The organism is Legionella londiniensis (assembly GCF_001467825.1).
GTDB classification, from domain to species: domain Bacteria; phylum Pseudomonadota; class Gammaproteobacteria; order Legionellales; family Legionellaceae; genus Legionella_A; species Legionella_A londiniensis.
The window spans coordinates 243,315-300,985 of sequence record NZ_LNYK01000014.1; the positions used below are offsets into that span (position 1 = coordinate 243,315).

A 57,671-nucleotide genomic window follows, 5' to 3' on the forward strand; every position below is an offset into this window, starting at 1 on the left:
CTTCAAGCTATGGTAAAACAAGAAGCTGAAAAAGGTTTTGCGCATCAAAAGGAGGAACATGCGTCATGCTGGTCTTTTTTTTGGCGGGAAGCGGATATTGTTATTGAAGGGGATTCGCAAGTCCAGCAAGGAATACGCTTTAATCTTTTTCATGTTTTTCAGTCTGTCGGTCGAAACGGTTTCTCGAATATTGGAGCAAAAGGCCTGACAGGACCTGGCTATGATGGCCATTATTTCTGGGATACTGAAATTTATGTAGTGCCTTTCTTAAGTCTTACAGAACCGAAACTGGCAAGAAAATTAATAGAATTCAGAATCAATACGTTAAATTTTGCGCGAATACGGGCACGGGAAATGTCTCATCCAGGAGGCGCCCTATATCCCTGGCGTACGATAGGAGGAGAGGAATGTTCCGCTTATTTTCCAGCAGGTACTGCGCAATATCACATTAACGCAGCCATTGCATATGCTTTAAAATATTATTTGCAAGCGACAGGGGATAACCAGGTATTACTTGAAGGCGCTGCAGAAATGCTCTTTGAAACAGCACGCCTATGGCTAAATCTCGGCCATTTTAATCCTCGAAAAAATGGCCTGTTTTGTATTGATGGCGTCACGGGTCCTGATGAATACACAGCTATTGTAAACAATAATTTCTATACCAACGCAATGGCACAAATGCATTTGGAATTTGCTGTTGACACAGCAAACAGTCTTGAAGCCAGCCATCCTGTCTATATGAGAAATCTGTCCTGTGCCATTGGACTAACACCTGAAGAAATCTTAAGCTGGAAAAAAGCGGCAGAGGCAATGTATCTCCCTTATGATGATACCTTAAATATCCACATGCAGGATGACAGTTTTCTTCAAAAAGCAGCCTGGAATTTTGCAGACACGCTAAAGGAAAAATATCCTCTATTGCTGCATTATCATCCCTTGGTGATTTATCGGCACCAGGTTTTGAAACAGGCGGATGTAATACTTGCGATGTATCTTCTTGACGAGAAGTTTGATATTCATCAGAAAAAAAGAAATTTGGCTTATTATGAGCCCCTTACGACTCACGATTCAAGTTTATCAAGCTGTATCCACAGCATCGCGTTTTCTGAAACGGGCGATCTCGCCAAAGCCTACCAATTTTTTATGGATACGGTTTGCCTGGATTTGGATAACCACCATGGCAACAGTGAGCATGGAGTGCATATTGCCAATATGGCAGGCTCCTGGGCAAGCATTGTTTGTGGGTTTGCAGGACTCAGGATAAGGGACAATGGGCTGCATTTTAGGCCTTATCTGCCGGAAAGGTGGCAAGGTTATCGCTTCAGCATACGCTATCGCGATGCCGTATTGGCGGTTCACATAGCAGGTGACGAAGCGCGCTATCAATTGCAATCAGGAATAACGCTCCGCTTTTTTCATGAGGATGATGAGCTCACCCTTACCGCAGGGAAATCATCAAGTGTCGCAAAGCAGCTTAAGAAGTTTGTTGATATAAACCAAAAGGAGCCGGCATGACTGTCAAAGCTGTGATTTTTGATTTGGATGGGGTCATTACCGATACCGCGACTTATCACTTTAAAGCCTGGCAGCGGTTGGCTTCAGAAATCGGTGTATCGCTGACTCCGGAAGAAAACGAGGATTTAAAAGGATTAGATAGAACGAGCTCCCTCAATATCATTTTGATGAAAGCGGGTCTTAATAAATCCGAAGCGGAAAAATCAATGCTTGCCGAACGAAAAAACCGTTATTATCAGGAAATTATTGCCGGGATGACGCATAAAGACATATTTCCGGGTGCTGAACCGCTTCTTCAGGCATTGCGCCAGAGAAAAATTTTGATTGGCCTCGCGTCCGCCAGTAAAAATGCCTTATTGGTTCTGCGGCGCCTCGGCATAGCACATTATTTTGATTACATTGCAGATGCCTCCCAGATCAAAAACAATAAACCGAGCCCCGAGATATTCCTGACAGTAGCAGACAATTTAAGTGTCTTGCCTCATTTATGTATTGGGGTTGAGGACGCGCAAGCTGGCCTTCAAGCCATTAAAGCTGCAGGTATGAAAGCGATTGGGATAGGGGATGCCTCATACTTAAAAGAAGCCGATTTGATTTATGCAAGGCTTGCCGATTTAAATATTGAAGAAATGCTAAGGAATGCTCTTTAGGTTCCTGCTTGGTCAAAACCTGGATTAGGTTTTGCCTGACCTGGGCTACATCAGTAATATGACGAACCAAAGCGGCATTGACCGCCCATGTGAGATAATTTTTTATACATATTGTTATTTAATAGTGATATAATAGGTCCACCAATTGAGGATTGTAAAGAATACTGACAGTATGAGGGCATTAAAAAAATACCTCGCCTATTTGTATGGTTATTTGGCAAAGCAAACAGCGGAAGCCGGGCAACAGATTAATCTCTTTGCCATAGTGATGATGATTAATTTTCCGCTGTTTGGGGTGGTCTGGAAAATCGAGAGTATTTTTGCTAATGAAGAATATTTTCTTCGTGTTGTCGCGACTTGTCTTTGCCTTTTTTTATTTTCTTATCGTTTCTGGCCTGCACGCTACATCCCTTTTTTACCGATTCTTTGGTATTTAACCCTGCTGTTTTGTTTGCCGTTCTTTTTTTCTTATTTAACCCTGTTGCATCACGGCTCAACTATATGGCTGATGAACTGCGTTTCGGCTATTTTTTTTCTTTTTCTGATAACCCGTGCCATTGATGCGCTGGTTTTGCTGTTTTTGGGTTTTTCTTTGGCTTTTTTTACTTATATCTACAGCGATAAGTACCTCATTACTTATATTCCAGGCGACATTTCTCTTTTTAGTTTAATTACCACTTTTATGGCGGCAATCATCATTGGCGCCTTGTTTGCGCGCGATCGGGAAAATATGCATGCCAATAAAATCTCAGGCATGCGGCTTTTGGCCGGAAGCCTTGCTCATGACTTGCGTACATCTCTTGCCAGCATCCATCTTCAGGCCGAACTTCAGGAAACAATAATCAAAAAATTAAATAATCCAGACCTGCAGATGGATTTGAAAAAAAGCCTGAATAAAATTATCCGCGGCATTGAAATGGGCAATCAGCTGATTAGCATGCAGCTTAATAATATTCAGCATGAAAAGTTTGATACCAAAAAATTCACCATTCAACCAATTGATGTTCTGCTTAGAAAAACGCTTAATGAGTATCCTTTAAAAGCGGAACAGATATCGCTGATACAGGCCGATTTATCAAATAATTTTCTTATCTGGATAGAAGAAGTTGCCTTTAAAAATCTGATTTGGAATTTGTTAAAAAACAGTCTCGATTATATAGAAGAGGTTGGAAAAGGCGATATATCCATCTGGCTTGAGGAAGGGCCTGAAGGCGATGATTTTAATTATTTAAATGTACGGGATACGGCCAAAGGCATTTATCCAAGGCATGCTGAAAAAATTTTCCAGTCGTTTTACTCTGACCGCCAGGGCGGAACAGGCGTTGGGCTTGCCTATTGCAAATTACTGATGAAAGCAGCCGGTGGGGATATTTATTGCCAGGGAAGCCTCAATCAATATGCGCATTTTATTCTGAAATTCCCCAAAATTGATTAGATAGGCTCTATTGTTATTTCGTATGAGTATCGTAGCCCGGATTAGACAAAGTCGTAATCCGGGGTTTCCCCGTATTACGCTTCGCTAATCCGGGCTACGGAGCTACGGGACTTGCAATCTTGACATCCTTAAAAATCGCATCCGATAGATTTTGCCACATGTTGTATTGATGAGAATAAATAAATTGAAAAGCGTTTATGACTTTTTCAGGGCATTCACGCCAAATTTCCATCAGCAAATCAAATGTGGATTCAAAGTGCTCAACAAACACATGCACGCGAAAAAAAGCGTGTGCCTTGCTCGGCAGATCCAGTGTGCGGACAAAATCGAAAAGATTGCGGTAATCAATATTGTCAAGCCGTTCATAGGCTGCGAATGCTGCAAACCGGGATAAAGGATCGTGTTCTTTTAACCAGCGAATATGGGTGTGATTAAATTCTTTTGCAAAGGGGAGATAATGGGTTTTACTGAGGATTTCTTCATGAATGTCAACACCACACGCTTTGGCAAACCGCTCATAAAGCGCTTCATGTGAAAATTTGGTGCCCATGCCCAATTCTTCGGTGATATTGTCAATGACAATTTTTTTGATGCGCTCATCTTCAGCAAAATTGGCGAGATACCACATAAATTCAATAAAATACCCGCGAAGATGGTAAAATACCGCAGCGAATTTCTTTTTTTGCCCGGCATTCCAATTTTTAGTCTTGTTGGTATCAAACAAATCAATCTTTGCTATCCGCTCGTGATAGCTGTTGTCCACCTGACTCAAGAACGAGTGAAAGTCAGTTATATGCTGATTAGTACTCATCTCTTTTGCAATCATGGAAAAAATTAGCTTATTTTACCATATTTTTGTAAAGATTATGTATCTTGCCAGGTAAAATTTATGGGCTAACCCCCGCCGGTATTTTTGAGAGGACTTAAAGTTGATGATTGCCCCAGATTTTCCTCCTGGTTTTTCAAGGCACTTAATTTTTCTTTGATATCTTGTTGCTGTCGGGGAATTTCCGGTTTTAGTTCAGAAAGCAGGGTTTTAAATGTTTTATTATCAGTTAACTCAAATTTTTGGATAGCGTTTGCTAAGGCTTCAATGCCTTTGTTCAGGGGCTGGTTGCTGATAAGTTCCGACAGGCAAATATCTCTTTGATTTCTTAAAACATGCTCTGAGCTTTCGTTGAATGCGGCATTGATTTTACTGTAAGCTTGACTTAAATCAGCTAATTGATCTTTGGGATAAGAGTTGAGATTGTTTAAAGTTGGACTTATTCTAAATAAAATTTGGCTCGGGCTTAATCTTTCTTCCTGATTGATGTTTTCCATAAATTTAGACAGGATGTTTTGAATGTCTGGATTGTTGTCTGCCAGCAGATTTTTTAATTTTTGGCATTTCTCAGCATAGAGCCCCTTGTATTCAGGATCAACTTTATCCAGTTGCATGGCAAGCAGGATATCGGGGTCGTATAAATTTATATTGTTTTTTATATTAACAATCGCCTGCGCATAGTTTTTATCTTCAATCGCTGCGTTCATTAATTGAATTGTAGTTTCGGTGACAGGGTCGGATTGCTTTAATATCAGTTTTGCTGCTTCTTTTTGCGTTTCTGAAAGCTTTGATTCCATCATATGATATTTAGCTGTGAATTCTTCTAATTTTTTGAGCTGTTCATTGTCTGCCATACCCAGTTTTTGATGGTACTTGATAATTTCTTTTAATTCGTTGGAGGGCTTTGGTAAATTAAACTCTTGTACGCCTATATCTTTTTTATAGATATCCCGCTGCTCTGCTATTCTTTGGTTAATGCCCTGAGTTCTGGCTTCTGCGGTGTTATATAGTGCTTGAATAATATTTCCTTTTAATTCTTTCAAATTTTGCACTAATTCCGTCAGTTTCTGTTCAGTATCTTGCAATTGTTTAAGCGAATTCTCTTCAGAATGCGGGCCTATCTGATGGCTGCTGTTTTGAAGCGTTGATAAACGCTCATCAAATGTTTTCTTGTCTTCTTCTTTAAGATAGTTTTGATAGGTTTCTTGATTCGCGCTCAGAAGTTTAATGAGTTTATTAGTCTCTTTTTCCTTTTGCTGTATGGATTGCAGCAGTATATCCTTTTGGGGTTCTAAATTGACCTCTTTGTTTTTATCTATCTCTTCCATGGGAACTTGTAGGGAATCTCTATTCTCGTGCGCCTCGTTTTTCTTTGCTTCTGTCAGGGTGGTTTGTTCTGATTCTTGGCCTACATCATTTTCATTAAGATTTTCTTCAAGATGTTCTCCTTCTGCAAGTTGAATGGTTTGCGTACTTTCTGGTATGTGTGAATTGGGTTCTTGAACCGCTATATTCTCAATATGTTGTTCTTTGTCTTTTTTTCTTAATTGCTTAAGACTGTCTTTTAAATAACTTTGAGCAGTTTGTTTGGAAAAGGTTTTTTGTTCATCTATGCTGGATTTGAAGTTAAACAATCTGCCGAGGTTATTGAAGAGATTTTTAAAGAAAGTATAAACTGCATCCCATTTGCTTTGACCCAACTGTTTGTCAATGACTTTCTCGGCATTATTAAACCCTTCGTTAATAGTTTTTCCTGATACAAGTTGGGTTAAGCAATTTGTTTGGGTTGATTCGAGAAGCGTTTTAAGTTTATCGTCATTTCCAGCATTAACAATTTGGGCTTTAAAGGCTTTGTCAATTTCGGCATATAATGTGCTCAGTTTATCTAAGTCAGCGGCTGAGTAATTGCCGAGTTTTGCTAATATTTTCCTTTTTTGATCATCGTCTTCCACAGGAGAATCAATACGATGAACCATGCTGGAAAGAGAATCCAGCTTATCTGGCGGAAATTCCCCAAGTGTTTTAATCCAGCCGCGATGGGGATTATTGAGATTCATTAAAATTGCCAAAGGTGATACAGAATTTTTCATGTTGTTCACCAGCACGCTTAAGACAGCCTGGTATTTGTCTGACTGCTTGGAGGCCAGCAGTGTTTGTAATGGTTGCGTGTATTCCGGGTAACCATCTTGTTGCAAGACCTGGATAAAAATTGGGTTAAAAAGAGATTGATTGTCTTTAATGTTGAAGATGGCCTGAGCCAGGTTTTCATTGACTGCGATATTGGTTAATGAGTTCTTAATCAGCTCGTCAATATTGGTTCCTTCATATTTAAAATCACCTTTGAATTGATTCAGATCTAAAATGGCTTTTGCAGCTAAAATTTTAGGTTCACTGGCAATGATGTCAGTGAATTGCTTTTGACTCGTTTCATCAGTATAGATTGATGAACTGAACTGTTTTTTTAGGCTTAAAATTATATCCTGCTGATCGTTATTCAAGATCCTGCTGATAAGCTCTGCATTGCTGTGCAGTGTTCGATGTAAAAATAATGCAGCCTGCACTTTGTTTTGATCATCAGCATACTCTCTTAACGCTGCTTGATTGGTTTCATGAGTCCAGAGCAGGAAGTTAATTTGCTCAGATTTACCACCAGACGCATATTGTTTAATTTCGCTCAGCGCTTCTTGGTTTAAATCTTTAAGGGGTATTGCATTGATGATTTTTTTAAGAGTTTCTGAATTTGTTGCATTTGCCCTTTTTAGAATGACTCCTGCATTTTCCTGATTCAAATGATCCACCAAACTTGCAAACGTTGTTTTCGGGTCAAACAGGTTTTTCACCTGGTTATCAATATGAACTTCTTTTTGATATTCAGCAAACAGGTATTCGAACGTACGATCAACCGTATTTAATGCTTCTTGAAATTTATTTAACTCTTCCCGCGTTGCAAAATTTGCGATTTTTGGAATCTGGATTTTTTTCAGTTCTTTCATGAGGTCGGGATAATCTTTAAAGAGTTTGGCATAGTCTTCTTTTTGTTTAATTAATTTATCCCGCTGTTTATTTAAATTACTGAAAAGATTTTTATTAATTTTGGTGTCTATATTTTTATCAGTACTTTCCAATGTTTCGCTGATTTCCTTGAGCTTTTTTTGAATGTTGTTTATTTCTTGAAGCGTCGCAGCCTGCTTTGCCTGATGGATTAATTCATCTTGTCGCTTATTGGTTTTTTCAAGATGTTTTATTTGATAGTCATTTTCTAAAATTGACAAATTTTCAGCGACTTTATCATTGAGTGCCGCTATCTTTTTGGTTTGTTGCTCAGCCAATCTATCGATCTCAGCACTTGCTTCCTTCATTTTTTGCTGAAAGTCAGTTAATTTGTCCTGAAACAGGTTGAACAGCGCGTCATTTTCACGGTGAAAAAATGCTACGGCATGCGATGTGACTGAATGGATTTTGTCTGCCTCATCTATTTTTTTCTGCAGTTTTTCTAAATATTGGGTTACTTCTTTTTGATACTCCGGATGATCTTTTGCAAACTTTCTTAAGTCACCCATTTTGGTTTCCAAGGTTTGATGAGCTTCATTGAGTTTCTTCTCCTCCTTGAGTTGCTTTTGCAGGGTTTCATTGAAATTATCCGAGCGCTTTTGGTAATCATCATAAGCCATTTCAAGCAGATCAATTTGCTGGCCTATAATTTGTTGTTTCACGGATTCATTTGATAAATTCATTAATTTTTTTTCTAAAGCCTGGTACAGCAATTTAATATTTTTGGCAGCCTGGTTTCTTTCTTCAAGTAATTGATTTAAATTCTCATTTTTTTTCAGCAGTTCTTCTGTTTCTTTGGATGCTTTCGCCTCGCTGATTTTCTCAACCTTATTCTTCAATTCTGCAAAGCGTGTGGCTAGACCTTCTCTTGAGGTTGGGCTGTATGTATGGTTCTCCAGTCGCTTTTTGTTTTGAATAATATATCTATCAAATTCACGCTGGAAAGCTGCTAGTTTCTTTATCTGGGCTGAATATTCTGTCTTTTTCTCTAAAAAGGTTTCTTCAGTCAATTTTCCCGCGCCATCCGCTAATGTAGTCGCAGCTTTTATCCATCGGTTCGACTGATTAAGTTTTGCAAGAATTGTTTTGGCTTCTTCAACAATATTTTCCTGGCCTGGATTTGCTTTTGAATCCTTATACTGTTCTAAAATGTTCTTGGCGCTATTAGCAATAGCATCCATTTGTTCTTTGATGGTTTTAATTTTTTCCCGATATTCATTGATGTCTTTTAGATACATGTCAGTCAGTCCGCTTTAAGTTCATTCGGATAAAATATCAAGCCTTTAGATATATTTTAGAACATCTATATCATTTCAGTTGATTCTTGGCTTGAAATGTCATAATTTGCGCTTCTTTAACGATTTATTGGCCTAAAATTGGGCTAATAGATACAAAGCAAGGAGTTTGTGATGCAGCTAACAAAATGGGCAATCGCGGGGATGTATTTTTTATCATTGAATGCAATTGCTGCTTCCCACCATCCGCAGGACTTCTTAAAGAGTGTAACGGGTTCTCAGCATGAAGGCGCTGAGATTGCTCAACACTTTTGCAGTAATTGCCATTCGGAAAATCCGCCTATTCCCTTAGGCGCCCCGCGGATTGGCATTGAGGCAGACTGGCAGCACCGCATAAAACAGGGTTTCTCAGTTCTCTTTAAGCATACTGACGAAGGCCTCAATGCCATGCCGCCAAGGGGCGGCTGTTTTGAATGCAGCGACCAGCAATTGGTTCTTGCAATTCTTGCCTTATTGCCTGAAAAAGAACAAAAAAGGCTTAATAAAGAACTTAAAGTTTCTAATTAATACAAGAAGTTAGCTATTAATTGTAAAATCTGCTAAATAAATCATCAGTCCGCCCGATAACCTAGGAAAATAGGGAGGATTGACCTATGGACAAGAAGCTTATCGTATTGCCGTTGTGTATGTCGGCTGTTGCGTGCGGACCAATTGATCCGTCTACCGTGGTGGTTGATGATGCAGGTTATTCGCACTATACCGTGCATCACAGCATGGATAACAAAGGAAGTGATTATTTCCCGGCCAAGCGTGAGGCAACAGGCAGGAAAGTCTTTATTTTTGACCCCAAAGTTACAGCCTGGGCTGCTTATGATGCGCAGGGCAACCGGGTGAAAACCGGAAGAGCTTCTGGCGGTAAGGATTTCTGTGAAGATGTGGGCAGGCCTTGCCGAACGGTAACAGGCAAATTCCGGGTTTATTCGAAAAAAGGGGAAGATTGTACTTCAAGCATTTACCCCATTGAGACTGGCGGAGGTGCGCGCATGCCGTATTGCATGCACTTCAATGGCGGTTATTCCATTCACGGAGCATATGAAGTGCCAAACTACAATGCAAGCCATGGTTGTGTGCGGGTATTGCCGAGCGCTGCGAAATGGCTGAATGAAAATTTCATTGATATTGGAACCACCGTGATCGTCAAGCCTTATCACTAAATCCTGCCGCCTATCCTAGCGTAGCCCGTATTAGCGAAGCGTAATACGGGTTTTTCTTTTTCCTATCCCCGCATTAGAACTTCGTCTAATGCGGACTACTTTTAATAGAGGCTACTTTAGATAATTCCGCAACAGCTTATTTACCAGCGATGGATCTCCTTTCCCCCTGGTTTGTTTCATGACCTGACCTACAAAAAACGCAAGCAATTTATCCTTGCCGGCACGGTATAAGGCAACTTGTTCCGGGAATTGATTCAAAACTTCATGTATGGCCGCTTCAAGTTCGCTTTGTTTCATCGTTTGCTCATAACCATGGAGTGCAATAAGCTCATCGATAGTTTGCTTGGAGGTGAGTAATTGAGAAAAAATGGTCCTGGCCGTTTTATGATTAATTATTTGAGAGGACAACTTGTCTAATAAGCTCCCTAATTGGTTCGCTGACACCGGGGGGTACGCAAAACTGCCGTTCGTTTCATTTAAAGCTTCAGCATATGGGCCTTTTAACCAGTTAACCACTGTTTTTAAAGAAGCGGCGGTTTGTTTGACGACTGAATCGAAAAAATGAATTAATTCCGGTGAGGAAAGCAAAAATTCAATATCATCACTGGAAAACTCCTCTATTTCTCTGAGGCGCGCCCTGATTTGGGCTGGAAGCTCAGGCATGCTTTCTTGAATATGCGCTATATCTTCTTTTGACAGATGAACGGGCAGGAGGTCTGGCTCAGGGAAATAACGGTAATCTTCTTCACGTTCTTTACCGCGCAACGGATAAGTGGAATCTGTCACTGGTGAATAAAGCCTTGTTTCTTGCCGTACAAATTGGCCAGATTGCAATACATTTTGTTGGCGCAGCTGCTCGTGAAGAATTGCTTTTTCAATATAACGAAAAGAATTCAGGTTCTTAAGCTCGACCCGAGTGCCCAAAGCATCGCTCCCTTCTGGCCTAAGCGATATATTCACATCACAGCGAAAAGAGCCTTCTTGCATATTTCCATCGCAAATATCAAGAAAACGCAGTAATTCATGCAACGTTTTTAGATAAATGACCGCTTCTTCAGCGGAAAAAAGGCAAGGGGCTGTGACAATTTCCAGAAGCGGGGTACCTGCACGGTTTAGATCAATGCCGCTGTAGAGAGGATGGGCCTCATGGAGCGACTTGCCTGCATCTTCTTCCAAATGCGCACGAACGATAGGGATTTTTTTATCCGTATTGTCAGGCAGGCGAATGGATAGACAGCCATCGCGGATAATCGGTTTTTCAAACTGGCTGATTTGATAGCCTTTTGGGAGATCCGGGTAAAAATAATTTTTACGCTCAAAATAACATATTCCCTGAATTTCTGCCTGAATGGCAAGGCCAAAGCGAATGGCCATGATTACCGCCTCGCCGTTTAATACCGGAAGAACGCCTGGAAAGCCCGCATCAATAAAGCTTGTTTGCGAATTAGGCTCAGCACCGTATATCGTAGCGCTTCCGGAAAAGAGCTTTGATTTTGTTTTTAACTGGGCATGCACTTCAAGGCCAATGACTGGTTCCAAAATCATATTTTTTCCTCAGGTTCGATTTGATGCCACGATGTATGCTGTTGAAAAAAATGAGCCAGATTCAGCAATCGGCTCTCACTGAAATAAGGCCCTAAAAGCTGCATCCCAATGGGCAATCGTTTACTTAATCCGGCGGGAATGGATATGGCGGGCAGGCCTGCGAGGTTTGCTGCAACCGTAAATATATCTGCCAGGTAGCGCGTGGTCGGATCACTGGTTTTTTCACCCAGTTTAAAAGCAAGAGTGGGTGTAGTCGGGCCGATGATGACATCCACCTGCTTAAAGACTTCCAGAAATTCCTGCTGAATCAGTCTTCTTATTTTTTGTGCTTGTACATAATAAGCATCAAAATACCCGGAAGATAATACATGGGTTCCGGTGAGGATCCGCCGCTTCACTTCAAGGCCGAAGCCTTCCTCGCGGCTTCGGTTGATGAGATCAAACAGATTTTCAGCGTCAGGGGTTCTGTAACCAAAACGGATGCCGTCGAAGCGTGCAAGGTTGGAAGAAGCCTCAGCGCAGGCAATCACATAATAACAGGGAACCCATAGAGGCTGGAATTTTAGATCGAGTTCCATGATCTCTGCTCCTGCCTCAGTATAAATCTTTAAAGCTTCTAAAATGGCTTTTTGGATGCCAGCTTCCACTTCAGGCTGAAAAAAAGATTTGGGTAAGCCAATGCGCAGCGGCGAAATTCTTGAGCCGAGGGCTGACAAATAATCAGGAACCGGTTTATTGATGGATGTTGAATCGCGTGGATCAAATCCAGCCATGGCTTGCAGCACGATTGCCAAATCCTCGGCGCTTCTTGCCATAGGGCCTGCCTGATCAAGGCTCGAGGCAAAGGCAACCATGCCGAAGCGCGAGACAAGGCCATAAGTTGGTTTCATGCCGGAAATGCCGCAAAATGCCGCAGGCTGCCTGATTGAGCCGCCAGTATCGGATCCAGTCGCAAACGGAATGAGGTTTGCAGCCACAGCAGCAGCTGATCCGCCGGAAGAGCCGCCAGGTACATGGGCGTGATTCCATGGGTTTTTTACTGGGCCAAAATAGCTGTTTTCATTGGAAGAGCCCATCGCAAACTCATCCATATTGGTTTTGCCAAGCAACACGGCATTTTCCATACCAAGCTTGGCCGCGATGGTTGCGGAATAGGGCGCCTGGAAGTTCGCGAGCATTCGCGACCCGCAGGTTGTAGGCATTGTTTCTGTACAAAAAATATCTTTATGGGCAAAGGGAATGCCTGTGAGGAAGCTCATTTTGCCTTGTTGAATAAGGCGATCCGCTGCCCGTGCCTTGCTTAATGCGCCCTCTTCGTCAATGCTGATAAAGGCGTTCAGCGTTTTTGCCTGATTAATACGGTTTAAATAATCATTTGCTAATTCAATACTTGAGATTTTTTTTTGGTATAAGGCCTTATGTAACGACCGGATCGACTCAAATTGCATGATTGTTAAACCTCAATGACCTTGGGGACGAGATATAAACCATTTTCAAAAAGCGGCGCGCATTTGGCCAGTTCGTTGATATGGTTTATTTCAGTGACGACATCCGGACGAAGCCGCTGGTGCAGATCAAGCGGGTGATGGAGCGGGCTTACGTCTTTGGTTTCAACTCCGCGTAAATCATCCACAAAGTTCATGATAGCCTGCAAATCATGAAGCAACTGATTTTCTTCTTTTTGGTCCAGGGCAATAGAGGCCAGTTTTTTTAATTGTTCCAGGGTGAAATCTGATATGGTCACAAGAACTCCCAAAGAAAGAAAACAAGAGTATACTCCGCCTGAAGTAGAAATCTAGGCTCAATCACCATTTAAATTGAATACAATAAAAAAATCCGTAAACTGTTATTTTTCACAATTTCAAGGGAATAGTAGTCAAATGCCAGTGCGGTATGAATTAACAGCGGAGCAGTGGCATAAATTAGAGCCATTTCTTCCAGGGAAAGCAACGGATAGGGGTCGAACAGGGACAGATAACCGTTTATTTGTAAATGGCTGTTTATGGGTGATCCGCAGTGGAGCGATGTGGCATCACTTGCCGGAGAGATATGGGCCATGGAAGAGGACGTATAATCGTTTTCGTCGCTGGGCACATGCGGGCGTATGGGAAAAAGTATTTGAAATTCTGCTGTCAGATAGTAAAAACCGTTATCGCATGATAGACAGCAGTATCGTACGTGCACATCAGCATGCAACGACTGGAAGAGGTGTAAAAAAAACTCGACTGTGGGGCGAAGTCGAGGAGGATTAACCACAAAGCTGCATCTTGTCACAGACGGGACAGGCAAGCCGGTCAAGTTTCAACTGACAGCGGGACACACGGCTGACTGCACCCAGGCTGAGTCTTTGCTGGAGGGGCAAACAGCAGAGGCTGTACTCGCAGACAAAGGTTATGACACCGATAGTATTGTTCATTATGTTAAGCACTGTATGAAGGCAGTAGCCGTTATTCCTCCAAAACGGAACCGTATTGTGCAGCGCCTGTATGAAAAAGATACCTACAAAATGCGAAATCTCATTGAGAGAGCATTTAATCGATTCAAGCACTGGAGGAGAATCGCAACTCGATATGACCGTTGTGACTCCATTTTTATCTCGTCCATTGCTCTCGCTGCCATTGCTATTTGGGCATAATTAAATGGTGATTGAGCCTAATAAATAAAGCAGTAAAAATCCGCCAAATAGGGCAAAAGGCACGCCCAGCATCACCATCAGCGTCTCAGCAACGGTGCGGAAAGTAAGGTAGAATAGAATAAATATAATGGCAAGCGTAAGCGGTACGAAAATGTGCAATAAAACGAGGATTAAGGTAATTGCAAGCAGGGCGCTCATTCCTCTGTATCCGGCAATGCCCTTTATGATAAGGATTACCATATAATCCTACCCTGGTTCCTAAGATTTGCCATCCCTTGTTTAAACTGTCCCCAAGCTAAAATGCGGCTTATTTTTCCATCAGGGTTGAGATAAAGTACGCCGCTTTTATCCTTGATGCCCAAGGCAGGAAAAAACTGCAGCTGGTTGAGCTGTTTGGACAGCGCATAACTATCCATACCCAAGGCATATAAACGATTGTAACTGTTCAACCACTCCGGCCAGTTTTTATTGCCCATATGATGGGTAAACACCCAGGGCATATCACAAAAAATAATGCCGTTTAGATCGCGGTCCTTTAACGGATTTAAATGACCGGCATACACGCTGGATGTGGCATAGACTGGAATATCTCCCGCGTAATAATATTTTAACAGCGGCATGATTTGGCGCGCCTTGCCGGGATAGGCAAGTAAAAAGATCATATCAAAATCCTGCCTGCGCCGGGGAACTGCAGCAATGTTCTGCTGCAGTAATTTTTGTAATTGTTTTTTACGCAACTCACTGTCTGTGATATGCAGAAAATCGCGAATTCCCGTGTTTAAGTTATCATTACTTCGATAGCGCAGCGTATCGACTATTCTCCCGCCATTGCCCTGCCACTCTGCGGCAAATGCGGCCGCTACATCATCCCCCCATTCTCCTGCCGGGGCGATGATCAAAGCATGGCCAAGGCCAGCCTTGCGCGCTTTGACGGCAACCTGGCGCGCTTCAATGCTCGGCGATAAACCAAACTGGTAGCTGTTTCCCTTGTGCTTGAGGTATTCCAAATCATTTAACAATACTGTTGGTACGGGGTGGTTGAGTAACGCCACTTTCTGTACTTCATTTTTAAGGAGCGGTCCAACTACGAATTGCGCGCCATCATTGACAGCCTTCTGATACAGAAAAGACGCGTCATTAGAGTTGGTATCATAAAAGAGCACCTTCGCTTTATCCTTTTTTGCATCACCTTCGAGAGCAGCCATAAAACCATCGCGAATCGCGCCTCCAGGCCCCGCTAAAGGTCCGCTTAACGGCAGCAATAAAGCCATTTGCCGGGGAGCTGCGAACAGGCGGGATTGGGCGGTTTCAAGCGGGATGAGGGAGGCGGCAGGATGGTTTGAAAATTGCCGGCGCCAATTCATAATAGCAGAAATCATGGCATGTGGATTTTGATAATCATGTTTGGAAACAAGCGCCAAATTAATCCAGCCCAGCGCCGCAGAATTGTCTTCCGCTTCCAGGGCGAGAGTATTGAGTTCACTGGCAGGCATTGCTGCAAGATTGAGCCATAAAGCCCGATAATTTTTTTCCCTGGACTCTGCATCAGGCAGAAGCTCGCCAAGCTTAATGCGCTCATTGACTGCTTCAATGGCATTGCCATTGCTCTCATAAGCTTCCGCTAATAGCTTATGATATTGAATTTGCTGATACAATGAGAGATTTTGACTGCCTCCCACTTTGGTAAGCCATGAAATCGCGGATTTTGGTCCTTCCCGCATCAGTTCAATTTTGGCCAGCAAAAGATGTTTCTCATCCTGCAGTTTAGGCGACAAATCCTGCAGCCGTGTTAAAATCAGGCGTGCCTGCTTAAGCCGGCCGTCCTGGATCAAGCGGCCGGCCGCCTTAAGCTTAAGAGACTGGCGTGCTTCTCCAGTTTGATTTTCAGCCAGGGCAAGACTTGTGGCCGCCGGCATAAGATAAGGATTGCCAATTTCTGCCTTGGTATTTTGCTGAATTTCAACTACCTTGCTGCACTGAGTCAACAACAGCAGGCAACAACTGAGTATGAGTGATTTTAAAACCGGTGGATGCATGGATCATTTCCAAATGAAGAACCAAAAGAGAATAAACGATGATAACTGCTTCAGCAACAACCCATGATGCCCAAGGGTCACTATTTATTGTCGCAACGCCTATCGGCAACCGTGATGACATCAGTTTTCGTGCTCTGGAAACGTTAAAAAATGTCGATTTAATACTGGCAGAAGATACCCGCCATTCCCGTCCTTTGCTGACAAGCTTTGGGATAACCAAACCCTTAAGCTCTCTTCATGCGCATAATGAAGCGCAAAAAAGCGAGGCAATCATAGCTGCGCTGCGCTCTGGAAAATCCATAGCCATCATCAGCGATGCAGGTACGCCTTTAATCAGCGATCCTGGCTTCCCCCTGGTCAGGAAAGCCCGCGAGTTAGGTATTCCGGTTGTGCCCATTCCCGGGCCGTCTGCACTGATTACAGCACTCAGCGCCGCAGGAGTACCCTGCGATTTATTCACCTTTGCCGGTTTCTTGCCGGCGAAAGAGGCGGCAAGACGGGAGCGTTTATCAACATTGGCAAGCCTTAGCCATACGCTTGTCTTCTATGAATCAACCCATCGTATTATCGATGCTGTAAGCGATATTGCTGCTGTATTTGGCGAATGTTCCGAATTAGTGCTTGCCAAGGAATTGACCAAGGCTTTTGAGCGCTTTATCCAGGGCAGCTGCGCTGAGGTTCTTGCCTGGCTTAAAGAAGAGAGCGCTCGCAGCAAAGGCGAATTCGTTTTAATTCTTCCGCCGCGGAAAGCAGGGGAAGACAAAACAAAAAGTGAAAAGCTTTTGTCGCTCTTGCTTGCTGAATTACCGCTAAAACAGGCGGTAAAACTTGCCTCTGCAATCAGCGGTTTACCCAAAAATGAGCTTTATCAGAAAGCATTAATATTAAATAAGCAAAGCGGTTGAGCTTTCATCCGCTTCCTGCTTGTCCTTGCCGAATAATAATTCTTTTGGGGGCAACAAGCCCTTGATGCACTCATAGCCGATAAATAACAGGGTAAGCGCCACCGCTGCCTGCCAGCAGACTGCAAATGTTCCCATGATAAGCAAGGGCATGATCGTATTTTTTGCCATGGCCAGGGCAAAATTCAAGCGCGCCTTATGAAGTTCCCCTAAAACGTCCTTGCTGTCATCACCAGCGAGTTCCCTATTGCGGTATTGCAGCGATGCCTTGCAATATTGCGCATATTCATTGGACGTCGCATACATGGCAAAAGCCACCACACAAAAAAAGAAAGAAACGGGGAGGGCCGCCGGGAAAGATAAGAGCATTGCAGCGGAAAAACTGCCCATGAGCAAAGCGGCCGCGGCTATTTCAAAATTGAATTTTGAAGAGGTAACCTGCCAGTTTAATTCCAGCTCATCAAGTTGCGCCTGAATCCATTTACGCTGATTTTCCTGACCTTCACCCAATTGGCTTAATTCAGCCAGATACTGCGCTTTTTTCTCAAGGTAAGCTTGCTCGGCACGATTTTGGCGGATGAGAAGAATGGAAATGTCAAATACCAGGAACGCGATGAGAATTCCATTGGCCGCAGCTGCAGGAATACGAAAGAAACCTGCGTAATTGGTAACAAGATTGACACAAGCCCAGGTCAAATCAGATAAGCTGTCGAGATCGCGCTTGGAAAGCTCAGCTTTGAATCGAGCGCTAAAGCCGCTGGTTTCCCTTTCCTTTTTGGAAGCAAACACAGTGTGTTTAAGCAGCATGGCACCATTGATTAAAAACCGGGCAGCAAACAAGCCGACACTCAAGGCATTTAAAATACCGTTGCCCTGGTTTAAAACCCCGACCATTTTATCTACATCGAGCTTGATTTTGAGCAGATCATTGAGCTTATCAATCCATTGCAATTGTTGCGCAGTGAGCAGTAGCTGCTGGATGGTTATCCGCGAAAAAGCAATCTGCAATCTTGTGATATTCATTAACCCTATCATGCCCCTGATATTTGAGGCATGTTGCGGTAAAGATATTAAATCATTGAGGCTTTCCTCGATATTTTTTTGCAAGCGCTGCCAGTAAGATTCAGAGACTTTATGCCGCAGTTTTTCATTTTCAAGCCATTCATAAAGCTCGACGCAATATGCTTCATATTGTTTAACTTTGTCTGCTTTATCGTAAGCATCATAAAATGTTTTCAGGAGCAGCGCGCAATAGTAACAGTACAGGATAAATTCCTTGCTTTTTTGCTGCTCTCTATTAAGGCTTGTAAATAAGTCGTGAAACTCCTGCTCGATAAGGTGCCGGTTATTCAGCAAAAAATCATAACGGTGCGTTTTTGCATAATCTTCCGCCCCATTTTTTGTTTTTACCTCAGAAAAAAAACGGCTTTTATCCGCCAAAAAATCGCTGTACCCGGCATAAGGCATGATGGCTTTCCTTATAAAAACTGGACAAAACGTTAAAATTAATAACTTACCTCCAGTTTTGTACGAATTCAAGCGTTTTTGTATTTATTTTTTTCATCATGCCGGCTTGAAGAAGCACAGGATTAGGGATGGCTTTTCCAGGCGTATTGGCTATTGCTGTGGAGTTTCCGTTTGACAGGACTGTTTACTTCCCGATACAAAAACTTGAAAAAATTTTTCCAAGCAAATCATCTGAAGTGAATTCGCCGGTGATTTCACCGAGCGCCTGATGCGCAAGGCGCAAATCTTCGGCCAGCAACTCCCCGGCCCGGTACATGATGAGCTGCTGTTCGCCGCAAACAAGGAGCTCCCTTGCCTTATTCAGGGCTTCAAGATGCCTCCTTCTTGCCAAAAACTGACCTTCTGCGGGTTGATAACCCACAGCTTTTTTAATTTCTGCTTGCAGTAAAGAAACTCCATCACCGAATTTGGCAGATAGATATACAGTATTGTTCTCGCTCTTTGGCAAATGACCCAGTTTGTCGATTTTATTCACGATGCGAATGATTGGCACGCCGTCAGGCAGAGCCTTACGGACTTCCTGATCCAATACCTCCTGATCTTCTGGCATTTGCAGGGCATCGACCACCAGCAACACGCAATCTGCGCGAGCGACTTCCTGCCAGGCCCTCCTGATGCCTTCCTGCTCCACTTTATCGCAGCTTTGCCGCAAGCCTGCGGTATCGATTAAATGCAAAGGAATATCATCAAAGAGGACAAATTCGCGCATGACGTCCCGGGTTGTCCCCTCAATATCAGTGACAATGGCGACTTCCCTGCCGGAGAGGCGGTTAATCAGGGTTGATTTGCCGACATTGGGCCTGCCGGCAATGACTACAGACAACCCTTCGCGCAACATAGCCCCCTGATTGGCAGAACCCAAGAGGGAATCAAGCTCATTAAGAATTTGCCTCAATTGCGCCGCCACATGCCCATCACTTAGAAAATCAATCTCTTCTTCAGGAAAATCAATAGCGGCCTCGACATAAAGACGCAATTGAATCAATTGCTCATTGAGCGCATTGATTTTTTTTGAAAACTCTCCCTGCAGCGAGCGAACAGCCAGACGGGCGGCACTTTCTGAACTGGCATGGATTAAATCGGCAATGGCTTCGGCCTGGGTCAGATCAATTTTATCATTTAAAAAAGCGCGCTCTGAGAACTCTCCAGGTCTTGCAATGCGAGCTCCCAGAGAAATGCATTCCTTCAATAACCAATCCAAAACAATTGGAGAACCATGGGTTTGCAATTCAACAATATCCTCGCCAGTAAACGAGTGGGGAGCCTTGAAATAGAGCACCAAACCTGTATCAATCAATTCCGAAGCTGCGCTTTTGAACGAGCAGAAATGAGCGTATCTTGGCTTTAATTCGGTCTGTGCGCTTATGGTTAATCCTATCCCATAGGCATTAGGACCGGAGAGACGAAGAATTCCAACCCCGCCTCTTCCGGGGGGAGTAGCAATTGCTGCTATGGTGTCCTTCGACATCAAGCTACCTCAAAAAAACATGACTATCTAGCGCAGCCCGGACTGGATAAAGTCCTAATCCGGGATTTCTTGTCTACTTGGCCGGAGCTAATTTTTTAACCGGCTTATCATCGCTGTACTTACGGGTGATATACCACTGTTGTAATATAGACAACGTATTGTTCACAATCCAGTAAAGCACGAGGCCTGCCGGGAAACTCCAGAACAATGCAGTAAACAGGATGGGTAAAAACATCATGACTTTTGCCTGGGTAGGATCAGGCGGCGCTGGGTTCAATTTTTGCTGAATCAGCATCGTCGCCCCCATAATGATTGGCAACACGTGATAAGGATCAGCTGATGCCAGATCATTGATCCACAGAATAAATGGAGCCTGACGTAATTCAACGCTTTCCAGCAATACCCAGTACAAGGCAATAAACACCGGAATCTGAATCAGGATAGGCAGGCACCCGCCCAGAGGGTTTACCTTTTCTTTACGGTATAACTCCATGGTTGCCTGGCTCATTTTAGCCTTATCGTCTCCATAACGTTCACGCAATTCCTGCAACTTGGGTTGCAGTTTTCGCATGGCAGCCATGGACTTGTAACTGGTGGCAGACAAACGGTAAAAGGCGAGCTTAATCAATACCGTCACCAGCACGATAGACCAACCCCAATTGCCGACCAGGGAATGAATGGCTTTCATCAACGAAAAGAGCAGCGATGACAAAAACCAAAGCCAGCCGTAATCCACAGTCAAATCAAGCCCGGGTGCGATGGATTGAAGAACGCTTGTAATTTCGGGCCCTACATAAAGCCTTGAGCCGACCACTTCCTTTTTTTCTGGCATAACCCTGATGGGTTGACTGACCGCGCCAATGGTATAGGTGCCATCAAAAGTACGGGTGTAAAACCGGTTCTTGCTTTCGGCAGGCGGAACCCACGCGCTTAGGAAATAATGTTGCTGCATCGCAACCCAGCCGCCGTTTGCCTGTACGTCCAGGTTAGCTTTTTGCATATTTTGAAAAGAAACTTTTTGATAGCGGTGCTGCCCGGGATTAGAATAAGAAGCGCCGGTATAAGAGCCGATGTGGAATATGCTTGATTTGTCTTCAGCCGGAGAACTGCGCAACAACTGAGTATTCAAGTAACCAACCCAGGGTTTTTCGCCGGTATTGGTCAATTCATACCGCATTTCAATAAGATAACTGCCCTCAGTGAAGATAAATTCTTTTTTTGCCCGCAACCCTTCGGGACTGTCCCCTTCAAGAGTCACAACAAGCTTCTTTTGGCCAGGTTCCAATTGATAGCTTTGCATTCTGCTTTGAAAATGGAAATCCACATTGGAAATGGCTTGATCCTTCACCGTAAACAGGCTGCTGTTGGCCACATAACGCTCCCCTCTTTTATTCTGAAGAAGAGCAAAAGGTTTATCCTTTTGTTCCACACTGACAGGATAATCAAGCAACAGGGCTGAAACGATATCCCCATGCTCTGTATCGATTTTGAGTTTTAATACATCGGTCTCAACCGAAATGAGATTATCGGCCTTTTCTGCGGCAATTTCTTTATCGTTTGCATACTGGGGCTGCTCATTTACCGTCTCTTCGGCAGGAATGCCATGCCCAGCAACAGGAGGAAGGAGCCTTTCCTTATCAGCCGTGATTGCGGCATCGTGGACAGGTACGGATGGAACCTGATAATCTCTTTGCCAAGCAGTCCACAAAGAATACAAAACCAGCGCCAATGCGCCATATAAAATCACTCGTCGAATATCCATTAAAATTTCTCTTTTTTCTCAGGTAGCACAGGATCATAGCCGCCAGCAGCCCAGGGATGGCAACGCAGGATGCGGCAACATCCCAGCCATAGCCCTTTAACGGCACCGTGCTGCTGGATAGCATAAAGAGTATATTGCGAGCAGCTTGGATAATAGCGGCAGCAAGGTTTAAGCAATGGGCTCAGCAATAGCTGGTAAAGCCTGATGGGAATGGAGACTATTTTTTGCATAGCGTTGCTAACTTGTCCCATGCTTTGCTCAATTTAGTTATTGTCAATGAATTTGGCAGATTGGCAACCCCTTGCCTACCAAGCACGATTACATCAATTGCTGGCAGTTCTTTAGTCCGGAAAGTTTCGCGTAAGAGACGCTTAATTCGATTGCGATCATGTGCTTTAGCGATGTTTTTTTTTGACAATGCCAAACCCAAGCGGGCATGACCTACTGAATTACAGCGATACAGAAAGATAAATTCTGCAGTCACCAGCTTTTTTGCTTGCTGAAAAACATGATCATAATCGCTTTTTTTCAGCAAGCGCCGCGATTTATCAAAGCAGTCCACTTATGCTGATAAACGTTTACGGCCCTTGGCACGGCGACGCTTTAAAACCAGGCGGCCACCTTTTGTTGCCATACGAGCGCGAAACCCATGATCGCGCTTACGCTTCAAATTACTGGGTTGGAAAGTACGTTTCATAATGAACCTGTAATTAATATTTCAAGGCTCGCAATGATAGATAACTTTATAATTTCTGTCAAATATTGGATCACATCCCAAAACAGGCGGATGGCAAGCAAGATAAGGCTGCCTGGAATAACTCAATTATTCACACCGTTACTATTAATACTAGATTCATTTTTTTAATTTTTTTTTATTATTAGTAAATGAGTTTCTGTGGATAAATATAAAAAAGAATTAAAATACAATAACTTATATGATTTTAATTTTGTTTAAAGTCATTGGTTTTAACTCGTTTGATTCGGTGGATAACTATAGAGGAATGCCTCTTTATTTGATTTATACACTGATTATCATCCCGTTAGATCTGCCGTTACCCACAAAACAGGGTTAATGCATATAGTTAACCAACGAATATCTTATTGTTTTTTTTCCGGCTGAGCCGAATGGATCCATTCAAGTTCGGGCGCTCAACTCGCGTCATGAGCAATCTGATGCTATATCCAGTCGCTTCCAGGAGAAAAGTTGGAATGCAATAAAAATAAATTATTTAACTTTATATACCTATGTTTATTATTAACAAACGATTATTTGTGGGTAATTAAAAAAAACATATTTAAAAACATCAGGATAAATTTTTTATTTTTTGTTTGTATCTGGTGGTTTTAAAGCATTTTAACCTCTTGATAAGTTCAGGATGCTGGTTTCAATTCTGGTTATTCATCCTTGCGTTAAGGGTTTATTGACCTGTTATACTCTTTATTGCTGTGGATATCTCTACGTTTCTTTGGCAAACTTGGCTATAATCGCGTGTTACCGGTAAGTATGTCTCCTTTGACATGGATTATATTGATCTTTAATGTCACATATTGTTTTTAAATCAATCGTTGTCTTTTTTCTTGCTGCCAGGGCAGGTTCAATGGCACTATTTACTGTGAAGATGAGTTGTCATATTTTATTTTTTCGGCATTTAAGCATTGCCCGGAGTAATGATTTGTCAGCAGTTATCTTGTCTATATGAGATTGTTGGCCTTTTGCTGATGGATTTTTGAGGAGTTATTTGTGTCTGCGAACATTTGGCAGAGGTGTTTAGAACATTTACAAGAAGAATATCCTGCCCAGCAGTTTAATACCTGGTTGCGGCCTTTGCAATGTGAGATAGAAGAGAGCACTTTGGTGCTTTTGGCCCCTAATCGTTTTGTGATTGACTGGGTAAAAAAACATTTTTATGAGCGTATTAAAGAATTGGTGGGCCAATTAAGTTCTGATGCCATAAAACTGGTGAGCATTGAGATAGGCAGTAAAATGATAAAGCCCATCGTTGTTGATGAGCAATCAGCAAAAAGCGCGCCATCTGTTAAACCTTCGCCCAAAAAAAGTGCTGATCATTATAAAAACACCTACTTAAATAAAAAATTTGTTTTCGACAGTTTTGTTGTTGGCAATTCGAACCAGCTGGCGCAGTCTGCCGCTGAAGCCGTGGCCGAACGTCCGGGGGATGCTTACAATCCTTTATTTATTTATGGAGGCGTAGGCCTTGGCAAAACCCATTTGATGCATGCAATCGGCAATGCTATTTTAAAGAACAATCCTGAAGCCAAAGTGCTCTATTTACATTCTGAACGGTTTGTTGCGGATATGGTCAAAGCATTGCAAACCAATGCCATAAATGAATTCAAGCGCTTTTATCGTTCCCTGAATGCCCTGTTGATTGATGATATTCAGTTTTTTGCGGGCAAAGATCGTTCCCAGGAAGAATTTTTCCACACCTTCAATGCGTTGCTTGAAGGCCAACAGCAGATCATCTTAACGAGCGATCGTTATCCTAAGGAAATCGAGGGGGTGGAAGAGCGGCTTAAATCAAGGTTTGGCTGGGGGTTAACTGTTGCTGTGGAACCGCCAGAACTTGAAACACGCGTCGCCATTTTAATCAGCAAGGCTGAGCAGGCCAATATTGATTTGCCTTATGAGGTGGCTTTCTTTATTGCCAAGCGCATCCGTTCCAATGTCCGCGAGCTGGAAGGCGCATTGCGTCGGGTTATTGCCAATGCTCATTTTACAGGCAAGCCAATCACCATCGAGTTTGTGAATGAGGCGTTGCGTGATTTGTTAGCTCTCCAGGATAAACTGGTTACCATTGAAAATATTCAAAAGACCGTAGCTGAATATTATAAGGTCAAGGTGGCTGATATTTTATCCAAGCGGCGCAGCCGTTCCATTGCCCGGCCTCGGCAAATGGCAATGACCCTTGCGAAAGAGCTGACCAATCATAGTTTGCCCGAGATTGGCGATCATTTTGGCGGGCGTGATCATACCACGGTTATCCATGCGTGCCGGAAGGTGAAGGAGTTGGTGCAGGAAGGTGGAGATTTTGCTGAAGATTATAAAAACTTGTTGCGCACCCTTTCCTCATAACGAGATTTTGCCATGTTTGAATTAAGCATCCATAAACAACATTTGCTTACTCCTTTGCTGACGGTTGCAGGCGCTGTGGATAAAAAGCAGTCTCTGGCAATTTTATCGAATATGTTACTCAAGATGAGCGGAGACCAGCTGCTGTTAACCGCGACGGATTTGGAAATTGAGATGACAGCCCGGGTGCCTTGTACCGGCGAAGGTACAGGATCCATCACAGTTCCAGCCAAAAAATTTGTGGACATTATCCGTTCCCTGGACGATGATGCTGTTCCGACCATAGCCTGCCATCAGGATGAAGTGTTTATCAAGCAGGCGCGCAGCCGTTTTAAGCTGGCTTCTTTGCCTGCAGCGAATTACCCAAATAGCGAAGATGAAGTGAGTGACGTTGAGTTTACCCTGCCGCGAGCCTCGCTCATGCATTTGCTGCAGTCGACTCATTTTGCTACATCGCAGCAGGATGTGCGGGTTTTTTTGAATGGATTGCTATTGGAGCTGGATGCGCAAACCATCACGGCAGTCGGTACTGACGGGCATCGTATGGCCATCAGCCGTATACCCTGCGAGGCTTTCGGCCAGCATCTGAGGCTCCTTCTGCCTCGCAAAGGCGTACAGGAAGTTTTACGCCTGCTGAGCAATATCAGCGATGAACAAATTGGCATTGCCACCGGCAGGAATCATTTTAAGCTCATCACCAATCAATATACCTTTTTATCCAAGTTAATAGAGGCGCGTTTTCCCGCTTACAACAAGGCTATTCCGCGTCATCAGGACAAACAGGTGGTTATTGAGCGTGATTTATTAAGGCGCGCCCTCTCTCGTATTATTATTTTGGCCAATGAAAAGTCCAAAGCTGTGTTGCTGCATATGCACGAAGGCCAGCTGACATTAGTCGCCAATAATCAGGAACAGGAAGAGGCGGTTGAAATGCTTGAAGCCAAAACAGAGGGCGATGAGCTTAAAATCGGCGTTAATGCAGGTTACCTGTTGGACGTTCTAAATCATTTAGACAGTGGTTTGTTGCGCCTTTCCATGCTGAATGCTGACAGCAGTATTTTGGTTGAATCTCTCGACGATGATCAATATCAATATATTATCATGCCTATGAAAATATGAGTCTTTCTCAATTACAGATTCATCATTTACGCAATATTGTCTCATGGCGGCTAACTCTTAATCCGCGTTTTAATTTTTTCATTGGCGCTAATGGCAGCGGCAAGACTTCGCTTTTGGAATCTTTGTATTTATTGGGTACAGGCCATTCTTTCCGAACGCGCGAAATTGCCCCTTTAATTCATCATGAACACGATGCCTTGACCGTTTTTGCCAAAACATCAACGCAGGATACCCTGAGCATCCAAAAATCCCGAACTGGCCCAACAGTGGTACGGTTAAATCAGCAGTTTTGCCAATCCAGCAGCGAACTTGCTCGTTTTTTACCTTGTCAGGTGATTTATCAGGATATATTTCAAATTATTGATTCAGGTTCCACAGTCAGGCGAGGCCTTCTGGATTGGGGATTGTTTCACGTGAAACCCCTTTACCATGGTTTGTGGCAAGATTATCGTCGGGCATTAAGGCAAAGGAATGCTTTGCTCAGACAAGGAAAGGATCAGCGCCAAATTTTGCCCTGGAATATGCTTCTTGCTGATCTGGGTACCCAACTTCATGAGTTTAGGCAGGCTTATTTTTATCAATTGGCGCAACTATTCAATGAAGTCTTGGGCATGTTAACCGAAATACAGTGCAACATTCATTATGAAAAAGGGTGGGACAAAAAAAACAGCGGCCAGAGTTTAATGAGCATACTGGAGCAACAATTCCATCAGGATCAAGAGCGCCAGACCACGCTGTATGGACCTCATCGTGCTGATATTGTTTTTGAAATTACAGGCCCCGGGAAGGCGAGGCAACTTTTATCGCGTGGACAGCAAAAAATCATTTTAATTGCCTTAAAGCTTGCCCAGGCAAAATTGCTTACCCAACCCTGTACCTTTCTTTTGGATGATATTGCAGCCGAACTGGATGAAAGGCATCTGCAGAGGTTGCTGTGTTGCCTCGGCAATACCCCGGGGCAATTTTTCATAACGGCCATCCATGCCTCGTTACTCAGTTTATTTGACCAATCCGGCGATCATGAGGTATTTTACTTGCCAGAAGACGAGAAACTTGTTTCACGTGAAACAGCAAGATAAGCCACAGCGCAGAGCACAAAAAAATTTGGGCAATTATAGTTAATTATGTATAATGGTACACCAAAACTGGCTTTGCCTGCTATTCTGGAGAAAAAACATGCCTTGGCTATCTGATTGGAGCTTTTTTAAAAATGAAGGGTACATCAACTTTAAGACCCCAAACGCTAAAAAAAATTTTTTCCAAAACTATGCTGATCATTTAAATTACCTTATCGAAGTCCAATTACTGGATAAATTAAACAAAATTAATGAAGCGCAAAACTTCACGCAAATGCTTGCTGTATTTAATGACGAAGAATTAATCAAGCACATCAATATTTTTGACAAATTGCGCGATGGCTATGACTATATGGATGAAGTAGGCGGTGTTTTTGTGGCTCCTGTCATAGCCACAGCAGCGTCTCTCGCGGCACTTGGCCTGGCAATATATGAAGGTTTTTACGCCCTTGCCATCCGGTGCAATTTGCTGGAGGATGACGGCGAGGCCCATGGGCAATGGGCAGGCAAATACCTTTTCTGTTCGGTTACCTGTTTTGCATTGTCTATGGCAAATGCCTTGAAATCTGCTATCAGCCTGGTTACAAGACCCTTGGTTACCCTCTTTTCCGCCCAGGCTTCAAAACAGGATGAATATCGCTTTCGCGATGAAAATAGGCCTAAATATGAAGTGGCTAAAAATTTTGTGGTAGATGGAGTAAAAGACGGCGTCAATGCCTTAAGTGAAGGGGTTGATGCTATTGTGCAAATATTTTGATTCAAAATGGTCTATTTTTTCTCATGCCCGTATTTTTGCCAGGACAGGCGCATGAGAAATTGCCTCACATTCAATATCCCTTCTTCATCATCTTCTTCCCCTGAGGCTTTGAATAAATATTAAAATCTGCGGATTAGTGCTATAATTATCCTATTTGCGCCCGCAGTTTTTTTAGGCATGAGGTTACCCTATGAGTGTTGAAACCAGCTATGACTCCACCAATATTAAAGTATTGAAAGGATTGGATGCAGTTCGCAAACGTCCTGGCATGTATATTGGGGATACGGATGATGGCACGGGTTTGCATCATATGGTGTTTGAGGTTGTTGATAACTCCATTGATGAGGCGCTTGCAGGGTTTTGCCGCGAAATTCACGTTACTATTCATGCGGACGAATCAATTACGGTCAAGGACGATGGCCGGGGTATTCCGGTTGATATCCACAAGGAAGAAGGCCGCTCTGCCGCCGAAGTCATTATGACGGTTTTGCATGCCGGTGGAAAATTTGATGACAATTCATACAAGGTTTCCGGCGGATTGCACGGGGTGGGTGTGTCCGTTGTGAATGCGCTTTCGGAAGAACTTCATTTGCTCATCAAGCGCGGCGGAAAAGTATATGAGCAGCATTACCATTCAGGCGTTCCCGACGCCCCGTTGGCGGTGACTGGCGATGCTGAAGCTACCGGCACGCAAATCTGGTTTAAGCCAAGCAGCGACACCTTTACCAACATCGAATTTCATTACGATATCCTGGCCAAAAGGCTTCGTGAATTGTCTTTTTTGAATTCCGGGGTTTGCATCCACCTTTATGATGAACGCAGCAATAAAAAGGATACTTTTCGCTATGAGGGCGGCATTAAAGCATTCGTTGAGCATTTAAACCGCAATAAAACGCCTATTATACCATCGGTATTTTCCCTAAGCGGCGAAAAAGACGGAATAGCGGTCGAGCTGGCCATGCAATGGAACGATTCTTACCAGGAGAATATTTTTTGTTTCACCAACAATATACCCCAGCGGGATGGCGGAACCCATTTGGCAGGCTTTCGTTCGGCATTAACCCGCACCTTAAACCAATATATTGAAAATGAAGGTTACGCCAAAAAAGCCAAGGTGGTTACTACTGGTGATGATGCCCGTGAAGGCTTGACGGCTGTTCTTTCCGTCAAGGTGCCTGATCCAAAGTTTTCTTCACAAACCAAGGACAAGCTCGTTTCTTCCGAAGTCAAGTCAGTTGTTGAATCGCTGGTCGCGGAAAAACTGCAAGAATTTTTATTGGAAAATCCGGCGATTGCCAAGACTATTGTGGGAAAAATGATTGATGCAGCCAGAGCCCGAGAGGCGGCAAGGCGCGCTCGGGATATGACCCGAAGAAAGGGAGCGCTGGATGTCGCAGGGCTTCCCGGAAAACTTGCTGATTGCCAGGAAAAAGATCCAGCGCTCTCTGAACTGTATATCGTTGAGGGAGATTCTGCGGGCGGCTCAGCCAAACAAGGGCGTGATCGCAAATTCCAGGCGATTTTGCCGCTCAAAGGAAAAATTTTAAACGTCGAGAAAGCTCGTTTTGATAAAATGCTCTCCTCACAGGAAGTGGCGACTTTAATCACTGCTTTGGGGTGCGGCATCGGCGCGGATGAATATGATCCTGATAAAATCCGCTATCACCGCATCATCATTATGACTGACGCGGACGTCGACGGCTCCCACATCCGTACCTTGTTGCTGACTTTCTTTTACCGGCAAATGCCGGAATTGATTGAGCGCGGCTATATTTATATAGCGCAGCCGCCTTTATATAAAGTCAAGCACGGCAAGCAGGAACGCTATGTAAAAGATGACGACGCCTTATATGACTATTTAACGCAAAGCGCCCTGGACGGCGCTGAATTTTACCCGGCCAAGGATGCGCCGGCGATTACGGCCGAGGCTCTGGAAACACTCGTGCAGCAAATCCGCCGTGTGGAGAAAATCATCAAGCGTTATTCCAGGCGTTATCATCCGGAAGTGTTGCGATCCATTGCAGAGCTTCCCCAGCTGAATGCCGAGGATTTCAACAGCCGGGACAAGATTTCCAATTGGACAGGGCAATTGCACCTTCGCTTGCAGCGTTTCAATTCCGAGTCGCAAAAATTTGCCGCAGAGCTTTTTTACCATCAGGAAAGCGATCATTATTTGCCGCAAGTCAGCGTAAGCCGCCATGGCGTGGAAGACAAAACCACGTTAAATACTGAATTATTCTTTTCCAAAGATTACAAAGAGTTGGTGAATTTAAGCGGCCAACTGCGGGAGCTGGTAGAAGAAGGCGCCTATATTAAACGGGGAGAAAAAATCAAGGCGGTTGATCATTTTGCCGATGCCTTGTATTGGCTCATGAACGAGGCAAAACGGGGGCAATCCATCCAGCGCTATAAAGGTTTGGGAGAAATGAACCCGGAGCAGCTCTGGGAGACAACAATGGATCCCAACGTGCGCCGCATGATGCAGGTGACGATTGAAGATGCGGTGGCGGCTGATGAAATATTCACCACGCTGATGGGAGACCATGTTGAACCAAGGAGGGAATTTATCGAAGCTAATGCCTTGGATGCAGAAAACATCGATGTCTAGAGCAGGAATCCACCCGCCGGCCGCGGCTCATCCTTAAATTTCTTATACTATATTTTAAGTATGAGTCGTTGACAAGGAGCGTCAGTGGATGTCGATAAAATCAGTACCGGCATTGCCGGACTTGATAGAATTCTGAATGGCGGCTATCTAAAATACAAGTCTACCCTTTTAAAAGGAAGCGCGGGCACAGGAAAGACGCTTTTTACCCTGTTTTTTGCCTATAGCCAATTAAAAAATAATCATCATGTTATTTATGTAACCTGCGATGAGCCGCCCTCGCAAATTCTGTCTTACATGGATCATTTCGGTCTTGAAGGAAGCCGGTTCGTCAAAGAAAAAAAACTCCAGATTCTTGATTTAACGCCTGTTTTTAATCAGGAAATCAGCGGTGAATTTGATATAACTGCACTACAGCTTCGAATCGAACAAGCAAAAAAAGGCACCCATGCGGAAATATTAATCATAGATTCGATCCAGTCGCTGCTTTTGGGGTTAGAAGCTTATGAGCCCCATTATGAACTGTTAAATCTTTATCACTGGGCAAAAAAACAAGGCCTGACAGTTTTAACCACCATCGCCGACATTAAAACCATTTTTAAAAAAGAGCTATTTGAAGAATATATTGTTGATTGTGTTATTGAACTAACCCAGCTGGTCAATCGAAATTTAATGACCCGCAATTTAAGGGTCATCAAGCTTCGCGGCTCAGCTCACGGTACGAATGTATACCCTTTTTCAATCTTCCATAACGGCATTTCATTGCTGCCGATCACTGAAACCCGGTTAGAGTCCGGCATTAAACGAGAGTACATTAAAACAGGAATTAAGGGACTTGATGCAATGCTTGATGATCGGGGATACCAGGCAGGCGCCATCATCATGATAAGCGGCCGCTCGGGAACCGCAAAAACAATTTTTGCTGCTACCCATGCAGAGGCTGCGGCCAAACAAAAGCACAAGGTACTGTATCTATCATTTGAAGAGTCGCCGGGCGACCTTGTTACCCATTTAACCTCCGCTGGAATCCATTTAGACCCTTTGCTTAAAAAAAACTTGCTCATGGTTCATTCCAGGCGTTCGGTTGAGATGGGACTTGAAGATCACATTATCTCAATCATTGAATTAATCGAGCGGCATAAATTTGATTTTCTGGTATTGGATTCTATCTCCGCGCTGTTGGATCTCGGCACAGAAAGAGATGTCAAAATGCTGCTTATCCGCTTTATATCGTACATGAAATCAAACGATATTACCCTGGTTTTTACCGAACTGCTGTCCGATGCGTCAATGGAAAAAAGTAACCTGGGTATATCCAGTATGGCTGATACCTGGCTTAGGTTATTGAGGATTGAAACAGACGGCGAATACAGCAGGCTGATGCATATTGCCAAATCCAGGGGCTGTAAAATATCAAATCAAATTAGAGAATTCACCATCACAGAAGATGGCCTGAGCATTGAGCCGCCTTATATTGGTGATCAAGAAATGGTTTATGGAGCCAAAAAAGCCGCCTATGAGCTTATGGATAATCAACAAAGCAGCCGGCGCCTGCAGGAAATTAAACGCCTGGAACAAGAAATTCTTGCTTTGGAAGCTGAATTGTCAGCCCGGCAAAAAATCCAGGAAGCAAAAATTATCACGAAAAAAAATGAGCTGTTACGGCAAATAGATAGGCTGTCTACGGAAGAGAAACAGTTCAAAGCCAGGCAGCGTGCCAATAGGCTGCTGAGGGAATAGGCCATGGCAAAAATGAAATTGAAACTGTATGTTATCGGAGGAAGCCTGATTGCAAGGCGCGCGATAAAAAACCTGACAGAACTTTGCAGACGGGAAGAGATAGCAAAGCAGTGTGATATGGAAATCATCGACTTGCGTGAACATGAGGGATTGGCTGAACGAGAAAAAATTTTAGCGACACCGATTCTCATTAAAGAATTTCCACCTCCTGAAAGGCGCATTATTGGCGACCTATCCAATATGCAAAAAATTCTTGGAACACTTGAATTGGGAGGCGAAGGCCATGAAAAATAAGCGGCCAAACAGCTGGAAACGGCTGATTGACGCGTTGCCGCATGGTGTTTTAATCATTAACGGGGAAGGTCAAATTATTTATGCCAATGCCTCTTCTGCCGCCCTGTTTGGCACCACCCGCCAAAAACTGATTGGTACAAGCTTTTTATATCCCCTGGCTGCAGAAGAGACAGGGGAAATTGAAATTTTAAGAAAGGACCGTACAATCACTTCAGCCCAGATGACAGTGCGGGAAGGAGCCTGGCAGGAAGAGCCTGCCTGGATAGTAGCCTTGCATGATATCACCGAACTTAAAGATAAAGAAAAACGGCTGAGCGTTGTTTCAAAAGGGGTAAGCTCGGCCTTTGAGGGAATTGTCATTACCGATGCCCAAGGCACCATCCTTGAAGCCAATCAGGCATTTTTAAATATGAGTGGTTTTAAAAAGGAGGACATCCTCGGGCAAAATCCAAGAATGTGGAAGTCTGGCAAGCAGGATGCTCAATTTTACAAACATTTATGGGAGAGGCTCTCAAGTGAGGGCCACTGGAGCGGTGAGCTTTGGGATAAAGGCGGCCATAACAAGCTATACCCAGTATTTTTATCCGTCTCGGCGGTAAAAAATGAAGCAGGCGACGTGACCAATTACATCGGTTTTTTCCATGACCTGACCGTCATTAAGCAGCAGGAAAAGCAAATAGAGCATGTCAAATATTATGATTTGCTGACCGGATTGCCAAACAAATTCTTACTCACACAAAAACTTGAAGGTTTTATGCGGCAAGCCTCAAGGCAGCAAAAAAATCTGCTTGTCATGAATATCCGGGTTTTTGACCCGAAAACCAGAAAATCAAGTTATGAAGAGCCGCCGCATGTCCGTGATGCTATCATTATCCATGCGGTGAACCGCATCAAAGAGGTGCTTCGGCAACGAAAAATGCTGGCCCGCACAGGCTACAGCGAGTTTGTAGGCATCTGCCTTGAGCAAGGCGATACAGTCGATAACGCTGCTATTTTAGCCGGCCAACTCATCAAATCCCTGTCAAAACCCTATCACATTGAGAATAAAACTTATCGATTGAAAACCCACATCGGCATTACCGCCTATGAAGCAAACAGCGCCTGTCATGCTGAAGAATTGCTGCACCAGGGAGAAATCGCGCGCCATAAAGCCCGGCAGAAAGGCGATAACAGCTTTGATTTTTTTGACCCGCAATTTGAAAAAAGTTTGCTTGAGTTTAGCCGGCACCTTGAAGCAGTGAGAGGCGCATTAAAAAAAAACCAGCTCAGGCTTTTTTACCAGCCCAAGGTGGATTTGCTGACAGGCAATGTCATCGGTGTCGAGGCTTTGCTGCGCTGGATGCATCCCGTCCGGGGCTTGCTTTTGCCGCATCAATTTCTCTTAAGGCTGGATAATCACCCGATATCGCTTGAACTGGGTGAATGGACGTTAAATCATGCGCTTAAAATGGCAGGGCAGTTCTTAAGCCATGATATAGAAATTCCAATCAGCATCAACGTCGGTTCCCATGAGCTGCAGCATAAAAATTATTTTCATCACTTCATGACAATCATGAAAAAATACCCAAGGATACCAAAAAAAATGATTCTTCTTGAGGTACTCGAAACTGAGGCGATAGAAGATCTGGATTTGGTATCTGATTTAATTAATCGATTTAAAGCCCAAGGTATCCATTTTGCCCTGGATGACTTTGGCAAAAAATATTCTTCCCTGGCTTACCTTAAAGAGCTTGATACCCGAGAAGTAAAGCTTGACCAAAGTTTTTTATACGGGATATCTTTGATAAACCGAAGGATTTGGCGATTTTACTTTCTGTAATCAGGCTATGCAAAATACTGGACCGCCCCTTGGTTGCTGAAGGGGTGGAAACAATCACGCACGGCAAGCTTTTGCTGCAGCTTGGGTGCAACTTGGCCCAGGGGCATGCCATTGCCAAGCCCATGCCGGAAGATGAGATTATACCCTGGGTGAAAAACTGGAAGCTTGGTGCTGAGTGGACCGCAAATCGATTTTCTCATGCTGAATATGATGAAATAATAGCAGCAGCTATTGAGCATTTTATTGCCTATCAAAAACTAGAGCGGTTTTTATATGACGGCGTGGATCAAATTCCTGATTTTAACGTTGAAACCTGCAAAATCCTAAAATGGCTGCAAAAACACAAATCAAGGTTTCAGGATGGGGATACTTGCAACACGTTATATGACTTACATAAAAAACAGCACCAATGGGCTTTAGAAATCATAAGCCTCGCAGAGGCTGGAAAACAATTGCAGGCCAGGAGGCTCTATAACAAGCTGATGGTTTTCCGTAATGAAAATTTAAAAAAAATGGTTACCGCTATTTTTACAAGCCAACCGCTATCGTTTTAAACGGGAGGCATTGGGGCTGGGTAAATCATTCAGTTTTACTTGAAGGTCAAGTTGGATGCGCCAATTAGATGATAGGCCGCGTCCTTGCGGTATATTGAATCCCTGTATGACTTCATGTCAGACAATCCATGTCAATCCCTGCAATTTAAGTATAACTTTTTTACACTCTGCTTCATAAGGCAAACAACGGATATTGTTGTAAGATATTTCTCAATATGCATTTTTTGAGGAAATACAGGATTATGCTAAAGCTTGTTCACTATCGATTGGCCAAGCTTTTTTTGAATGCGGTGGATGCGGCAAGCATCATTAATCGGCTCAATTGCTTGATGAATTTTTTGCCGCGTTTTCGATTGCCGCTATACCAACCGATTAAAAAAGCAGGGATCAGCAAGCTTGCCAGCAGCAGTTTGTTTTTTTTACACCAATAACCTAGCTGTTTTTGATGCTTATTCGCGTCACTTTGTTGCTTGCGTAACTGCTTTGCCAGCATTTTCGTTTGCTGAATGAGTTGTCTTCTCTTCACGATCATTATTCCGATTTGATAAGAATTTTCTCGTCTCCCTAAAGCTCATGTTCTGTAAATTAAATAGCAGATAGCGGATGAGTAAGCCCAGCAATAAAAGATGAAGGAGTAAAACGCCGAGGATAGCAATGAGTACGCTGGGATAATTTAAGTAAATGAGAAAGCCGATGAGGAGAGAGAGCGTAAGCCAGGTAGCCGACAGGATCACAAATAACAGGCAAAGATTAAGCAGCAAGGGAACAATGCTTAAGCCGAGGAGCCTTGCTTCCAGTTTGATGAGCGAAAAAAGATTACCAACGATTGCCAGTTTACTGGAAACAAGGCCAATTAATTCCTCAATAAGACGCATTATTTACGAAGTATGGAGGATAAAAGAAAGCCAACACCCGCCGCTATTAATATCGAAGTAATGGGGTTTTCGCGAACTTTTTCCACTACCTCATCTGAATAGACTTTCACATTTTTTTGTGCATCGTGCACTTTATGCAGGCCTTCTTCATAGATTTCATGGGCGAGCTTTTTGCTCTCGTTCAAGAGCTCGCTCGCTGCCTTGCCGACATGAGATTTTTTGTTGTCCAATTCTTTGCTTTCCTTTTTTAAATTATCCATGATCATAGTCCTTAATGAGTTCAGGCAAGTTTAAGCATAGTCAAAGTTTGTGAGATGTAAAATGAATTTCTAACAATTTACAGTTCATAAAACAAATGGCTGTATGCCTTATAAAGCAAATAGATACCGATTAATAAATAAATGGTTGCGGCAAAAATGAGCCATGACGTATTTTCGAACCACCATAGGGCGGCTTCTATTCCGATTTCTGGATAAATCAATCGCACAATGCCGCTGATTAGGGTCAGCCATGATAACAGGGTAATCAATAAAGGCCAGCGCATTTTCCAGACGTTGTGGCTGATGACCAGCAATAAGCCCAAAATCAAGGTCATAATGCCGACAATAAATAGTAATGCCTGTTCTGAGGCGATTTGCTGGAATATGGCTTTTATTTGTTCTTGGCGAAAAATCATAACAAGGCTTAATATGACGCAGTACCAGCCGATAACTTTGGCCAGAAAAGTTGATCTTTGCATGTTGCCTCCGAGTCTAAAAAATCCTGTTTTTTAAAACCCATCAATCAAAAAGACTTATTTTATGTATTCTTTTATAAGCGCTTGTTTTGTTAAGCATAGCAAAAAAAATAATAAACAGTGCCAATCAATGGATTGATTCCCTGTTCCTGTTAAGCCCGTTAAAGTTTTACCACGCAGGACCGATTACAGGGAAAGAAGCTGCTCTAAAAACCAGGCGTAACGTTTCAGCGTTGGAGAAGCCTTGAAACGTTGTACTAGAATAATAATAAAAATCATAAGGAGTCTGTGATGCCAGAGAACCGGTCGCTGCAACATGAATTTTTGAATGAACTGGCCTGCGAGAAGATGCCGGTGTCGATTTTTTTGGTCAACGGGATCAAGTTACACGGCATAGTGGATCGTTTTGATGAACATGTCATCATGTTAAAAAATTCTGTCACCCAAATGGTTTATAAACATGCCATTTCTACTGTTGTGCCTTCCCGCATGCTCAAGGGCAGTACTGGTGAGAAGCATAAAACTGTGGCAGACTAGCATTCTTTTTGTGTTTTTTACGGGTTGATATCTTGTTTGAAAGGCCAGAAGGCGGTGAGCGCGCGGTTTTGGTGCAGTTGGCGCTGCCGGGTATCGATGCTGAAAGGGCCCTGGCAGAATTTAAAGAGCTTGCTGTATCGGCAGGAGCGGAGATTCAGGGGACTGTTTGCGGCGCAAGAGCGGTGCCTGAACCGAAGTATTTTGTAGGCGCAGGAAAGGCAGAAGAGATCCGCCAGCAGGTGTTGGCTTATGAGGCGGAACTGGTTTTGGTCAACCATGAGCTTTCACCTTCGCAGGAGCGAAACCTGGAACGTTTGCTGCAATGCCGCGTCGTTGATAGAACAGGCTTGATTTTAGATATCTTTGCCAGGCGGGCCCGCACATTTGAAGGAAAGCTTCAAGTGGAGCTTGCGCAATTGCAGCATTTGTCTACGCGCCTCGTCAGGGGCTGGACGCATCTTGAGCGCCAAAAAGGCGGCATTGGGTTGCGGGGACCCGGCGAAACACAATTGGAAACCGATCGCCGTTTATTGCGCGAACGCATTAAAACCATTCACCAGCGCCTGGAAAAAGTGCGAAAAAGCCGCGATCAAAGCAGGCAGGCAAGGCGAAAGGCGTCTTTGCCCACTGTTGCCTTGGTGGGGTATACCAACGCGGGTAAATCAACCTTATTCAATAAACTAACCGGGGCTCAGCTTTTTGCTGCAAATCAGCTTTTCGCAACGCTTGATCCAACCATGCGAAGGCTTGACCTCCCTGGCTCCCAGCCGGTCATTCTGGCTGATACGGTGGGTTTTATCCGCGATTTACCGCATCAGTTAATAGATGCTTTTCACGCCACCTTGGAAGAAACGAAAGAGGCGGATTTGCTGTTACAAGTTATTGATATTTCTGATCTGAATTGGCGTGAACAAGCCTTGTCTGTGGACAAGGTTTTGCATGAAATTGGCGCTGACAAGATACCAAAAATTCAGGTATTTAATAAAATTGATTTGCAGGAAGGCTGGCAGGCGAAACTGGATTGCCAGGAAGAAAGCTGTAAAGTATGGATATCTGCACAAACAGGCGCAGGGCTGGATTTACTGCGTACTGCTGTTATCCAGATGTTGCATGGCGCTGTGTTTGAAGAAGAGGTTGAACTAAGCCCCAATGAGGGAAAACTTCGTGCAAAATTATATGAGCTTGATGCGGTGCTTGGGGAAAAAGCTTTGGCAGAAGGAGGCTGGCGCCTTTTAATCCGCATCAGCCGCGATAAAAAACAAGAATTGTTTCATGGAAAAGGGCCTGAAAAAACTAACCCAAACGGATAATTCGGCTTAAGGTTTTACTTGTCTGGCCTCCGGTCAAGGTATGCGCCAATTGACCTTCGGGATTAAAAACAAATGTCATCGGCACCCCTCTTATATCGCCGAGATTTAGGCTTGCGGCAGGGTCATGGCTTAAGGATGGGTAGGCAAGATCATACTGCCTGACCAAAAGCCTTTGTTCCTCTATTGGCAATGCGTCGTAGTTAACGCCAAAGATGACCACTTTGTGTTTATGTTTATTGTAAAAGCGGTTAAGCTCTGGAATTTCATCAATGCAGGGCTGGCACCAGCTTGCCCAATAATTAAGAAATACCCATTTTCCTTGCAGCGATGAAAAGCTGATTTTATTATTTTGCAAGTCGTGCAATACAATTTCCGCCTGGATAAGGGAAGAAAAAAAGAAGCAACTTGTTGCCAGCAGGATTGTTTTGAAATACGGCATCGATTCATCCAACCAATTTTTGAACATGATTTTAACATGATTTTTGCAATCATCCATTGATCCGGATGCCTATTGTTTTTTGTGCATAAATTAAACTCATTGCTTGCTAAATAAATCATCAACCTATAGACTACACGGCATTATTGTTGTTAGAAGTTCACTATTGTTTGATGAGAGGGTCATGGCGATTACTCTGATTATTGTTGCTGTATTGCTGTTTAGCTTGTTTTGCTTTGCCTGGATGCTTTATCGTTTAAGGCAGCAGAGAGCTGTAGCTGTTACGCCTGCCGAGTATTTAAAGCTTGGCGTCAGCGGGATCATTGCCTTTATTGCCGATACACTTGGCGTCGGCAGCTTTGCTGTCAATGTTGCGCTTGCAAAACTATTAGGCACATTTAAGGATGAGGAATTGCCTGCTGTCAATAACGGAGCCCAGGTTCTTCCGGGCATGATCGAATCTCTTTTTTTTATGCAGCTTATTGAAGTTGACCTGACAACGCTTGTCACCCTGGTTACAGGAGCCTGCATCGGCGGCTTAATTGGTGGAACCGTAGTCAGCCGTTTAAGCAGGCAGGCCATTCGGTTGGCCATGATTTGCTGTTTTATCTTAATCATTGCCTTGTTGCTAAGTCACCATTTCCGCCTGATGCCAATAGGGGGCAGCGTGACTGAATTGCATTCGTGGAAGCTTGTTCTGGGATTTATGGGCATGGTTGTATGCGGCGCTCTGACTTCAGTAGGAATTGGTTTGTTCGTCATGGTGCAGGCAGTTTTATTTTTGTTAAATGTGTCCCCGGTTGTTGCTTTTCCCATCATGACCACAGCTGGCGCCTTGCAACAGCCTTTGACTACCATGGTTTTTTTAAAGCATGATAAAATTCCTTTAAAAAAGACATTGATACTGAGCCTTTCAGGTTGCCTGGGCGTTCTCATTACCCTTCCTGTATTTACTCATTTAACCGTCACTTGGCTGCACTTTCTTTTATTAATGATATTAACTTACAATGCCTATGCGATAGGAAAAACCTATCTTTACGCCCGCCCGGGCCTAAAAGAGCATGGCTTGGCTCATGTATAGGGGCATTGGCAGTACAGAGCTTGCTATTCGCCCCGCCCAAGCACAAAATGGCTATCAATCATTCGAGCGTTTTCCCAAAATGAACTCCCTAAAGATCAATCTGAAAAACAAAAAAAACACCCATAAAATGAAAATCGCCGTTGCCGGTATGGGCTATGTTGGTTTAGCCAACGCATTGCTTTTGGCGCAAAACCACGAAGTGGTTGCCTTTGATATTCTCACCGATAAAGTCAACATGCTGAATCTTGGCCAATCTCCAATTGAAGATTCAGACATTCAACAGTTTCTTTTGCAAAAAAATCTGGATTTTCGGGGAACCTGCGATAAAAAAGAGGCGTACAAGGATGCTGATTTTGTGCTGGTTGCCACCCCAACGGATTACAATCCTCTGCGAAACGATTTTAATACAGAGTCGGTAGAGGCAGTGATTGATGATGTTTTAAATATTAATCCCCGGGCAGTGATTGTCATTAAATCTACCGTACCTGTGGGATACACAAATAAAATTAAAAAAGAGTTCCAGTGCGGCAATATTATTTTTTCACCTGAATTTTTGCGGGAAGGGAAAGCCTTGCATGATAACCTTAATCCCTCACGCATCATCATCGGCGAAAAATCAGAGCGCGCACAACTGTTTGCAAGCCTGCTTTTGCAAGGGGCGCATAAAAAAGAAGTGCCTGTGTTATACACTGACAGCACGGAGGCAGAAGCAATCAAATTGTTTGCTAACGCTTACCTTGCCATGCGCGTTGCCTTTTTTAACGAACTTGATACCTATGCAGAAGTTTCCGGCCTAAATGCCAGGGATCTGGTGGAAGGAGTCTGTCTCGACGCGCGGATTGGCGGGCATTATAACAATCCTTCCTTTGGTTACGGCGGTTATTGTCTCCCCAAGGATACAAAGCAATTGCTGGCCAATTACCGCGGCATTCCGCAAAGCCTGATTGGCGCCATCGTCCAGGCAAATGAAGTGCGTAAGGATTTTATTGCAAGGCAGATTTTAAACCGTAACCCCAGGGTCGTCGGGATATATCGCCTGATTATGAAACAGGATTCTGACAATTTTCGGGAAGCCAGCATTTTAGACATCATTCGATTACTTAAAGCCCGGCAGGTGGAAGTGATTATTTACGAACCAAAACTTCATGAGGTTCAATTCGCTCAGTCACCTGTTATTCAAAATCTTGACTGTTTCAAGCAGCAGGCGGATCTCATCATTGCTAACCGCGTGAGCGGGGAACTGGATGATGTGCTGTTTAAAGTTTACAGCCGTGACTTATTCGGCAGGGATTCATGAGGACACAGGATTTCAGCAAATATTTGCCGAAAAGTATATAATCAGCAATATTTTTTAAAGAAAAGATGTAATGGACGAGCCGAAAAGTAAAACTCAAAAGAAGCGCGAAGCAGACGCATTGCAAAAAATCGGTGTGAAATTTGTAGCCCTCAGTGTGGATAAACTCGATAAATTGCCGCTCTCTGAACCGCTAAGAAAAGCCATTCTGGATGCCAAGGCATTGCGCGGCCACGGCGCGATAAGGCGGCAAGCTCAGCTGATTGGCAAATTAATGCGCGCAGCAGACAGCGATGCCATCCTTGCCGCTTATGATGAGTTAATGGCTGAAAGCAAGGCGCAGACGGCAGCGTTTCATGAGGCCGAGCTTTGGCGGGAGAAATTAATCCATGGCGGGAAGGAAGCTTTGACTGAATTCATTGCCCAGTATCAGCCAGAAGATATTCAACAGTTACGGCTTTTAATCAAAAAAGCGGTTTCTGAGCAAAATCTCGTCCAGCAAAAAGGAGCGCAAAAAGCGCTGTTTCGCTATTTGAGGACATATTTACAATGAAATTTTCCTTATTCGTGAGTTGCCCTAAGGGACTCGAATATCTCCTTGAAGAAGAAGTCAAAGGCCTTGGGTTGCAGGTGACGCGCGTGAGCCCCCAGGGGGTTTATGGCGAGGCAAATTTAGCAACGGTTTATCAGCTTTGCCTTTGGTCTCGGTTAGCAAACCGGGTGCAGCTGATCCTATTCAGCGGACACGCGCACAATGAGCAAACGCTCTATAAGCTTTGCCACCAATTTGCCTGGCAGACTGTGTTTTCGGCAGATAAGACTCTGGCTATCGAGTTTCATGGAACAACCGCGCAAATCCGCAATTCAATGTATGGCGCCCAGGTTGTAAAAGATGCCATAGCGGATCATTTCCGCAAACTGCAAAATAAAAGACCTTCTGTAGAACGCGAGAAGCCGCAAATTCTCCTCCATGCTCATTTGAAGCATGATACCCTGACAGTCAGCTTTGATTTAACAGGCTATAGCCTGCATCAGCGCGGTTACCGCAAACAGGCAGGAGCTGCCCCGTTAAAAGAAAATGTGGCAGCTGCCATGCTGATTCGCGCGCAATGGCCGAAACTCGCGCTGCTTGGCTATGCCCTGCATGATCCTTTTTGCGGCTCAGGCACCCTCGTGATTGAAGCGGCTATGATGGCGGCTCATATTGCGCCCGGGCTGTTGCGTGCGGATCAATCATTGAATCATTGGGCGATGCATCAGCCGACGCTTTGGGAGAAGATGCGCAACCAGGCATTAAAGCAGGTGAGCCCCGTTAAGCTTAAGCTTATAGGCACCGACAGCAATGCCAAAATGATTGAAGCTGCAAAAGCCAATGCCGAGTCAGCCGGCGTCAGCCGCTTGGTGGAATTTGCCCTTAAAGAACTCTCCGAATGCAGAGCACAGGATAAAAAAGGACTTGTCATTTGCAATCCTCCCTATGGCGAGCGCCTGGGCGATGCTTTACCGTTGGTGCCGCTTTACCAACAGATGGGGCAAGCGATGCATGAACATTATCCAGGTTGGGAAATGGCGTTTCTGACTTCAAATCCCATGCTGGCCAAGGCTACAGGTTTAAGATCGCATAAACAATATACAATTTACAACGGTCCATTGGAGTGCAAGCTATACTGCGTTCACCTCGCCGATAACCGGTTAAAAGGAAGCGGGCAATGGTCGGCCGAGGCGCAAATGTTTGCCAATCGCCTGCAGAAAAATTTCCAACATTTGCAAAAATGGGCGAAACGAAATGATATTCATTGTTATCGTGTTTATGATCATGATTTGCCTGAGTATGCTTTCGCCATTGATATTTATGAAGATTATGCCGTGTTGCAGGAGTATGCCCCTCCGGCTACCGTGCCGAAACATAAAGCTGAACGGAGAAGCCTTGATGTATTGCAAGTGGTGCCGAGGATATTGAATATTTCTCCCGGTAATTTGGTTGTCAAGCAGCGAAAACAGCAAAAAGGCAGCAACCAGTATCAGAAAATCAGCCAAAGCGGGCAGAATATAATCGTTCGCGAAGGCAAGGCAAGATTTTATGTTAACCTTTATGATTACCTCGATACCGGCTTGTTCCTGGATCACCGCCCATTGCGCCTGCGATTTGCAAGCCTGCCGGCCGGCACCCGGTTTTTAAATTGTTTCTGCTATACGGCGGCTGCAAGCGTGCATGCGGCATTGGCTGGCGCGCATACAACAAATGTAGATTTATCGAGGACATACATTCATTGGGCAGAACGTAATTTTAAACTGAATGAGCTTGGCTTAAATCGGCACCAGTTTATTCAACAGGATTGCCTGCAATGGCTTAAAATTTGCCGGGAACGGTTCGATGTGATATTCCTTGACCCGCCGAGTTTTTCCAACTCCAAACGCATGCAGGGAACGCTTGATATCCAGCGCGATCAGGACTCACTGATTGCAAGCGCTGTGCGTTTGCTGCAAGAGGATGGCACTTTATATTTTTCTACCAACCTCAGAAAGTTTAAATTGTCGCCATTGGTCAGCAGCCAATTTGACGTGCAGGATATTAGCGCCGAAACCATTGATCCGGATTTTAAACGCAACAAAAAAATTCACCAGTGTTTTGTCATTAAGAAGAAAAAATAAAATACTGCATAGTACTGACATAATAAATTTTTAAAGTGTTTACAAATACTTATTAAGATTATACCTGTTATTCCACAAAGTTATCCACAGACATGCATGGGGTGTCATTCACATTCTTTTTATAAAATTTTTAAAAATCAATGGGTTATGTTTTGTGATCCTCAGGGCTAAACAAAACTCATAAAGTTATCCACAAAGAGCCAGCATGAAGCATCCTGGTAATCCTGAAAAAAAGCAGTGGCTTGCGGGCGGGAAATTCCTTTTTTACAGTTACCTTTATTGGGTTATTTTTTGCTAGAATGGATGAAAAATCTTTATACACCAGGGCCTGAACGCTATGCATGATGTGATTGAACGAAAACCGCTGACCGAATTTACAGAAAAGGCTTATCTTGATTATTCCATGTATGTCATTCTGGATCGCGCGCTGCCGCACATTGCAGATGGTTTTAAGCCGGTACAGCGGCGTATTGTATATGCCATGTCAGAGCTGGGCCTTAAGGCATCGGCAAAGTATAAAAAATCTGCCCGCACCGTAGGTGACGTGTTGGGTAAGTTTCACCCGCACGGTGATTCAGCCTGTTATGAAGCCATGGTATTGATGGCGCAGCCATTTTCCTACCGCTATCCCTTGGTTGACGGACAAGGTAACTGGGGTTCTGCAGACGATCCCAAATCGTTCGCCGCCATGCGTTATACGGAAGCCCGCCTTTCGGCATACGCTGATGTTTTGTTATCTGAGTTGCAGCAGGGAACTGTCGACTGGGTGGATAATTTTGACGCGACACTCAAGGAGCCTGCCCTTTTGCCCGCGAGGTTGCCTAATGTGTTGCTGAACGGGGCAACCGGGATAGCAGTAGGCATGGCATCCGATATACTGCCCCATAACCTCGTTGAGGTAGCTGATGCCTGCATCCATCTTCTTGATCATCCCGGTGCCGATTTAGTACAGGTTTTAAACTATATTCAAGGCCCTGATTTTCCGAGTCGGGCCGAGATCATCACGCCTCGCCAATCTATAGCCGAGATTTATCGCAATGGCACAGGCTCCATCAAAATGCGTGCTGTTTATGCTATAGAAAAGCATCAGGTTGTCATCACCGCTCTGCCGTACCAGGTTTCTGGCGCGAGGATTCTTGAGCAGATTGCGGCCCAAATGCAGCAGAAAAAGCTTCCTATGGTTGAAGATATTCGCGATGAGTCTGATCATGAGCACCCGACCCGCCTGGTGATTGTACCGAGATCAAGCCGGGTTGATTTAGATGGCTTAATGCTCCATTTATTTGCCACAACTGATTTGGAGCGCAACTATCGCGCCAACTTTAATCTGATAGGCCTTGACGGAAAGCCCAAGGTTAAAAATTTATTGGAAATACTCAATGAGTGGCTGGTTTTTCGTTTGCAAACAGTTAAAAGGCGTCTCCAGCACCGTTTGGATAAGGTGCTAGACAGGCTTCATGTTGTAGAAGGATTGCTGATTGCCTATTTAAACATTGATGAGGTAATAGCCATCATTCGTGAGGCCGATGAACCAAAGCTTGCCTTAATGGCCCGGTTTAACCTCAGTGAACGCCAGGCAGATGCCATTTTGGAAACCAAGCTTAGGCATTTGGCAAGGCTTGAAGAAATCAGGCTCACAGCAGAAAAGCATGACTTGGAGGAAGAGCGCGATTACCTGCAGGCAACCTTGTCTTCAGAAAAACGCTTACGGTCGCTCGTGAAGCAGGAAATCGCGTCGGATAGAGACCGTTTTGGCAATGAACGCCTGTCTGCCATCGTGGAGCGCGAAGATTCCCAAGCCTTAAAGGAAGAGGATATCCTGCCTAATGAGCCCATCACGGTTATCCTCTCGCAAAAGGGCTGGGTGCGTGCTGCAAAAGGACATGATATCAATGGATGCGATTTAAGTTATAAAGCGGGAGACGAGTTTAGGGCCCAAACCAATGCCCGTACCAATCAACAAGTTCTGTTTTTTGATTCAGAAGGAAAAGTTTATGCTTTGCCTGGCCATACCCTGCCCTCGGCGCGCGGCCAGGGCGAGCCGCTTACCGGCAAGTTAAACCCGGCGGACGGCATGACTTTTGCGCACCTAATCAGCGGTGAGCCGGAAGACTGGGTCTTGCTGGCGTCTGACGCAGGATATGGATTCATTACCCGGCTAAAAGAACTGTATGTTAAAAACCGCAATGGCAAAACCTGCCTTAAGCTTCCCGAAAACAGCCTTATGCTGCCGCCCCGCCTGATTCAAAATAAAGAACAGGCACAAGTTGCCTGCGCGACGAGCTCCGGCCGCTTGTTGATTTTCCCTGTGCAAGAATTGCCAGAGCTGGCCCGGGGCAAAGGCAATAAATTAATCAATATACCGGCAGTGAAATCTCAGCTGCGGGAAGAATATGTGGCCGACATCCAGGTATTGGCTCCGGGTGATATTTTGACCATTTTTGCGGGCAAACGTCATTTCACCCTGAAAGAGGCCGACCTTTCGCATTATCAAGGCGAGCGCGGGCGCAGGGGGCACAGGCTTCCCCGCGGCTTGCAAAATGTATCGTTATTGCAGGTCAATACCCAAGAAAAAGACTGATGACGGCAGATGAATGTCAATAAAATCAAGGCCTTATTCATACAGTGCAAGGATGCTCCGCCACATCTTCATCATCATTTCGCTCATGCTTAATTTCAGGGGCGCGTATGGCGATTACGGCTGCATCACGGATAGTCCGGATGCCGGAAGTTACGGTATTGCATATGGGTTTAAGGCCAAGGTTTGCCTTAAGCGCAAACCCAATTCCCTGGATAAGCCAGGCAAGCGCTGCAGCAAGATATTTCAAAGGGTTATACCCAAGCCTCCCCAAAGCGGCATTGGTTTTTTTTCCAAAATTTTCCAAAGCTTGCCCGGCGGCGCCTAAAATATCGCCCCCCACGTAGCCCAAATGGCCAATAAAGCTGATGGTTTCTTTCAAAAGATCAAATAAGCCCTTGACGAATCCCGCGAGGATTTCCTTGGGCAGCGGGGTTTGACGGGTTTGATAGCGCCTGCCGTGGCGCTTCAGGCATCGTTTTAAAAGAGATAACAATTCGCTATTGCTGTTGGCTTTTAACAGATGCATATAATGGTTTTCCAGGCTGTCTAGAATTTTCTGCTGCTTTATCGCAGGCGTTGCAGGGGGCTCATGAATGATTTTTTGTACTTCCTCGCGAATGGTTTTTGTTTTATGAGCCTGTCTTCGTTCGGAAAAAATGCTTAATCGTGACGGTTTATTCTCATAACCAAAAGTCAGCTGATAGACTTCCTGTTCCAAACTGGCTAATTTCACAAACTCTTCCTGGTTTGCCATGAATGTCTTGGAGAGCAAAAAAGGCAGGATTTGCATGATCGTTGTGCAAGGTTCCAGCGCATGGTTCCCCTGGGGGCTGCCATGAATCAGTCCCTCTTTATCACGGCACAGCTCATGCCGGCATAACCTCTTAAAGAGGAGGGGATTATTTCTTTTTAATTGCTTCAATTCTTGAACTACTGCATCAGGATGGCTCATGCTGTCATCGGGAAAACGACGATCAAACAGGTTTTTCTCGAATAAAAAGTTAAAGACTTTAGGATAAGCGATTTTAAATAACTCTCTTTCCAACTGATTAATAAAAAAGTCTGCATGCCTAACATAAAAAGCCAGATTGTGATTAAAACGGATCATGTTTTCTAAGAAATTTTCACCCTGAAAATGACGCTCAATCTCATGATGGTATTCGGAGCAGATTCTTAGCCATTTCCGGCTGCCCTGCCGCGCGCTGCCAATATTTTCCAAAGGGTACAGCTCAAGGGCGGTGCCGTTCTTATGCAGGCATTGGTGGAGCAAATAATGAAAATACCTGATTGACTGTTGGTCGCCATCATCGTTCCTGCCGATGTGCGGCGCGTAAACAGGCAACAGGACAGGTTGGGTTTTGATGGATGCGGCAAGGAGGCGGGTTAATTGATTCGGCTGTATGCTGCTCTCAGGCGAGTCCATGTTCAAAATGGCAGTGAAACGGGTTACATTGGCAGGGATGACAACTGAATCTTTCCCATCAATAACCTTTGCCTGAGTCATGGCCAATATATTGATAGATAAGGTGTTGAGTTTTTTAAGTAAAGATATCCCCTCGGAACTTAATAATGGACGGTGCCTTGCCAGATAAGTCTCAATTTTATGCAAGCGATCGGCGATTTCAATAGCGGTTAAGGCGGCATGGTTTGAGGTTGCCAGATTGATGCTGTTTTCCGTACCTTCCTGCCTTGACAGCCAGCGGATTATTTCTTTGGCGGCAGCGCGCGTTTTGGCGTGAGTTTTGCGCTCATTTTTGTTTTGGATTTCAAAGAGAATATGCTCACCGGCACAGTCTTCCAAGGCGGATAAAAGTAAAGTATCGAAGGTGATGAGGCTATTATCAGCTTCGCCTAAGACAAAAACGGTTAATACAGCCATCCTTGTCCCCAGGTTGCCATTCTATTCCATTACATTAGCATTGATTTTACCATCTGCAAGCAATCATATTGCCAATGGGATGAGTGATGAGAAAGCGCGCTTAATCAATTAGTTCTTTTTGCTGGGGAATTCCCGCGGCCTGATTGATTTTATTTTCAAGCGAGTTAATGAATTGGGTTAGCTGCTGGCGTTGCAAATTTTGTTCTTCCTGACAGATGATTAATTCATGCCCTAAATGAAGGGCAGCCAGTAATAGAAGCTGATAGTCATCAAGGTGTTTGAACTGTTGCTTTTTTGCCAGGAGCTCGCTATTTAATTTGTGGGCGGCTTGCTCTAAATGATCCGCTTCCGATTCAGGACATTTGATTTCATAAGACTTGTTTAATATGCGTATGCTACAGTTTTTTGTCTTTGTCATATGTGTCCAAAGTTGTCTTGGGTTCAGGGTCTATTGAGGGATGTTCCCCAAGTTTTGATGCTTAAATAGTAGCAATTTTGGCTTGTTTGAGCAAATCAGTTATCATATATATTTGCATTATCGAGCAGCTTGAGCCATGTCAACGAATAACCAAGACTTAGAGTTCCCGGACTACCATGCTTTTTGTGAGTCTATCGCGCCTTTATCCCTGCCTGTTTCCGGTAGCGAAATTCATGGTATTTTATGCAGTTATCTTTGTGCGGGTGAGATTCAAAAGGGGGAAGCCTACCTGCAGTCCCTGGTTTCGCCCGCTTTAGGTTCGGGAAACAAACATGCCTTTTTGGCATTGTTTAATATTTTTTCAGTAAGCTATCAGCAAATTGTCTCTCTGGATTTTGGATTTCAATTATTGATTCCAGGTGATGAGGCAAGCCTTGTGGAACGGGCGCAGGCGTTCAGTGAATGGTGCGAGGGATTTACCCGCGGGCTTTTAGCGTGCGGCATTGGTTTGGACAATTATCAGGAAGAGGAAGCGCAAAATGCAGCGGCTCATCTTGCTGAGTTTGCAAAACTGGATTATGAATCCATTCAACTGGGCGAAGGGGATGAGTTTGCGTTTATGGAAGTGAGTGAATATGCCCGCATGGCGGTTTTGCGTATATACAGCGATCTCAACGATCAGGGCATTACTCAAAAAAACCGGGAAAAAACACACTAGGCGATGATCAATGCTTATAAGTAACGAATTTCTCGCACGCAGGCGTAAACTGGCGCAGAAAATACTACCTGACTCTGTAGCCATTATCCCCGCAGCCAGTGATGTGCTGCGAAATGGAGACGCCTATTACCGTTTCCGCCAGGACAGTGATTTTTATTATCTTACAGGCTTTAATGAACCAGATGCATTGCTTGCAGTTTTCGCCGGCAAAGGCGAGAGTGTTTTGTTCAACCTGCCGAAAGACCTGGCGCAGGAGCAGTGGACAGGAGAGCGACTGGGGCAGGAGAATGCCTGCGCAACGCTTGGCGTTGACGAGGCTTTTTCCCTGGACAGTTTAACTGAGCGCTTGCCTGAGCTTCTCGCCGGAAGAACAGCAATTTATTATCCCATAGGCCGGTACCCTGCTTTTGAAAAGCGTATTTTTAAATCCTGGCAATTGGTCAAGCAGCAAACCAGACGCGGGGACAAGGCGCCGGAAGCGTTTTATGATCTTGGGCCTCTTTTGGGTGAAATGCGTCTTGTAAAAAGCGCTGCTGAAATTGGGCTCATGAAGAAGGCGGCTGCGATTTCGGTTAATGCGCACAAGCGCGCCATGCAGGCTTGCCGTAAGGCGCAATATGAATATGAGCTTGAAGCGGAATTAATCTATGAGCTTACGCGTCGGGGGTGCCGAAGTGTTGCTTATGATCCGATTGTTGCAGGGGGAAAAAACGCCTGCATTTTACACTACACCGCCAATAATCAGCCCTTGGCCCGCGATGACCTCATTCTCATTGATGCCGGCGGAGAATATGAAAATTATGCCGCTGACATCACAAGAACCTTCCCCAAAAGCGGCAAGTTCAGCCCGGAGCAGCGCCAGATTTATGAATTGGTGCGCGAGGCGCACAAGGCGGGTGTTCAGCTTGTCCGGCCGGGCTGCCGCTGGGATGATATTCAGCAGGTTATCGTGCGCATTCTAACAACAGGCCTTGTTGAGCTTGGCATCCTCAAGGGGGGCGTGGATGATTTGCTGGCAGAGGAAGCCTATCGTCCTTTTTATATGCACCGTTCAGGCCATTGGCTGGGGCTTGATGTTCATGACAGCGGGAATTATAAAGAAGGCGGGGACTGGCGTCGCCTTGAGCCTGGCATGGTGTTGACAGTTGAGCCCGGCCTTTATATTCATCCGCAAATAAAAGATATTGACCGCAAATGGTCGGGTATAGGGGTTCGTATCGAGGATGATATCCTGGTAACTGAGAATGGCCATGAAAATATAACGGCCGATTTGCCGGCTGATGCTGCAGAAATTGAGGCTTTTATCCGTGGCTAATCGAGAGGTGGATGTTCTGATTATAGGCGGCGGCTTGACAGGTGCCGCTTTAATGCTCGCCCTGCGAGGATCCGGGTATCAAACTTTACTGGTGGACAAGCAACCTCTGGCAGTCAAGATAAGCCCCGATTTTGATGCCAGGACTCTCGCTTTATCTGTTGCCAGCACGCGCATTTTGAGCATGCTTGGTGTTTGGGAGGAGCTTGAAAAAGAAGTGTGTCCAATCCATCATATTCATGTTTCGGAACAAAGGCGCTTTGGCAGTACCAGATTGCAGGCAGGCGGTAAAAATCCGCATGGTTTTGTGATTGAAATGCAGTACTTGCAGCATGCTTTAAGTAAAAAGCTTGAAACGCAAAATTTACTGGCTCCCGCAGAGCTTACAGCGCTTGACCGCAAAACCGGCACGGCCACGATTGACCATCTGGGACAATCAATTTCGATCAGGGCTGCTCTAATTGTCGCAGCCGATGGCGCAGACTCCAGGGCACGGGAGCTATGTCAATTGCCAAAACGGGAAAAAAAATATGACCATCAGGCCCTGGTTGCCAATATTGGCCTCTCAAGGCCACATGAGCACTGGGCATATGAACGCTTTACCCCGTCAGGTCCCTTGGCGTTGCTGCCAATGTCTGCCAATCGTGCAGCGCTTGTCTGGTCGCTCCCTCCTGCCCTTGCGGGTGAATTGAGAGACGCCCCGGAGCAAGAATTTCTACGGCAGCTGCAACACGCATTCGGTTATCGTTTGGGGCGGTTTATAAAAGCAGGCAACAGGAACTGCTATCCTTTGCGGCAGGTGATTATGCCCATACAGCATGCATGGCCTCTCGTATTTATCGGCAATGCAGCTCATACGCTGCACCCTGTGGCAGGTCAAGGTTTTAATCTGGGATTACGTGATGTTGCCCTTCTTGCCCAATATATTCTCGAGCGCGGGTTAAATGAAGCCATGCTGCACTCATATCAAAAGGCGCGCCATTTTGATCAAACTGCAATCACTCATTTTACCGACGGTTTGGTCGGGTTATTTTCTTTTAACAACCCTGCCCTTGGGTTAATTCGGGGCGCAGGGCTTCTGGCTTTGGATAATTTTCCGGCCATGCAGCGGTTGCTGCGGCGATTGGCTTCAGGTTTTACAGGAGTTGTACCGGATTTGGCCTGTAAAATCCCATTTGTTCGGCAAAATTCAAACATGAGGTGATGATGAACGAACCTTTTGATGTGCTGGTCGTCGGCGGCGGTGTTATTGGATTGAGCGCTGCTATTGCCATGCGTAAGCGCTGTTATTCCGTTGCAGTGATGGATAAGGGATCCTTAAATCCGGTCAATGATTCCAAAAGCGCCCGTGTCTTTGCCGTCAATCATGCCTCGCAAGTGCTGCTGCAGGAACTTGAGGTTTGGCAATCCCTGGAAAAAAAACGCCTTGCCCCTTATCGCGCGATGCATGTCTGGGATGCACAAACGTCTGCCCATATTGATTTCGACTCAAGGATGATAGGCGGGGATTACCTGGGTGTCATCCTTGAGGAATTGGCGATAAAGCAGGCCTTGTTGCAGAAAGCCAAGGAAATGGACGTCGTTTTTTATCCGCACTGCGCGGTGGATGCGGTTGATGAGCAAACGGATAAGGTCATGATACAGAGCAAGTCAGGACATGTTGCAGCCAGGCTGCTCATTGTGGCGGATGGCGCCTTGTCCGCGACAAGAAGCTTGTTAAATGTGCCTGTTACAACCTGGCCTTATCATCAGCATGCTGTGGTGGCGACGGTTCTTTGCGAGAAACCGCATCAAAATACCGCTTATCAAGTATTTAATCGCGAAGGCCCCTTGGCCTTTTTACCCCTGGCAAATCAGAATACCTGTTCAATTGTCTGGTCTACCGCTCAAGCAAAAGCAAATTGGCTGCTCAATTTGCCGGATGAGCTCTTTAACCAGCATTTGACAAAAGCGTTTGCGGCAAAGCTCGGCGACTGCTGCGTCCAAAGCCCCCGCTTTTGCTTTCCCCTCTTCATGCGCCATGCACAGCAATACAGCGGCAGGCGCTGGTTGTTGATGGGCGATGCGGCTCATACGATTCATCCCCTGGCAGGTTTGGGTTTGAATGTTGGTTTGGCAGATCTGAATAGTTGGATTAAGATTACAGAGAAAGCCTGTCATCTGGACTCTATGGATAAGTTGCTCAAGGCTTATCAACGTCAGCGCAAGCACGCTGTGTGGCAAACGATTACCCTGATGGAGACTCTAAAAGCCTTGTTTGCCAATCCCTTGGCGCCTATAGCCAGTTTACGTGGTCTGGGATTAAAATTATGCAATAACGCATTGTTCTTAAAGCGGTTTTTTATTTTTCATGCTGCAGGAAAAGGATTTTGATGAACAATTTTAAAACATATGGTATACTTCACTTTCAACAAAAAATGGAGAGCTAAGGTATGAAAATATCCCGACTGTGTTATCTCGCGATGTTTGCGTGGGGCGGTGCGTTTGCCAACAATGACATCCAAATTGTTGGTGAGATTAAGCAGACAGTGACTGTACCCGGCGTTAAGGCCCGTTCGGCACTTAGCGCGCCAGCCGCAAAAGAAATCGCCCTCATGAAGATTCAACTCTCCGATAGCGCAAAACAAACATTTAAACATCGCCTCGATGTGAATTTGCGCAAAGATAAAGCATTATTCACCAACGGGACATCCAATGTGCAGTTGGGAATGAACGGGGTGCCCGTTCTTGATCAGGGCAATCATGGCTCCTGCGTTACCTTTGCCAACACTGCCGCCATTGATGCGGTATTGAATAAAGGCGATTATTTAAGCCAGCTTTGCCAGCTCCAGCTAGGCCGGCATTTTGAAAATAATGCTTACAGTCCAAGTGGCTGGAATGGTTCTTTTGGCCATATCGTTTTAAACCAGATGGAAATGTTTGGCCTGGTCAGCAAAGAGAATCAAAGGGCTCATGGATGTGGCGGATTGACAGAATATCCTCTAAATGGCGAGGATCCTGAAACCGAAATTTCCTTGCTTGACTATCATCAAATCAGTGAGCCGATGCCTGATGATATGGTGGCATGGTCCCCGGTTTTAGATGTATATCAAGCCGTTTTGCAGGAAACTGATACTGATAAAGTGCTTGAAGATGTAAAAAAAGCGCTCCGTCAGGGAGATCGCATGACTTTCGGGGTTTTATTGGTTGATTTCCATTTGGGCGTGGCTGGTGCTGTGGGTAAACATAACGCCTTGTATGACTCATGGGTTTTGACTCCTGAAATTATCGATGATATCAATCATGGCGCTGAATTTGGCGGCCACGAAATGGTCATTACAGGTTATGATGACAATGCTGTTGCTATTGATGATCATGGCCGTGAGCATCGCGGATTATTGACACTGCGCAATTCCTGGGGTGATCGACTTGGGGATCGCGGCGATTTCTATATGTCTTATGACTATTTCAGAAATCTGGTTATTGAAGCCCAGCGCATTCGTAACCTGCAGGGATAGTTATCTTCTCAATTTAGCGGGCAAATGCTTGCCTGCTAAATGCCACCCGCTCTTCTATGGATTCGTCCTTATTCTGTTGTGCACGCGCTTCAATCGTTTTATAACGCTGCAATACGCCTTCTCTATTGGCTATTTGAATGTTTAAACCAGGCCTTGCATTAAGCTCCAGCATCAAGGGGCCGTGTTCTTTATCCAATACGATGTCAACTCCCAGATACCCAAGCGCTGTTAATTCATAGGCACTGGCAGCAATCTCTAAAATTTTATCCCAGTATGGGATTTGGATGCCGACAATGGAATTTAGCGTATCTGGATGATAATCAATTGCATCGTTATGAAACACGCCTCCTAAGGTTACTCCATTCGCCAGATTGACTCCCGTGCCAATTGCTCCCTGATGCAGGTTCGCCTTACCCCCTGAAATGCGTGTGGGCAAGCGGAGCATGGCCATCGCAGGGTATCCAAGCAAGGTGATAACGCGGATATCAGGGATGCCCTCATAGCTTACAGCGGCAAAGATCGGGTCGACAATGACCCGGTGTTCAATGATGGCATAATCTGGATAACCGCCGAGGCTGTAGGCTCCAGAAAGCAGGCAGGACAAATGGTAGCTGATTTCCTGCGTGCTCAATAACCTGCCGTTTATTTGCCGATAGCGGCCAAAGACGCGATCCGTTATAACGATAATTCCGTCTCCTCCCGCCCCTCTGGCCGGCTTAATGACAAAATCAGTGTAAGGTTTAAAAATAGCGTCTATATTTTTGATTTGATGTTCTGACTCGATAACGGTATACAAAGGCGGGACGGCAATGCCTGCATTCAACGCCAGCTGCTTGGTTTTAAGCTTGTCATCGACCAGAGGGTAAAACTTTCGTTTATTGTAGCGTAAAACATAATCACTGTTGCGCCTGTTAATGCTTAATACGCCATGTTTTTTCAAACGGCGATAAATTTTCCACATTATTTCATCTCCGCAAGAACTTTAAAGCGGAAGAGTTCAAATAGCCGGTAACCTCGATATTGCCCAAACCACAAGATAAATGCCAGAAGGATAAACAGCAGTTCAGGGAAGGCAAAGAATAAATACTGGAGAGGGGGGTAACTCATCACGATATAACAAATTACAGCGGCCACCAGGCTCCCTACGCCTGACTTGACTGCCTCATAAGCGCCGCGCTCATCCCAGGTGATGCACATCCGCTCAATCGTCATGGTCAGTATGACCATGGGGAATAAGGCAATCGATAGGCCGGATGCCAAACCGAGGTTTTGGCTCATGACACTGATAAAGATCATCAGCAGAATAACGACTGTTAATACGGCAGCTAATCTCGGAACCAACAGCAGGCGCAATTGATCGAGATAAAATCTTGCTAAAAGACCAAAGGAGACAATAAACGTAAACAACGTGATTCCCCAGAACACATGGGTTTCACGAAAAGCGAGGGCAATCAGTACCGGCATGAACGTGCCGAAAGTGCTTAACCCAATAAAGTTTCGCAAAAGCAGAATAATGAACGTGCCGATGGGGACGGTCAGCAGGATTTTATAGGTTTCTTGTACATTGACAGGAAGCTGAAGAAGAGAAAATCGGAGCAGCTCGGATTCAGTCTGCAGGCCCCTTGCCTTTGCTATGCTTAATGCATTGATAGGGGTTTCAGAAACGCTGAAGTTAAATTGCGGCTTTCTGCCGCCGGCAACCTGGTACAGCGGTTCGCCGCCGTAATGCCAAATGAGGAAGTTTTTGGGCAAGCCTGCGGCCCCTGTACGGGGGTCAAGATAAATCCATTCCTTCTCATTGTGCACAGCAAGAAAAAAATTCACCTCCGCCTTGCTTTGTTGATTTAAATAAATGCCCTGGACCGGTATGGCAAAAATTTTGGCGTGATTCAGCACAAGGATGGTGGCATTCACTATGTTTTCATCAGTAAATTCATTGCCAACCAGCAGGCGGGCATTGCCATCTTTTTTGTTTAACTCCTTGATAGCGCTTTGCGCAAATGTCTGTATATCGGCTGATGCCTGGCGGGCTTTATTGATGATGGTTTCCAGAGCTGGTTTTTGATTGTCAGGCACAGGCTTCACCTTCACTATGGGAGATTTGGGCAAGGGAGAGTCTTTTGTATCTGTTTCCCGGAAAATCGCCCGATAATACAAGGACTGGGGGCCGCTGCCGCGCCTTAACGTCCATACTGCATAGCGGTTGTATTCGCCAAGATTGGTGGTTACGCCATAATTTTGGGAAATATAGTATTCATCAAGAAGGCTGTAGTTTGGAGGCATATACGGGATGCTGAAGGATGCCTTAACCGGGACATTTCGTGCTGCAGTAAAACGCAGGTTGGCCTCTACCATCCAGCTTTTGATGTCTTCAGTCTCAGTGAGCGGTACATCAAGTACCCAGTGGCGGTATAACAGAATGCCGGTTCCCACCAGGAGCAAAGTGATTATCAATCCATATAAATGCCGTTTTGTGGAATTCATGGTTTGCTCGATTCTTTAGGATTAAGGGTATACTTCAGGCTGGGGTCAACGATGCCGTTAAACGCGATGATGGCGTCCCTGCCTAGAAGAAGCGGATAAATAAAGCGCTTGCGGTTGGTCAGATTGACCTGAATGGCTCGCTCCTTATCGGCAAGCCTTAAGCGCATTAGCACAACAGGGCGCTTAATGGCTTTCCTATATACAGGATACACCAATTTTTCTCCTGCGCGGACTTTGATATTAACATCGCCAATATATTCGGCTGTAAAGGCTATATCCCCTTCTTTGCTGGGCACAATAAAATTTAGGTACGGTTTGCCATCGATCTCAATTTCCTTGATGTTCACGGCATTCAAGGAGGCAGATTTTGCACCCGTATCCAACTTGGCCGGCAAGGTTAAATTCTTCTCGACCAGCGTTGCTTTTTCAATATAGCCGTATACTATTTTTTCACTGTTTGCCATGGCAGCTTGTCCAATCAACAATAATGAGAAAAAAAAATAACTTACAATTCGTCGCATGCACACTCCCAACACTTCCTGGTTCATGATTCCAATTTTGTAATTTGAAAAAGCAAAAATAAAAAACTATAGGCCTGTTGCTGTCTCATTCATCGCGACAGTATGCCCATACCTCGCTGTAAATGGAAGAATTCCGTCATTATTTTTGTGTTATTTGAACGCTTCATTGTGATAAAATTATCGATGCGCCTGTAATTTTTGGCTAATTTTGATTCATTTTGAAAGGATGCTTGCCATTGTCTTCAATAGATTGTACAATTTGCGCAACTTAATCATTGCACGTTATTTGCATGAGGCCCCACTCCGAAACGCCAAAAGCGAATGATGTTTTCGCCTCCCGAAACAAGACTTTCCATGCCGGCTGCGTATCCTTTGCCAAAGAGTTAGAGAAAACAAAAATAGTCTATGCGCTGTACGGGGCTCTCGATGGTTTGAGTATTTCCTATAGCATGGTGAAATATGTCTTTGACATTCTCTGCACAAA

At 44.6% G+C, this 57,671-nt stretch carries 52 protein-coding genes (2 of these 52 cut by a window edge); 29 read left to right on the plus strand and 23 right to left on the minus strand.

What is annotated here, in order from left to right; all coding sequences use genetic code 11:
* The 3 genes from Llon_RS04710 to Llon_RS04720 all read left to right on the plus strand — a co-directional run.
* Positions 1–1,515 carry the 3' portion of a glycoside hydrolase family 65 protein gene (locus Llon_RS04710; RefSeq protein WP_058528906.1) on the plus strand. 867 nt of this gene lie to the left of the window's left edge, so 1,515 of the gene's 2,382 nt are visible here — the last part of the coding sequence; its start codon lies off the left edge, out of view; it ends in the stop codon at positions 1,513–1,515.
* The gene (pgmB, locus tag Llon_RS04715; RefSeq protein ID WP_058528907.1) at positions 1,512–2,165 is read left to right on the plus strand and encodes a beta-phosphoglucomutase; all 654 of its coding nucleotides are present in this window, start codon (positions 1,512–1,514) and stop codon (positions 2,163–2,165) included. Before Llon_RS04710 ends, pgmB begins: the two co-directional genes overlap by 4 nt.
* A 172-nt stretch (positions 2,166–2,337) precedes the next feature.
* On the plus strand, positions 2,338–3,600 hold the full coding sequence (locus Llon_RS04720) for a sensor histidine kinase (protein WP_058528908.1): 1,263 nt from the start codon (positions 2,338–2,340) through the stop codon (positions 3,598–3,600).
* Between the two features lie 94 nt (positions 3,601–3,694).
* Here the strand turns inward: Llon_RS04720 and Llon_RS04725 are convergent, their stop codons facing one another.
* Together Llon_RS04725 and Llon_RS04730 are read right to left on the minus strand one after the other, a co-directional pair.
* The gene (locus Llon_RS04725) at positions 3,695–4,411 is read right to left on the minus strand and encodes an iron-containing redox enzyme family protein (RefSeq protein ID WP_058529100.1); all 717 of its coding nucleotides are present in this window, start codon (positions 4,409–4,411) and stop codon (positions 3,695–3,697) included.
* A gap of 83 nt (positions 4,412–4,494) precedes the next feature.
* Positions 4,495–8,715, minus strand: a complete 4,221-nt coding sequence (locus Llon_RS04730; protein WP_058528909.1) for a hypothetical protein — start codon at positions 8,713–8,715, stop codon at positions 4,495–4,497.
* Between the two features lie 171 nt (positions 8,716–8,886).
* Here Llon_RS04730 and Llon_RS04735 point away from each other — a divergent pair, with 171 nt between their 5' ends.
* Together Llon_RS04735 and Llon_RS04740 are read left to right on the plus strand one after the other, a co-directional pair.
* Positions 8,887–9,279, plus strand: a complete 393-nt coding sequence (locus tag Llon_RS04735; RefSeq protein ID WP_058528910.1) for a c-type cytochrome — start codon at positions 8,887–8,889, stop codon at positions 9,277–9,279.
* Positions 9,280–9,365: 86 nt separating this feature from the next.
* On the plus strand, positions 9,366–9,926 hold the full coding sequence (locus tag Llon_RS04740; RefSeq protein ID WP_058528911.1) for a L,D-transpeptidase: 561 nt from the start codon (positions 9,366–9,368) through the stop codon (positions 9,924–9,926).
* A gap of 111 nt (positions 9,927–10,037) precedes the next feature.
* On the opposite strand, the gene gatB is transcribed toward Llon_RS04740, so the two are convergent.
* Genes gatB through gatC form a run of 3 tightly spaced genes read right to left on the minus strand, consistent with a single transcriptional unit; the run spans position 10,038 to position 13,215 of the window.
* The gene (gene gatB, locus Llon_RS04745) at positions 10,038–11,471 is read right to left on the minus strand and encodes an Asp-tRNA(Asn)/Glu-tRNA(Gln) amidotransferase subunit GatB (protein WP_058528912.1); all 1,434 of its coding nucleotides are present in this window, start codon (positions 11,469–11,471) and stop codon (positions 10,038–10,040) included.
* Positions 11,468–12,919: an Asp-tRNA(Asn)/Glu-tRNA(Gln) amidotransferase subunit GatA gene (gene gatA / locus Llon_RS04750; protein WP_058528913.1), complete on the minus strand. Its 1,452-nt coding sequence runs from the start codon at positions 12,917–12,919 to the stop codon at positions 11,468–11,470. Before gatA ends, gatB begins: the two co-directional genes overlap by 4 nt.
* Positions 12,920–12,924: 5 nt before the next feature.
* Entirely contained in the window at positions 12,925–13,215 is a 291-nt protein-coding gene (gene gatC, locus Llon_RS04755; protein WP_058529101.1) for an Asp-tRNA(Asn)/Glu-tRNA(Gln) amidotransferase subunit GatC, read from the minus strand.
* A 136-nt stretch (positions 13,216–13,351) separates the two neighbouring features.
* Here gatC and Llon_RS11245 point away from each other — a divergent pair.
* Positions 13,352–14,106, plus strand: a protein-coding gene (locus Llon_RS11245) for an IS5 family transposase (protein WP_157079307.1) whose coding sequence is annotated in 2 segments (ribosomal slippage) — positions 13,352–13,682 and positions 13,682–14,106 — 756 coding nt in all. Because the reading frame shifts where the segments join, the coding sequence is not laid out codon by codon here.
* Here Llon_RS11245 and Llon_RS04770 read toward each other — a convergent pair.
* Together Llon_RS04770 and Llon_RS04775 are read right to left on the minus strand one after the other, a co-directional pair.
* On the minus strand, positions 14,107–14,304 hold the full coding sequence (locus tag Llon_RS04770) for a hypothetical protein (protein ID WP_162261940.1): 198 nt from the start codon (positions 14,302–14,304) through the stop codon (positions 14,107–14,109).
* Positions 14,305–14,339: 35 nt separating this feature from the next.
* A complete protein-coding gene (locus Llon_RS04775) occupies positions 14,340–16,142 on the minus strand; it encodes a penicillin-binding protein activator (protein ID WP_058528916.1) in 1,803 nt (600 codons plus the stop codon).
* A gap of 38 nt (positions 16,143–16,180) precedes the next feature.
* Here Llon_RS04775 and rsmI point away from each other — a divergent pair, with 38 nt between their 5' ends.
* Entirely contained in the window at positions 16,181–17,047 is an 867-nt protein-coding gene (rsmI, locus tag Llon_RS04780; protein ID WP_058528917.1) for a 16S rRNA (cytidine(1402)-2'-O)-methyltransferase, read from the plus strand.
* On the opposite strand, the gene Llon_RS04785 is transcribed toward rsmI, so the two are convergent.
* The 6 genes from Llon_RS04785 to rpmH all read right to left on the minus strand — a co-directional run bounded on the left by Llon_RS04785 (position 17,027) and on the right by rpmH (position 22,498).
* Positions 17,027–18,511 carry a hypothetical protein gene (locus tag Llon_RS04785; RefSeq protein WP_058528918.1) on the minus strand — a complete coding sequence of 495 codons (1,485 nt, stop codon included), beginning with the start codon at positions 18,509–18,511 and terminating at the stop codon, positions 17,027–17,029. The genes rsmI and Llon_RS04785 overlap by 21 nt on opposite strands.
* 184 nt (positions 18,512–18,695) lie before the next feature.
* Complete coding sequence (mnmE, locus tag Llon_RS04790) at positions 18,696–20,039, minus strand: tRNA uridine-5-carboxymethylaminomethyl(34) synthesis GTPase MnmE (RefSeq protein ID WP_058528919.1); 1,344 nt, start codon at positions 20,037–20,039, stop codon at positions 18,696–18,698.
* 73 nt (positions 20,040–20,112) lie between these two features.
* A complete protein-coding gene (gene yidC, locus Llon_RS04795; protein WP_058528920.1) occupies positions 20,113–21,801 on the minus strand; it encodes a membrane protein insertase YidC in 1,689 nt (562 codons plus the stop codon).
* Positions 21,801–22,052: a membrane protein insertion efficiency factor YidD gene (gene yidD / locus Llon_RS04800; RefSeq protein ID WP_058528921.1), complete on the minus strand. Its 252-nt coding sequence runs from the start codon at positions 22,050–22,052 to the stop codon at positions 21,801–21,803. The genes yidC and yidD overlap by 1 nt, the downstream gene beginning before the upstream one ends.
* Positions 22,019–22,363, minus strand: coding sequence for a ribonuclease P protein component (rnpA, locus tag Llon_RS04805; protein ID WP_058528922.1), 345 nt, complete (start codon positions 22,361–22,363; stop codon positions 22,019–22,021). The genes yidD and rnpA overlap by 34 nt, the downstream gene beginning before the upstream one ends.
* Positions 22,364–22,498 carry a 50S ribosomal protein L34 gene (gene rpmH / locus Llon_RS04810; protein ID WP_058528923.1) on the minus strand — a complete coding sequence of 45 codons (135 nt, stop codon included), beginning with the start codon at positions 22,496–22,498 and terminating at the stop codon, positions 22,364–22,366.
* A gap of 1,044 nt (positions 22,499–23,542) precedes the next feature.
* Here rpmH and dnaA point away from each other — a divergent pair.
* The 9 genes from dnaA (at position 23,543) to Llon_RS11825 (ending at position 34,856) form a co-directional block, all read left to right on the plus strand.
* Positions 23,543–24,895 carry a chromosomal replication initiator protein DnaA gene (dnaA, locus tag Llon_RS04815; RefSeq protein ID WP_058528924.1) on the plus strand — a complete coding sequence of 451 codons (1,353 nt, stop codon included), beginning with the start codon at positions 23,543–23,545 and terminating at the stop codon, positions 24,893–24,895.
* 12 nt (positions 24,896–24,907) lie between these two features.
* Complete coding sequence (dnaN, locus tag Llon_RS04820) at positions 24,908–26,011, plus strand: DNA polymerase III subunit beta (protein WP_058528925.1); 1,104 nt, start codon at positions 24,908–24,910, stop codon at positions 26,009–26,011.
* Positions 26,008–27,090 carry a DNA replication/repair protein RecF gene (recF, locus tag Llon_RS04825; protein ID WP_058528926.1) on the plus strand — a complete coding sequence of 361 codons (1,083 nt, stop codon included), beginning with the start codon at positions 26,008–26,010 and terminating at the stop codon, positions 27,088–27,090. The genes dnaN and recF overlap by 4 nt, the downstream gene beginning before the upstream one ends.
* 97 nt (positions 27,091–27,187) lie before the next feature.
* Entirely contained in the window at positions 27,188–27,844 is a 657-nt protein-coding gene (locus Llon_RS04830; protein ID WP_058528927.1) for a hypothetical protein, read from the plus strand.
* Between the two features lie 190 nt (positions 27,845–28,034).
* Positions 28,035–30,452: a DNA topoisomerase (ATP-hydrolyzing) subunit B gene (gene gyrB / locus Llon_RS04835; protein ID WP_058528928.1), complete on the plus strand. Its 2,418-nt coding sequence runs from the start codon at positions 28,035–28,037 to the stop codon at positions 30,450–30,452.
* Positions 30,453–30,536: 84 nt separating this feature from the next.
* On the plus strand, positions 30,537–32,189 hold the full coding sequence (kaiC, locus tag Llon_RS04840) for a circadian clock protein KaiC (protein ID WP_058528929.1): 1,653 nt from the start codon (positions 30,537–30,539) through the stop codon (positions 32,187–32,189).
* 3 nt (positions 32,190–32,192) lie between these two features.
* On the plus strand, positions 32,193–32,483 hold the full coding sequence (locus Llon_RS04845; protein ID WP_058528930.1) for a circadian clock KaiB family protein: 291 nt from the start codon (positions 32,193–32,195) through the stop codon (positions 32,481–32,483).
* Complete coding sequence (locus Llon_RS04850) at positions 32,473–34,302, plus strand: EAL domain-containing protein (RefSeq protein ID WP_058528931.1); 1,830 nt, start codon at positions 32,473–32,475, stop codon at positions 34,300–34,302. Before Llon_RS04845 ends, Llon_RS04850 begins: the two co-directional genes overlap by 11 nt.
* The gene (locus Llon_RS11825; RefSeq protein ID WP_058528932.1) at positions 34,281–34,856 is read left to right on the plus strand and encodes an EAL domain-containing protein; all 576 of its coding nucleotides are present in this window, start codon (positions 34,281–34,283) and stop codon (positions 34,854–34,856) included. Before Llon_RS04850 ends, Llon_RS11825 begins: the two co-directional genes overlap by 22 nt.
* Positions 34,857–35,115: 259 nt before the next feature.
* Here the strand turns inward: Llon_RS11825 and Llon_RS04860 are convergent, their stop codons facing one another.
* From Llon_RS04860 to Llon_RS04875, 4 genes are all read right to left on the minus strand, one after another.
* The gene (locus Llon_RS04860) at positions 35,116–35,349 is read right to left on the minus strand and encodes a hypothetical protein (protein ID WP_058528933.1); all 234 of its coding nucleotides are present in this window, start codon (positions 35,347–35,349) and stop codon (positions 35,116–35,118) included.
* Positions 35,315–35,731: a hypothetical protein gene (locus Llon_RS04865; protein WP_058528934.1), complete on the minus strand. Its 417-nt coding sequence runs from the start codon at positions 35,729–35,731 to the stop codon at positions 35,315–35,317. The genes Llon_RS04860 and Llon_RS04865 overlap by 35 nt, the downstream gene beginning before the upstream one ends.
* Positions 35,731–35,991 (minus strand): ElaB/YgaM/YqjD family protein, encoded by a 261-nt coding sequence (locus tag Llon_RS04870; RefSeq protein ID WP_058528935.1) that lies wholly within the window; start codon positions 35,989–35,991, stop codon positions 35,731–35,733. Before Llon_RS04870 ends, Llon_RS04865 begins: the two co-directional genes overlap by 1 nt.
* A gap of 77 nt (positions 35,992–36,068) precedes the next feature.
* Positions 36,069–36,470 carry a hypothetical protein gene (locus tag Llon_RS04875; protein ID WP_058528936.1) on the minus strand — a complete coding sequence of 134 codons (402 nt, stop codon included), beginning with the start codon at positions 36,468–36,470 and terminating at the stop codon, positions 36,069–36,071.
* A gap of 288 nt (positions 36,471–36,758) precedes the next feature.
* On the opposite strand from Llon_RS04875, the gene hfq reads away from it, so the two are divergent.
* Both hfq and hflX read left to right on the plus strand, forming a co-directional pair.
* Complete coding sequence (hfq, locus tag Llon_RS04880; protein ID WP_058528937.1) at positions 36,759–37,004, plus strand: RNA chaperone Hfq; 246 nt, start codon at positions 36,759–36,761, stop codon at positions 37,002–37,004.
* Positions 37,005–37,036: 32 nt separating this feature from the next.
* A complete protein-coding gene (gene hflX / locus Llon_RS04885; RefSeq protein ID WP_058529102.1) occupies positions 37,037–38,314 on the plus strand; it encodes a ribosome rescue GTPase HflX in 1,278 nt (425 codons plus the stop codon).
* Here the strand turns inward: hflX and Llon_RS04890 are convergent.
* A complete protein-coding gene (locus Llon_RS04890) occupies positions 38,298–38,780 on the minus strand; it encodes a TlpA family protein disulfide reductase (protein ID WP_237758259.1) in 483 nt (160 codons plus the stop codon). The genes hflX and Llon_RS04890 overlap by 17 nt on opposite strands.
* Positions 38,781–38,934: 154 nt before the next feature.
* Between Llon_RS04890 and Llon_RS04895 the strand changes: the two genes are divergently transcribed.
* From Llon_RS04895 to parC, 5 genes are all read left to right on the plus strand, one after another.
* On the plus strand, positions 38,935–39,831 hold the full coding sequence (locus tag Llon_RS04895; protein ID WP_058528938.1) for a TSUP family transporter: 897 nt from the start codon (positions 38,935–38,937) through the stop codon (positions 39,829–39,831).
* Positions 39,824–41,128, plus strand: coding sequence for a nucleotide sugar dehydrogenase (locus Llon_RS04900; protein WP_237758260.1), 1,305 nt, complete (start codon positions 39,824–39,826; stop codon positions 41,126–41,128). Before Llon_RS04895 ends, Llon_RS04900 begins: the two co-directional genes overlap by 8 nt.
* Positions 41,129–41,198: 70 nt before the next feature.
* The gene (yjgA, locus tag Llon_RS04905) at positions 41,199–41,678 is read left to right on the plus strand and encodes a ribosome biogenesis factor YjgA (protein WP_058528939.1); all 480 of its coding nucleotides are present in this window, start codon (positions 41,199–41,201) and stop codon (positions 41,676–41,678) included.
* Complete coding sequence (gene rlmKL / locus Llon_RS04910) at positions 41,675–43,777, plus strand: bifunctional 23S rRNA (guanine(2069)-N(7))-methyltransferase RlmK/23S rRNA (guanine(2445)-N(2))-methyltransferase RlmL (protein WP_058528940.1); 2,103 nt, start codon at positions 41,675–41,677, stop codon at positions 43,775–43,777. Before yjgA ends, rlmKL begins: the two co-directional genes overlap by 4 nt.
* 337 nt (positions 43,778–44,114) lie before the next feature.
* Positions 44,115–46,358, plus strand: a complete 2,244-nt coding sequence (gene parC, locus Llon_RS04915; RefSeq protein ID WP_115336804.1) for a DNA topoisomerase IV subunit A — start codon at positions 44,115–44,117, stop codon at positions 46,356–46,358.
* A gap of 37 nt (positions 46,359–46,395) precedes the next feature.
* Here parC and Llon_RS04920 read toward each other — a convergent pair whose 3' ends face one another.
* Both Llon_RS04920 and Llon_RS04925 read right to left on the minus strand, forming a co-directional pair.
* Entirely contained in the window at positions 46,396–48,237 is a 1,842-nt protein-coding gene (locus tag Llon_RS04920; protein ID WP_058528942.1) for a DUF5621 domain-containing protein, read from the minus strand.
* A 100-nt stretch (positions 48,238–48,337) separates the two neighbouring features.
* Positions 48,338–48,655 carry a cell division protein ZapA gene (locus Llon_RS04925; RefSeq protein WP_058528943.1) on the minus strand — a complete coding sequence of 106 codons (318 nt, stop codon included), beginning with the start codon at positions 48,653–48,655 and terminating at the stop codon, positions 48,338–48,340.
* A 136-nt stretch (positions 48,656–48,791) separates the two neighbouring features.
* On the opposite strand from Llon_RS04925, the gene Llon_RS04930 reads away from it, so the two are divergent.
* The 5 genes from Llon_RS04930 to Llon_RS04950 are packed head-to-tail and all read left to right on the plus strand — an operon-like array spanning position 48,792 to position 54,182.
* Positions 48,792–49,373: a UPF0149 family protein gene (locus tag Llon_RS04930; protein WP_058528944.1), complete on the plus strand. Its 582-nt coding sequence runs from the start codon at positions 48,792–48,794 to the stop codon at positions 49,371–49,373.
* A gap of 10 nt (positions 49,374–49,383) precedes the next feature.
* Positions 49,384–50,688, plus strand: coding sequence for a Xaa-Pro aminopeptidase (gene pepP / locus Llon_RS04935; protein WP_058528945.1), 1,305 nt, complete (start codon positions 49,384–49,386; stop codon positions 50,686–50,688).
* Positions 50,681–51,889 carry an FAD-dependent monooxygenase gene (locus Llon_RS04940; RefSeq protein ID WP_058529105.1) on the plus strand — a complete coding sequence of 403 codons (1,209 nt, stop codon included), beginning with the start codon at positions 50,681–50,683 and terminating at the stop codon, positions 51,887–51,889. Before pepP ends, Llon_RS04940 begins: the two co-directional genes overlap by 8 nt.
* Positions 51,890–51,891: 2 nt before the next feature.
* Entirely contained in the window at positions 51,892–53,058 is a 1,167-nt protein-coding gene (locus Llon_RS04945) for an FAD-dependent monooxygenase (protein ID WP_058528946.1), read from the plus strand.
* Positions 53,059–53,117: 59 nt separating this feature from the next.
* Entirely contained in the window at positions 53,118–54,182 is a 1,065-nt protein-coding gene (locus Llon_RS04950) for a C1 family peptidase (protein WP_058528947.1), read from the plus strand.
* Positions 54,183–54,195: 13 nt separating this feature from the next.
* Here Llon_RS04950 and Llon_RS04955 read toward each other — a convergent pair whose 3' ends face one another.
* Genes Llon_RS04955 through Llon_RS04965 form a run of 3 tightly spaced genes read right to left on the minus strand, consistent with a single transcriptional unit; the run spans position 54,196 to position 57,187 of the window.
* Positions 54,196–55,143, minus strand: coding sequence for an alpha-L-glutamate ligase-like protein (locus Llon_RS04955; RefSeq protein ID WP_058528948.1), 948 nt, complete (start codon positions 55,141–55,143; stop codon positions 54,196–54,198).
* A complete protein-coding gene (locus Llon_RS04960; RefSeq protein ID WP_058528949.1) occupies positions 55,143–56,666 on the minus strand; it encodes an inactive transglutaminase family protein in 1,524 nt (507 codons plus the stop codon). Before Llon_RS04960 ends, Llon_RS04955 begins: the two co-directional genes overlap by 1 nt.
* Positions 56,663–57,187 carry an ATP-dependent zinc protease family protein gene (locus Llon_RS04965; protein ID WP_058528950.1) on the minus strand — a complete coding sequence of 175 codons (525 nt, stop codon included), beginning with the start codon at positions 57,185–57,187 and terminating at the stop codon, positions 56,663–56,665. Before Llon_RS04965 ends, Llon_RS04960 begins: the two co-directional genes overlap by 4 nt.
* A gap of 290 nt (positions 57,188–57,477) precedes the next feature.
* Here Llon_RS04965 and Llon_RS04970 point away from each other — a divergent pair, with 290 nt between their 5' ends.
* Positions 57,478–57,671, plus strand: the beginning of a protein-coding gene (locus Llon_RS04970; protein WP_058528951.1) for a hypothetical protein. It continues 1,648 nt past the right edge of the window; only the first 194 of its 1,842 coding nucleotides appear in the window; it begins with the start codon at positions 57,478–57,480; its stop codon lies beyond the right edge, outside the window.

What these genes read in the sequence shown, in the direction of transcription:
- pepP (WP_058528945.1), top strand. Translation starts at nt 49,384, where the DNA reads ATGCTTATAAGTAACGAATTTCTCGCACGCAGGCGTAAACTGGCGCAG.
- yjgA (WP_058528939.1), top strand. Translation starts at nt 41,199, where the DNA reads ATGGACGAGCCGAAAAGTAAAACTCAAAAGAAGCGCGAAGCAGACGCA.
- Llon_RS04725 (WP_058529100.1), bottom strand. Translation starts at nt 4,411, where the DNA reads ATGAGTACTAATCAGCATATAACTGACTTTCACTCGTTCTTGAGTCAG.
- Llon_RS04960 (WP_058528949.1), bottom strand. Translation starts at nt 56,666, where the DNA reads ATGAATTCCACAAAACGGCATTTATATGGATTGATAATCACTTTGCTC.
- Llon_RS04900 (WP_237758260.1), top strand. Translation starts at nt 39,824, where the DNA reads ATGTATAGGGGCATTGGCAGTACAGAGCTTGCTATTCGCCCCGCCCAA.
- Llon_RS04770 (WP_162261940.1), bottom strand. Translation starts at nt 14,304, where the DNA reads ATGAGCGCCCTGCTTGCAATTACCTTAATCCTCGTTTTATTGCACATT.
- Llon_RS04720 (WP_058528908.1), top strand. Translation starts at nt 2,338, where the DNA reads ATGAGGGCATTAAAAAAATACCTCGCCTATTTGTATGGTTATTTGGCA.
- parC (WP_115336804.1), top strand. Translation starts at nt 44,115, where the DNA reads ATGCATGATGTGATTGAACGAAAACCGCTGACCGAATTTACAGAAAAG.
- Llon_RS04950 (WP_058528947.1), top strand. Translation starts at nt 53,118, where the DNA reads ATGAAAATATCCCGACTGTGTTATCTCGCGATGTTTGCGTGGGGCGGT.
- recF (WP_058528926.1), top strand. Translation starts at nt 26,008, where the DNA reads ATGAGTCTTTCTCAATTACAGATTCATCATTTACGCAATATTGTCTCA.
- rlmKL (WP_058528940.1), top strand. Translation starts at nt 41,675, where the DNA reads ATGAAATTTTCCTTATTCGTGAGTTGCCCTAAGGGACTCGAATATCTC.
- Llon_RS04925 (WP_058528943.1), bottom strand. Translation starts at nt 48,655, where the DNA reads ATGACAAAGACAAAAAACTGTAGCATACGCATATTAAACAAGTCTTAT.
- Llon_RS04830 (WP_058528927.1), top strand. Translation starts at nt 27,188, where the DNA reads ATGCCTTGGCTATCTGATTGGAGCTTTTTTAAAAATGAAGGGTACATC.
- mnmE (WP_058528919.1), bottom strand. Translation starts at nt 20,039, where the DNA reads ATGTCGAAGGACACCATAGCAGCAATTGCTACTCCCCCCGGAAGAGGC.
- dnaN (WP_058528925.1), top strand. Translation starts at nt 24,908, where the DNA reads ATGTTTGAATTAAGCATCCATAAACAACATTTGCTTACTCCTTTGCTG.
- Llon_RS04850 (WP_058528931.1), top strand. Translation starts at nt 32,473, where the DNA reads ATGAAAAATAAGCGGCCAAACAGCTGGAAACGGCTGATTGACGCGTTG.
- rpmH (WP_058528923.1), bottom strand. Translation starts at nt 22,498, where the DNA reads ATGAAACGTACTTTCCAACCCAGTAATTTGAAGCGTAAGCGCGATCAT.
- Llon_RS04785 (WP_058528918.1), bottom strand. Translation starts at nt 18,511, where the DNA reads ATGCCTTATGCCGGGTACAGCGATTTTTTGGCGGATAAAAGCCGTTTT.
- Llon_RS04965 (WP_058528950.1), bottom strand. Translation starts at nt 57,187, where the DNA reads ATGCGACGAATTGTAAGTTATTTTTTTTTCTCATTATTGTTGATTGGA.
- gyrB (WP_058528928.1), top strand. Translation starts at nt 28,035, where the DNA reads ATGAGTGTTGAAACCAGCTATGACTCCACCAATATTAAAGTATTGAAA.
- Llon_RS04875 (WP_058528936.1), bottom strand. Translation starts at nt 36,470, where the DNA reads ATGCAAAGATCAACTTTTCTGGCCAAAGTTATCGGCTGGTACTGCGTC.
- yidC (WP_058528920.1), bottom strand. Translation starts at nt 21,801, where the DNA reads ATGGATATTCGACGAGTGATTTTATATGGCGCATTGGCGCTGGTTTTG.
- pgmB (WP_058528907.1), top strand. Translation starts at nt 1,512, where the DNA reads ATGACTGTCAAAGCTGTGATTTTTGATTTGGATGGGGTCATTACCGAT.
- Llon_RS04860 (WP_058528933.1), bottom strand. Translation starts at nt 35,349, where the DNA reads ATGCTGGCAAAGCAGTTACGCAAGCAACAAAGTGACGCGAATAAGCAT.
- Llon_RS04730 (WP_058528909.1), bottom strand. Translation starts at nt 8,715, where the DNA reads ATGTATCTAAAAGACATCAATGAATATCGGGAAAAAATTAAAACCATC.
- gatB (WP_058528912.1), bottom strand. Translation starts at nt 11,471, where the DNA reads ATGATTTTGGAACCAGTCATTGGCCTTGAAGTGCATGCCCAGTTAAAA.
- Llon_RS04930 (WP_058528944.1), top strand. Translation starts at nt 48,792, where the DNA reads ATGTCAACGAATAACCAAGACTTAGAGTTCCCGGACTACCATGCTTTT.
- Llon_RS04735 (WP_058528910.1), top strand. Translation starts at nt 8,887, where the DNA reads ATGCAGCTAACAAAATGGGCAATCGCGGGGATGTATTTTTTATCATTG.
- Llon_RS04870 (WP_058528935.1), bottom strand. Translation starts at nt 35,991, where the DNA reads ATGGATAATTTAAAAAAGGAAAGCAAAGAATTGGACAACAAAAAATCT.
- gatA (WP_058528913.1), bottom strand. Translation starts at nt 12,919, where the DNA reads ATGCAATTTGAGTCGATCCGGTCGTTACATAAGGCCTTATACCAAAAA.
- yidD (WP_058528921.1), bottom strand. Translation starts at nt 22,052, where the DNA reads ATGGGACAAGTTAGCAACGCTATGCAAAAAATAGTCTCCATTCCCATC.
- Llon_RS04845 (WP_058528930.1), top strand. Translation starts at nt 32,193, where the DNA reads ATGGCAAAAATGAAATTGAAACTGTATGTTATCGGAGGAAGCCTGATT.
- Llon_RS04895 (WP_058528938.1), top strand. Translation starts at nt 38,935, where the DNA reads ATGGCGATTACTCTGATTATTGTTGCTGTATTGCTGTTTAGCTTGTTT.
- Llon_RS04740 (WP_058528911.1), top strand. Translation starts at nt 9,366, where the DNA reads ATGGACAAGAAGCTTATCGTATTGCCGTTGTGTATGTCGGCTGTTGCG.
- Llon_RS04955 (WP_058528948.1), bottom strand. Translation starts at nt 55,143, where the DNA reads ATGTGGAAAATTTATCGCCGTTTGAAAAAACATGGCGTATTAAGCATT.
- Llon_RS04945 (WP_058528946.1), top strand. Translation starts at nt 51,892, where the DNA reads ATGAACGAACCTTTTGATGTGCTGGTCGTCGGCGGCGGTGTTATTGGA.
- rsmI (WP_058528917.1), top strand. Translation starts at nt 16,181, where the DNA reads ATGATAACTGCTTCAGCAACAACCCATGATGCCCAAGGGTCACTATTT.
- Llon_RS04890 (WP_237758259.1), bottom strand. Translation starts at nt 38,780, where the DNA reads ATGTTCAAAAATTGGTTGGATGAATCGATGCCGTATTTCAAAACAATC.
- Llon_RS04865 (WP_058528934.1), bottom strand. Translation starts at nt 35,731, where the DNA reads ATGCGTCTTATTGAGGAATTAATTGGCCTTGTTTCCAGTAAACTGGCA.
- hfq (WP_058528937.1), top strand. Translation starts at nt 36,759, where the DNA reads ATGCCAGAGAACCGGTCGCTGCAACATGAATTTTTGAATGAACTGGCC.
- Llon_RS04775 (WP_058528916.1), bottom strand. Translation starts at nt 16,142, where the DNA reads ATGCATCCACCGGTTTTAAAATCACTCATACTCAGTTGTTGCCTGCTG.
- Llon_RS04920 (WP_058528942.1), bottom strand. Translation starts at nt 48,237, where the DNA reads ATGGCTGTATTAACCGTTTTTGTCTTAGGCGAAGCTGATAATAGCCTC.